Origin of the sequence: Chitinibacter sp. GC72 (assembly GCF_009760905.1) — a bacterium.
Taxonomy (GTDB): Bacteria; Pseudomonadota; Gammaproteobacteria; order Burkholderiales; family Chitinibacteraceae; genus Chitinibacter.
The window spans coordinates 1-55,540 of the sequence record NZ_VIRW01000016.1 but is presented as its reverse complement, the minus strand read 5'-3'; the positions used below and the strand labels follow the sequence as shown (position 1 = coordinate 55,540).

At 54.9% G+C, this 55,540-nt stretch carries 57 protein-coding genes, 3 tRNA genes, 1 rRNA gene and 1 other RNA gene (1 of these 62 cut by a window edge); 29 read left to right on the top strand and 33 right to left on the bottom strand.

The genetic code is table 11. The annotated features are described in order from the left end of the window. The 5 genes from FLS37_RS17020 to FLS37_RS12650 all read right to left on the bottom strand — a co-directional run. Positions 1 to 254, bottom strand: partial view of a carbohydrate-binding protein gene (locus FLS37_RS17020; protein WP_304487616.1) — the beginning only. 1,480 nt of this gene lie to the left of the window's left edge; only the first 254 of its 1,734 coding nucleotides appear in the window; it begins with the start codon at positions 252 to 254; the stop codon falls past the left edge of the window. A gap of 187 nt (positions 255 to 441) precedes the next feature. Further along, positions 442 to 2,142: a carbohydrate-binding protein gene (locus FLS37_RS12665; RefSeq protein ID WP_232522592.1), complete on the bottom strand. Its 1,701-nt coding sequence runs from the start codon at positions 2,140 to 2,142 to the stop codon at positions 442 to 444. A gap of 107 nt (positions 2,143 to 2,249) precedes the next feature. Beyond that, positions 2,250 to 3,323, bottom strand: a complete 1,074-nt coding sequence (locus FLS37_RS12660; protein WP_157670342.1) for a polysaccharide deacetylase family protein — start codon at positions 3,321 to 3,323, stop codon at positions 2,250 to 2,252. 158 nt (positions 3,324 to 3,481) lie between these two features. Further along, positions 3,482 to 3,622: a hypothetical protein gene (locus FLS37_RS12655; protein ID WP_157670341.1), complete on the bottom strand. Its 141-nt coding sequence runs from the start codon at positions 3,620 to 3,622 to the stop codon at positions 3,482 to 3,484. Positions 3,623 to 3,746: 124 nt separating this feature from the next. Continuing rightward, complete coding sequence (locus tag FLS37_RS12650) at positions 3,747 to 4,964, bottom strand: MFS transporter (RefSeq protein ID WP_157670340.1); 1,218 nt, start codon at positions 4,962 to 4,964, stop codon at positions 3,747 to 3,749. 269 nt (positions 4,965 to 5,233) lie between these two features. On the opposite strand from FLS37_RS12650, the gene FLS37_RS12645 reads away from it, so the two are divergent. Further along, positions 5,234 to 6,223, top strand: a complete 990-nt coding sequence (locus FLS37_RS12645) for a hypothetical protein (RefSeq protein ID WP_157670339.1) — start codon at positions 5,234 to 5,236, stop codon at positions 6,221 to 6,223. 253 nt (positions 6,224 to 6,476) lie between these two features. On the opposite strand, the gene FLS37_RS12640 is transcribed toward FLS37_RS12645, so the two are convergent. Continuing rightward, positions 6,477 to 7,940, bottom strand: coding sequence for an NAD-dependent succinate-semialdehyde dehydrogenase (locus FLS37_RS12640; protein ID WP_198314617.1), 1,464 nt, complete (start codon positions 7,938 to 7,940; stop codon positions 6,477 to 6,479). Positions 7,941 to 8,283: 343 nt separating this feature from the next. Here FLS37_RS12640 and FLS37_RS12635 point away from each other — a divergent pair, with 343 nt between their 5' ends. Further along, positions 8,284 to 9,027 (top strand): LOG family protein, encoded by a 744-nt coding sequence (locus FLS37_RS12635; RefSeq protein ID WP_157670338.1) that lies wholly within the window; start codon positions 8,284 to 8,286, stop codon positions 9,025 to 9,027. A 253-nt stretch (positions 9,028 to 9,280) separates the two neighbouring features. Here the strand turns inward: FLS37_RS12635 and FLS37_RS12630 are convergent, their stop codons facing one another. From FLS37_RS12630 to gloB, 4 genes are all read right to left on the bottom strand, one after another. Next, positions 9,281 to 12,079: a DUF2339 domain-containing protein gene (locus FLS37_RS12630; RefSeq protein ID WP_157670337.1), complete on the bottom strand. Its 2,799-nt coding sequence runs from the start codon at positions 12,077 to 12,079 to the stop codon at positions 9,281 to 9,283. A gap of 153 nt (positions 12,080 to 12,232) precedes the next feature. Then, a complete protein-coding gene (locus FLS37_RS12625) occupies positions 12,233 to 13,861 on the bottom strand; it encodes a LysM peptidoglycan-binding domain-containing protein (RefSeq protein ID WP_157670336.1) in 1,629 nt (542 codons plus the stop codon). Between the two features lie 267 nt (positions 13,862 to 14,128). Beyond that, the gene (locus tag FLS37_RS12620; RefSeq protein WP_157670335.1) at positions 14,129 to 14,842 is read right to left on the bottom strand and encodes a hypothetical protein; all 714 of its coding nucleotides are present in this window, start codon (positions 14,840 to 14,842) and stop codon (positions 14,129 to 14,131) included. 134 nt (positions 14,843 to 14,976) lie between these two features. Further along, entirely contained in the window at positions 14,977 to 15,735 is a 759-nt protein-coding gene (gloB, locus tag FLS37_RS12615) for a hydroxyacylglutathione hydrolase (RefSeq protein WP_157670334.1), read from the bottom strand. A gap of 108 nt (positions 15,736 to 15,843) precedes the next feature. On the opposite strand from gloB, the gene FLS37_RS12610 reads away from it, so the two are divergent. The 4 genes from FLS37_RS12610 (at position 15,844) to FLS37_RS12595 (ending at position 18,033) form a co-directional block, all read left to right on the top strand. Further along, positions 15,844 to 16,578 carry a class I SAM-dependent methyltransferase gene (locus FLS37_RS12610; RefSeq protein ID WP_157670333.1) on the top strand — a complete coding sequence of 245 codons (735 nt, stop codon included), beginning with the start codon at positions 15,844 to 15,846 and terminating at the stop codon, positions 16,576 to 16,578. Next, the gene (locus FLS37_RS12605) at positions 16,575 to 17,009 is read left to right on the top strand and encodes a hypothetical protein (protein WP_157670332.1); all 435 of its coding nucleotides are present in this window, start codon (positions 16,575 to 16,577) and stop codon (positions 17,007 to 17,009) included. The genes FLS37_RS12610 and FLS37_RS12605 overlap by 4 nt, the downstream gene beginning before the upstream one ends. Positions 17,010 to 17,199: 190 nt before the next feature. Beyond that, on the top strand, positions 17,200 to 17,634 hold the full coding sequence (gene rnhA, locus FLS37_RS12600) for a ribonuclease HI (RefSeq protein WP_157670331.1): 435 nt from the start codon (positions 17,200 to 17,202) through the stop codon (positions 17,632 to 17,634). Between the two features lie 186 nt (positions 17,635 to 17,820). Next, positions 17,821 to 18,033, top strand: a complete 213-nt coding sequence (locus FLS37_RS12595) for a hypothetical protein (protein ID WP_157670330.1) — start codon at positions 17,821 to 17,823, stop codon at positions 18,031 to 18,033. A 208-nt stretch (positions 18,034 to 18,241) separates the two neighbouring features. On the opposite strand, the gene FLS37_RS12590 is transcribed toward FLS37_RS12595, so the two are convergent. The 4 genes from FLS37_RS12590 to FLS37_RS12575 all read right to left on the bottom strand — a co-directional run bounded on the left by FLS37_RS12590 (position 18,242) and on the right by FLS37_RS12575 (position 19,653). Beyond that, a complete protein-coding gene (locus FLS37_RS12590; protein ID WP_157670329.1) occupies positions 18,242 to 19,096 on the bottom strand; it encodes a GGDEF domain-containing protein in 855 nt (284 codons plus the stop codon). Positions 19,097 to 19,352: 256 nt separating this feature from the next. Next, positions 19,353 to 19,428: transfer RNA gene (locus FLS37_RS12585), tRNA-His, on the bottom strand. 37 nt (positions 19,429 to 19,465) lie between these two features. Beyond that, positions 19,466 to 19,542 (bottom strand) — tRNA-Arg (locus FLS37_RS12580). Between the two features lie 34 nt (positions 19,543 to 19,576). Continuing rightward, positions 19,577 to 19,653: transfer RNA gene (locus tag FLS37_RS12575), tRNA-Pro, on the bottom strand. Positions 19,654 to 19,905: 252 nt separating this feature from the next. On the opposite strand from FLS37_RS12575, the gene folD reads away from it, so the two are divergent. The 10 genes from folD (at position 19,906) to FLS37_RS12525 (ending at position 30,849) form a co-directional block, all read left to right on the top strand. Next, positions 19,906 to 20,760 carry a bifunctional methylenetetrahydrofolate dehydrogenase/methenyltetrahydrofolate cyclohydrolase FolD gene (gene folD / locus FLS37_RS12570; protein ID WP_157670327.1) on the top strand — a complete coding sequence of 285 codons (855 nt, stop codon included), beginning with the start codon at positions 19,906 to 19,908 and terminating at the stop codon, positions 20,758 to 20,760. 177 nt (positions 20,761 to 20,937) lie between these two features. Then, positions 20,938 to 21,969, top strand: a complete 1,032-nt coding sequence (locus FLS37_RS12565) for a quinone-dependent dihydroorotate dehydrogenase (protein ID WP_157670325.1) — start codon at positions 20,938 to 20,940, stop codon at positions 21,967 to 21,969. Between the two features lie 222 nt (positions 21,970 to 22,191). Then, the gene (rsxA, locus tag FLS37_RS12560) at positions 22,192 to 22,773 is read left to right on the top strand and encodes an electron transport complex subunit RsxA (RefSeq protein ID WP_157670323.1); all 582 of its coding nucleotides are present in this window, start codon (positions 22,192 to 22,194) and stop codon (positions 22,771 to 22,773) included. Next, on the top strand, positions 22,770 to 23,339 hold the full coding sequence (gene rsxB, locus FLS37_RS12555; RefSeq protein WP_157670321.1) for an electron transport complex subunit RsxB: 570 nt from the start codon (positions 22,770 to 22,772) through the stop codon (positions 23,337 to 23,339). The genes rsxA and rsxB overlap by 4 nt, the downstream gene beginning before the upstream one ends. Next, the gene (gene rsxC, locus FLS37_RS12550; RefSeq protein WP_157670319.1) at positions 23,339 to 25,744 is read left to right on the top strand and encodes an electron transport complex subunit RsxC; all 2,406 of its coding nucleotides are present in this window, start codon (positions 23,339 to 23,341) and stop codon (positions 25,742 to 25,744) included. The genes rsxB and rsxC overlap by 1 nt, the downstream gene beginning before the upstream one ends. Beyond that, the gene (locus tag FLS37_RS12545) at positions 25,741 to 26,790 is read left to right on the top strand and encodes an RnfABCDGE type electron transport complex subunit D (protein ID WP_157670317.1); all 1,050 of its coding nucleotides are present in this window, start codon (positions 25,741 to 25,743) and stop codon (positions 26,788 to 26,790) included. The genes rsxC and FLS37_RS12545 overlap by 4 nt, the downstream gene beginning before the upstream one ends. A 3-nt stretch (positions 26,791 to 26,793) precedes the next feature. Continuing rightward, entirely contained in the window at positions 26,794 to 27,420 is a 627-nt protein-coding gene (rsxG, locus tag FLS37_RS12540; protein ID WP_157670315.1) for an electron transport complex subunit RsxG, read from the top strand. A gap of 1 nt (position 27,421) precedes the next feature. Further along, entirely contained in the window at positions 27,422 to 28,132 is a 711-nt protein-coding gene (locus FLS37_RS12535) for an electron transport complex subunit E (protein ID WP_157670313.1), read from the top strand. Between the two features lie 88 nt (positions 28,133 to 28,220). Then, positions 28,221 to 29,102, top strand: coding sequence for a transporter substrate-binding domain-containing protein (locus FLS37_RS12530; protein ID WP_157670310.1), 882 nt, complete (start codon positions 28,221 to 28,223; stop codon positions 29,100 to 29,102). Continuing rightward, complete coding sequence (locus FLS37_RS12525) at positions 29,089 to 30,849, top strand: diguanylate cyclase domain-containing protein (RefSeq protein ID WP_157670308.1); 1,761 nt, start codon at positions 29,089 to 29,091, stop codon at positions 30,847 to 30,849. Before FLS37_RS12530 ends, FLS37_RS12525 begins: the two co-directional genes overlap by 14 nt. Positions 30,850 to 30,917: 68 nt before the next feature. On the opposite strand, the gene FLS37_RS12520 is transcribed toward FLS37_RS12525, so the two are convergent. The 6 genes from FLS37_RS12520 to FLS37_RS12495 all read right to left on the bottom strand — a co-directional run bounded on the left by FLS37_RS12520 (position 30,918) and on the right by FLS37_RS12495 (position 34,382). Further along, entirely contained in the window at positions 30,918 to 31,706 is a 789-nt protein-coding gene (locus FLS37_RS12520) for a peptidylprolyl isomerase (RefSeq protein WP_157670305.1), read from the bottom strand. A gap of 29 nt (positions 31,707 to 31,735) precedes the next feature. Then, the gene (locus FLS37_RS12515; RefSeq protein ID WP_198314616.1) at positions 31,736 to 32,002 is read right to left on the bottom strand and encodes a BolA family transcriptional regulator; all 267 of its coding nucleotides are present in this window, start codon (positions 32,000 to 32,002) and stop codon (positions 31,736 to 31,738) included. Between the two features lie 9 nt (positions 32,003 to 32,011). Further along, entirely contained in the window at positions 32,012 to 32,314 is a 303-nt protein-coding gene (locus FLS37_RS12510) for a YciI family protein (protein WP_157670303.1), read from the bottom strand. A 17-nt stretch (positions 32,315 to 32,331) separates the two neighbouring features. Next, positions 32,332 to 32,889, bottom strand: coding sequence for a septation protein A (locus FLS37_RS12505; protein WP_157670301.1), 558 nt, complete (start codon positions 32,887 to 32,889; stop codon positions 32,332 to 32,334). A gap of 316 nt (positions 32,890 to 33,205) precedes the next feature. Further along, positions 33,206 to 33,303, bottom strand: an RNA gene (gene ffs / locus FLS37_RS12500) — signal recognition particle sRNA small type. Positions 33,304 to 33,392: 89 nt separating this feature from the next. Further along, a complete protein-coding gene (locus FLS37_RS12495; protein ID WP_157670299.1) occupies positions 33,393 to 34,382 on the bottom strand; it encodes an asparaginase in 990 nt (329 codons plus the stop codon). 60 nt (positions 34,383 to 34,442) lie between these two features. Between FLS37_RS12495 and smpB the strand changes: the two genes are divergently transcribed. Beyond that, the gene (smpB, locus tag FLS37_RS12490) at positions 34,443 to 34,901 is read left to right on the top strand and encodes an SsrA-binding protein SmpB (protein WP_157670298.1); all 459 of its coding nucleotides are present in this window, start codon (positions 34,443 to 34,445) and stop codon (positions 34,899 to 34,901) included. Positions 34,902 to 35,007: 106 nt separating this feature from the next. On the opposite strand, the gene plsY is transcribed toward smpB, so the two are convergent. Further along, positions 35,008 to 35,631, bottom strand: a complete 624-nt coding sequence (plsY, locus tag FLS37_RS12485) for a glycerol-3-phosphate 1-O-acyltransferase PlsY (protein WP_157670296.1) — start codon at positions 35,629 to 35,631, stop codon at positions 35,008 to 35,010. 97 nt (positions 35,632 to 35,728) lie between these two features. Here plsY and FLS37_RS12480 point away from each other — a divergent pair, with 97 nt between their 5' ends. From FLS37_RS12480 to FLS37_RS12450, 7 genes are all read left to right on the top strand, one after another. Further along, positions 35,729 to 36,088: a dihydroneopterin aldolase gene (locus FLS37_RS12480; protein ID WP_157670294.1), complete on the top strand. Its 360-nt coding sequence runs from the start codon at positions 35,729 to 35,731 to the stop codon at positions 36,086 to 36,088. A 132-nt stretch (positions 36,089 to 36,220) separates the two neighbouring features. Then, entirely contained in the window at positions 36,221 to 36,835 is a 615-nt protein-coding gene (gmk, locus tag FLS37_RS12475; protein WP_157670292.1) for a guanylate kinase, read from the top strand. Positions 36,836 to 36,923: 88 nt separating this feature from the next. Continuing rightward, entirely contained in the window at positions 36,924 to 37,133 is a 210-nt protein-coding gene (gene rpoZ / locus FLS37_RS12470) for a DNA-directed RNA polymerase subunit omega (protein WP_157670290.1), read from the top strand. A gap of 2 nt (positions 37,134 to 37,135) precedes the next feature. Beyond that, positions 37,136 to 39,325, top strand: coding sequence for a bifunctional (p)ppGpp synthetase/guanosine-3',5'-bis(diphosphate) 3'-pyrophosphohydrolase (locus tag FLS37_RS12465; protein WP_157670353.1), 2,190 nt, complete (start codon positions 37,136 to 37,138; stop codon positions 39,323 to 39,325). Between the two features lie 148 nt (positions 39,326 to 39,473). Next, complete coding sequence (gene thiS, locus FLS37_RS12460; protein ID WP_157670288.1) at positions 39,474 to 39,677, top strand: sulfur carrier protein ThiS; 204 nt, start codon at positions 39,474 to 39,476, stop codon at positions 39,675 to 39,677. Positions 39,678 to 39,757: 80 nt separating this feature from the next. Beyond that, positions 39,758 to 40,546: a thiazole synthase gene (locus tag FLS37_RS12455; RefSeq protein ID WP_157670286.1), complete on the top strand. Its 789-nt coding sequence runs from the start codon at positions 39,758 to 39,760 to the stop codon at positions 40,544 to 40,546. Positions 40,547 to 40,810: 264 nt separating this feature from the next. Then, entirely contained in the window at positions 40,811 to 41,257 is a 447-nt protein-coding gene (locus tag FLS37_RS12450) for a GNAT family N-acetyltransferase (protein WP_157670284.1), read from the top strand. A 90-nt stretch (positions 41,258 to 41,347) separates the two neighbouring features. On the opposite strand, the gene FLS37_RS12445 is transcribed toward FLS37_RS12450, so the two are convergent. After that, entirely contained in the window at positions 41,348 to 42,073 is a 726-nt protein-coding gene (locus tag FLS37_RS12445; RefSeq protein WP_157670282.1) for a transporter, read from the bottom strand. Beyond that, positions 42,070 to 42,372: a hypothetical protein gene (locus FLS37_RS12440; protein ID WP_157670280.1), complete on the bottom strand. Its 303-nt coding sequence runs from the start codon at positions 42,370 to 42,372 to the stop codon at positions 42,070 to 42,072. Before FLS37_RS12440 ends, FLS37_RS12445 begins: the two co-directional genes overlap by 4 nt. Here FLS37_RS12440 and trmB point away from each other — a divergent pair. From trmB to FLS37_RS12420, 4 genes are all read left to right on the top strand, one after another. Then, positions 42,371 to 43,138 carry a tRNA (guanosine(46)-N7)-methyltransferase TrmB gene (gene trmB / locus FLS37_RS12435; protein WP_157670279.1) on the top strand — a complete coding sequence of 256 codons (768 nt, stop codon included), beginning with the start codon at positions 42,371 to 42,373 and terminating at the stop codon, positions 43,136 to 43,138. The genes FLS37_RS12440 and trmB overlap by 2 nt on opposite strands. Before the next feature lie 196 nt (positions 43,139 to 43,334). After that, positions 43,335 to 43,916, top strand: a complete 582-nt coding sequence (locus tag FLS37_RS12430; RefSeq protein ID WP_198314615.1) for an LPP20 family lipoprotein — start codon at positions 43,335 to 43,337, stop codon at positions 43,914 to 43,916. Beyond that, on the top strand, positions 43,916 to 45,202 hold the full coding sequence (locus FLS37_RS12425) for a flagella assembly protein FlgT middle domain-containing protein (RefSeq protein ID WP_157670275.1): 1,287 nt from the start codon (positions 43,916 to 43,918) through the stop codon (positions 45,200 to 45,202). The genes FLS37_RS12430 and FLS37_RS12425 overlap by 1 nt, the downstream gene beginning before the upstream one ends. Then, positions 45,199 to 45,804, top strand: coding sequence for a hypothetical protein (locus FLS37_RS12420; protein WP_157670273.1), 606 nt, complete (start codon positions 45,199 to 45,201; stop codon positions 45,802 to 45,804). The genes FLS37_RS12425 and FLS37_RS12420 overlap by 4 nt, the downstream gene beginning before the upstream one ends. A gap of 79 nt (positions 45,805 to 45,883) precedes the next feature. On the opposite strand, the gene FLS37_RS12415 is transcribed toward FLS37_RS12420, so the two are convergent. The 10 genes from FLS37_RS12415 to prmA all read right to left on the bottom strand — a co-directional run bounded on the left by FLS37_RS12415 (position 45,884) and on the right by prmA (position 54,728). Further along, positions 45,884 to 46,630 carry an SPOR domain-containing protein gene (locus tag FLS37_RS12415; protein WP_157670271.1) on the bottom strand — a complete coding sequence of 249 codons (747 nt, stop codon included), beginning with the start codon at positions 46,628 to 46,630 and terminating at the stop codon, positions 45,884 to 45,886. Continuing rightward, positions 46,627 to 47,367, bottom strand: a complete 741-nt coding sequence (locus tag FLS37_RS12410) for a type III pantothenate kinase (RefSeq protein WP_157670269.1) — start codon at positions 47,365 to 47,367, stop codon at positions 46,627 to 46,629. The genes FLS37_RS12415 and FLS37_RS12410 overlap by 4 nt, the downstream gene beginning before the upstream one ends. Next, a complete protein-coding gene (locus tag FLS37_RS12405; RefSeq protein ID WP_157670268.1) occupies positions 47,364 to 48,356 on the bottom strand; it encodes a biotin--[acetyl-CoA-carboxylase] ligase in 993 nt (330 codons plus the stop codon). The genes FLS37_RS12410 and FLS37_RS12405 overlap by 4 nt, the downstream gene beginning before the upstream one ends. Before the next feature lie 58 nt (positions 48,357 to 48,414). Beyond that, positions 48,415 to 48,990 carry an ATP-dependent protease subunit HslV gene (gene hslV / locus FLS37_RS12400; RefSeq protein ID WP_157670267.1) on the bottom strand — a complete coding sequence of 192 codons (576 nt, stop codon included), beginning with the start codon at positions 48,988 to 48,990 and terminating at the stop codon, positions 48,415 to 48,417. 68 nt (positions 48,991 to 49,058) lie between these two features. Continuing rightward, positions 49,059 to 50,276 carry an STAS domain-containing protein gene (locus FLS37_RS12395; protein WP_157670266.1) on the bottom strand — a complete coding sequence of 406 codons (1,218 nt, stop codon included), beginning with the start codon at positions 50,274 to 50,276 and terminating at the stop codon, positions 49,059 to 49,061. A gap of 231 nt (positions 50,277 to 50,507) precedes the next feature. After that, positions 50,508 to 51,302 carry a DUF3025 domain-containing protein gene (locus tag FLS37_RS12390; protein WP_157670264.1) on the bottom strand — a complete coding sequence of 265 codons (795 nt, stop codon included), beginning with the start codon at positions 51,300 to 51,302 and terminating at the stop codon, positions 50,508 to 50,510. 177 nt (positions 51,303 to 51,479) lie between these two features. Next, complete coding sequence (gene tpx / locus FLS37_RS12385; protein ID WP_157670262.1) at positions 51,480 to 51,980, bottom strand: thiol peroxidase; 501 nt, start codon at positions 51,978 to 51,980, stop codon at positions 51,480 to 51,482. 131 nt (positions 51,981 to 52,111) lie between these two features. Continuing rightward, positions 52,112 to 52,639: a thiol peroxidase gene (gene tpx / locus FLS37_RS12380; protein ID WP_157670260.1), complete on the bottom strand. Its 528-nt coding sequence runs from the start codon at positions 52,637 to 52,639 to the stop codon at positions 52,112 to 52,114. 84 nt (positions 52,640 to 52,723) lie between these two features. After that, positions 52,724 to 53,809: a DUF3426 domain-containing protein gene (locus FLS37_RS12375; protein WP_157670352.1), complete on the bottom strand. Its 1,086-nt coding sequence runs from the start codon at positions 53,807 to 53,809 to the stop codon at positions 52,724 to 52,726. A gap of 28 nt (positions 53,810 to 53,837) precedes the next feature. After that, the gene (gene prmA / locus FLS37_RS12370; RefSeq protein WP_157670258.1) at positions 53,838 to 54,728 is read right to left on the bottom strand and encodes a 50S ribosomal protein L11 methyltransferase; all 891 of its coding nucleotides are present in this window, start codon (positions 54,726 to 54,728) and stop codon (positions 53,838 to 53,840) included. Positions 54,729 to 55,295: 567 nt separating this feature from the next. Here prmA and FLS37_RS12365 point away from each other — a divergent pair. Beyond that, positions 55,296 to 55,540, top strand: a 16S ribosomal RNA gene (locus FLS37_RS12365); the annotation flags it as partial.

The following is a 55,540-nucleotide window of genomic DNA, read 5'->3' as shown; positions in this document are numbered from 1 at the left end:
ATCCGTTTCCACACGCCCCATTCGCCTGATTGCGCGGGGTTATCACCCTGAGTCCACCATTTGGCCTCAAACACTGCGCCGTTGTAGCTCACGCGCTGCCCGCCGTTGTAGACGCTGGCGCTTTCCCAGTTTGGATAGCCGGGAACGGCGGTCGGGTAGGGCGTCGGGCTCAGCGCCTGTGCGGTGCCCACCAGCAAACCTGAGCTGGTGAGCAGCGCGAACACTAAGGCACGACCAAATTGCTTTGATTGCATCTTCTCCATCCTTTTTATTGGTTTTGATTCGGCTGTACCGGCCACTGGCCGAATCAAGGGGTATTGGCCGGTAATCTTTGTGATTTATATTTTTGCCGCATATACCTGCTGGCGCTCATGCCGGTTTTGGCCAACATGAGCGCCATGATTTGAACGCGATCTTAGATCAGGCGTTCATTCTGCGTGCTTAAGGTAGGGCGTAGGCAAAGGTGACATCGCCTGCACTAGGGTCAACCGTGATCATCGCCGTATTGTTCGGGCCGTTTGTCACTTTGACTGCCTTGCCATTTTGGATCGCGCCTAGCATGCCGCCCTGTTGCAGAACTTTCATCTGCAGGGTGATCGGGGTTGCGTACTTCTGGCACTGCGGTGCGCTGGTATCAAACGTGAGCAGGCTGCTCCAGTTACCATTGGGCGTGAGCACCGGTTTGCAGAACTCGCGCGCGTAGCGATACTTGATCACATTGCTCGGCGTATCCATCCACAATTCACCCGAGTCGACTTTGGCTTTGGCGTAATCCAAGTGCGCCAGGTAGCGATCGAGCGGAATGGTTTCCCAGTAGCCGGTATCAACGCCATGCGCGGTGCGCGTGGTCCATGCGCCCTGACTGATGGCGGCATCAATGTGCAGATTGAGGATTTCGCTGCCCATCGGATAGAGCGACCACTTGCCATCAACGGTGAACAAATCCCACTTGATGCGGTAAGGATTGTCAAAGTTGGCTGCATTCACCCCGGCTGGCATCGTGGTGTAATCCACATTGCCATTGGCCACCAGATGCGATGCGCGGCCACCGATGTACTGCGGAATGGTTTTTAGGAAATCCGTAGCTGCTGTCGATGCTGCATCACCCGGCCAGACAAAATAGCTGGCTTGGTAGCCATCCAGATTGGCCGCGATATCAGCGGCGGCACCGTTGAGCTGAACGTCCAGCTCGGCGTCTGCAATATACGGGTTCGGATGCGAGCGGCTGTGGCTGATGATTTCATGGCCGTTGGCAATCATTTCTTTGGCGGCAGCCCAGTGTTGCGGCGAGCAGCTGCCGGTAATCATGCCAAAGCCCGCAACCAGACCCCGTTTTTTCAGCTCGGGGTTCATGATCTGGATGTAGGGATCGGTGCCGTAGTACATCGAACAATAGTCATCGTGTACCAATGAATACGCGCCTTTGGCGCCATTTTTCCACGTACTGACCTGAAGTTCATTCACAATGCCGCGAGCTGCCGGGGTCGGGCTTGGGCTCGCTGTTGCCGTGCTGGTTGGTGAAGGGGTCGGGGTCGGTAAACCCACGGGACCCAGATCTTCCCACGGGCCCCAAGGATCGGCCGGATTTGGCACCTGGCCTTGTACCCACCATCTGGCGCGATAGCGGCGACCGTTGTAAATGATTTCAATCCCTGCGGTATAGGCGGTGGCGGCGTTCCAGGTGCCGGTATTGACCACTGGTGTCGCAGTTGCAGTCGCTGTCGGCGTTGGTGGTGGCGTAATCCAGGCGGTGATTTCCCAGCCTGTGATGCAGCCATATGTGTCATAAATTGGTTTGGCCGTCATGCCAGTGGCCGTTGGGGGGGGCGTCATGGATGGGCAAACGAGCGGTGTTGACGTTGGGGCAGGAGTTGGGGTCGCTGCGCTAATCAGTTTCCAGGCACCCCATTCACCTGATTGCGCGGGATTGTCCCCTTGTGTCCACCATTTGGCTTCATAAGCTGCGCCGTTGTAGCTGACACGTTGGCCGCCTGTGTAGACGCTGGAGTTCACCCAGTTTGGATAACCGGGAACGGCGGTTGGTTTTGGCGTTGTGCTCAGCGCCTGAGCGTTGCTCACCAGCAAACCTGAGCTGGTGAGCAACGCAAATACTAAGGCACGACCAAATTGCTTTGATTGCATTTTCTCCATCCTTTTTATTGGTTTGATTCGGCTGTACCGGCCGCAGGCCGAATCAAAGAGGTATTGGCCGGTAATCTTTTTAGGTTATGCTCTAGCGGCATATACCCTTATTGAATTTTTACATCGCCCAGCAAAGGGTTGATCGCCAGCCGGGCGGTGGCGGCGTCCAGCATCTGGACGGGAAGGGCTTTGCCTTGCTGGATAAAGGTGCCTTTTTGCCCAGCGTCGAGCCGGACATCCACCGTGAGTGCCGTGCCATAACGGCCGCAGAGCGGATTGCTGGTGCTGACCTTGATGGTGTTGCCATCCAGTTTCAGCGGGCACTGCGTGCGTGTTACCTGATAGCGGATAATTTCGCTGGGGCCCGCCACCCATAGCTCGCCGGTTTTGACTTTGGCGGCCAGATAGTCGGCGTAGGCGGTGTACTGATCAACTGGGGCGGCTTCCCACGAACTATCGGCCACGCCGTGCAGGGTGCGGTAGCTCCAGCTGCCATCGGTCAGCGCGGCGTCAACGTGCTGGATCAGCATATTGCCGCGTGCCGGTTTGTACAGCGACCATTTGCCATCGCGCCAGTAACCATCCCATTTCACAAAATATGGTTGCAGCTGGTTGGCGTCGTTCAGCCCGGCCGCTTTGCCATCGTAAATATGCTTGGCCGCACGCACGCCCAGAATCTCGCTCTGGGCTTCGACAAAGGCTTTGGCTTGCGGGGTGGCCAGATCGCTGGGGAAGGCGACAAAGTGCATGGTGTAGCCCAGCTTGCTTTGCACCAACTGCTGGGCGCTGACGATTTCCCTGAGGTTATCCCAGCCGCTGATCGGGGCCAGCGAGCCGGGCTCGAGCATGCCCAGGTGGGTGAGCGTGTGGTTGAATAATTCGTGCCCCTGCGCCACGCGCTCCTTCAGTGTTTGCCATTGCGCATCCGTGCAGCTACCGGCAATCAGCCCCAGGCTGGCCTTGAGTCCGCGTGCGTTCAGAATGGGTAGCGCGTACTGGTCTATCCCGGTGGTGCTGGCGCTGCAATAATCATCATGCGCAATGGTGTGTGCGGCTTTCGCTGCGCCTTGCCAGGTATGGACTTGCAAGCTACCCGCGTGTGAGAACATCGGCAGAAAAGCCAGCATGGCAAATAGTGCAAAGGCCAGCAGGGCAAGTACAAAATCGTGGGCTTTCATCATGGGCATCCTCCTGAATGGATGCCACTATGCGCGTACGCTGCTGATTTGGGAATCTATATGGCTGTGGAATTCACCAGTGACGATGATTTTTGATTTTTTTCTTTAAAATCAGTATTTTGACGTGGTATTTTTTGTGGCGTTTTTCATGAATAACGACGTTAGTCGAGCCCCAGATCGTCGACAAAGCGGGCTGTACGGTGGATTTTTTCCGGGTGGATTTGTAGTTGCTGCACCAGTATCCGGCTGACGCGCTGCTCGACATTCGCTGCACCTGGAGCGGCTAGGCCGTGTGATTGCATGCAGCACAGCACAACGTGATCGCACAGCTCGCCAACAGTCACAATCCGAGCCGCACCCTCTCGGTAATCCGAATGGCAAATTCCTGCTCGACCATGACGATGAGCTCTACGGAATCGAGCCCCATCAATCCACCTCGCGAATCACCGTCATTTGCAGTGTCATCAGCACCATCAGCGCGGCCATGGTCAGGCCGAAGATGGGCATGATCCAGCCCATCGACAGGTGCAGCGACAGGAGCCCCGTGACCATCGCATACGAGAGCGGCGTCAGCCCCATCGAGGCCATGCTGTTCAGGCTCATGACGCGGCCGATTTTGTCTTTGTCTGAATACTGCTGGATCAGCGACATCATCGGGACATTATTGCCCGCCACGCCAAGCCCGATCAGTGCCTGAATGGCGATGGCAATCCAGACCCAGTGCGTGTGTGCCAGCATGGCCAGCAACACGCCTTCGAGCGCAATAATCACGGTAATCATCAGCAGCCGTTTTTTGCTCGGCGGATACATGGTCAGCAAGATGCCGCCGATCACCATGCCTGCGGCAAAGGCGCTTTGCAGATAAGACAGCGTGGCCGGTTCGCCGTTGAGGTTTTCGGTCACAATAATCGGGATGCCCAGCGCCAGCGGGCCCATAAAGAGCAGATTGGCTGCCGCATACACCAGCATCAGTGCGCGCAGCACCGGCGTTTTGATCGCATATTGCACGCCTTCTTTCAGCTCGCTGAGCATGGTGCTGCCATGCTGGCGGATTTTGGCGACAAAGGGCTCATTAATAAAGCCGATGCAGGCTGTTGCCAAAGCCAGCATGACGCCGGTCAGGCCGAATATCACTTCGTAGCTCAGGGTGGCGAGCAAAATACCGCCCAGCACCGGGCCAAAGACCAGACCCACCTGATTGGTAGTCAGCATGACCGAGTTGGCTCGCGTCAAATCGCGCTCGGGCACGATAGCCGGAATTAGCGCATCGCGGGCTGGCCAGAAAAAGGCATCCAGTGCGCCGTAGAGAAAGGCAAATACGGTTAGCGCCCAGATATCAAGCTGGCCAATCGCCAGCAGCCCTACCAGCGCAAACAGCATCAGCACCCGTGAGCCCAGCGACACCAGAATAATCCGGCTGCGCCGCATCCGGTCGGCCAATACGCCGCCGACGGCCATCAAGGCAATGCGCGGTACCGATCCGGCAATCATGACGATCCCCAGCTGTTCCTTGGCGCCCAGCGTTTTTACGACAAACCAGGTTTCTGCCAGCATGGCCACGGCGAGCGCAAAATTGCCCACAATCGACGCCAGCCACAGCAGGATAAAATTGCGATTACGAAAGAGGGCAGGTGTGGCGCTCATACGAGGGTTCCGATTAACGATGTCAGCATGATAGGCAGTCTGCATTCTGCTGGATAGCCATAATCAGACATTAGCCGCATTTTTACCAGTTTCAGCCCAAAGCAGCGAGGCCGCAGCAAACAGTGGGTGGCGGCATCGGTATTGAAACTGTTTTGAGATTGTTTTGAGGCTGTCTTGAATCGGCTTTGTCCTGGCTTTGTAGGCGAAGTGCGCTGACTACAGTAAGATAGCCGCACAATAAAACCGCAACCCGAGGATGGAGACCCCAAATGACTAATTCCGCCACCGCAACGCACAAAGCGACTTCAGTGCTCACCGTTCTGGCTGCAGTGCTAACCATCGGCAGCATGACGATGGAAAGCGCACAGGCCAATGAAGTGCAGCTTAATGCCGCGATTGAAAAAGGCGATTACCAGCAAGCCTTTAATATCGCCAGTGCCGAGCATAAAAAAGGCAGCGCCAGCCTCTCAACCCGGATTTTGCTGGCGCAGATGTATATGCAGGGCAAGGGAACCAGCAAAAATATCTCCGCAGCCCGCAGCCTGATCGACCCGCTGGTTGCGCAAAATAAACCCGAAGCCCAGTTATTGCTGTCCAATCTGCTTAAGCAGGAAGCGATGCAGGGGCTGACCAAGGCCAATGGCCGGATTGACGAGGCGCGTTATCAGGCGCTGGCCAAGCGCTCGCTCAAGGAGCGTGAAAACGAGCGTTACGCTGCCGAGCTGATGTACAAATCGGCGCAGCAGGGGTTTCATCTGGCCATTGAATCGGTTTGCAACGATATTGCCAGCTCGGTCACCGCGTTTGGCAGCAAGGAGCGTGCTAACTGGTATCGCAAATGCGCCAACAAGGAAGCCTGGGCGCGCGCCAGCGAGATTGGCAACAGCATTGCCCCGTTGAATCTGCGCCGCGAAGTGATGCGTGATCCGGTGGTGACCGAAGCCTTCCAGCAACTGGCGACCAAGGCCAAATGTACCAACGAAGACATCACGCCGGTTGATTTCAAAATCGGCAAGCCAGTATCGGGAGGCGAATATTTGACGCTCAATCTGCCCAAGCCCACGCGCCAGATGATGGTACGTGGCCAGTGGCAGGAAATCTGGGTGGGCAAAGCCTGCGGTAAAACAATGAGCCTGCCGATTGCCTTCAAGGCCGATGGCATGGGTGGCGCAACGTTTAGCCCCGATCTGCCTGCTGCCGAGCTGAACGCACTGAAAATGGCCGTGCAAAGACAACAGCAGGCGCAGCAACAAAAGTAAAGGTATTAGATAAGTCGGGCTGGTGGTTTCAGGTATTTTCCTGATGCGACAATTGCTTATGGTCAGAGAGGAGGACGCCGATTACAGTGCGATTTTCGCAGTGCAACACCTGCACCGCACTGATTTTCGGCCGGGAGTGAATTTTACTTCCGGCCTACCGTCTCCATCCTCTTGCCGCACCGGACTATTCTGGTGCGGTTTTTTTTGCCTGCCGGATGCCCGGCTTCGGTGCAATACTAGACGCCAATGGCAGCTAGCCTAGGCAGAGATATTTGATTTCCAGATATTCGTCTATCCCGTATTTTGATCCTTCCCGCCCCAGCCCCGATTGTTTGATGCCGCCAAATGGCGCGACTTCATTGCTGATCAGACCGGTGTTGATGCCGACCATGCCCGCTTCGATGGCTTCGGCGACGCGGAAAGTGCGGGCCAGATTCTGCGTATACACATAGGCTGCCAGCCCGAATTCGGTGTGATTGGCCAGCGCAATCGCTTCGGCTTCGCTGTGAAAGCGCACCAGCGCGGCCACCGGGCCAAAGGTTTCTTCGTGGTTGATTAGCGCACTGGCGGGCACTTCAGTGAGCAGAGTTGGCGTGAAGAAGGTGCCGCCCAGCGCATGGCGTGTGCCGCCGTAGCGCAGCTTGGCGCCTTGCTGCAAGGCGTTGGCAATATGCGCTTCGACTTTTTCTATGGCAGGGGTATCAATCAGCGGGCCAATCTGGGTATTACTTTCAAGCCCATACCCTACTTGAAGCTGGCTAATTGCCATGGCAAGCCGTGCGGCGAAATCGTCATACACGGCGTCGGCGACCAGAAAACGGTTGGCGCACACGCAGGTTTGCCCGGCGTTGCGAAATTTGCTGGCGATCGCGCCTGCTACCGCCGCGTCCAGATCGGCATCTTCAAACACAATAAACGGCGCATTGCCGCCCAGCTCCAGCGACAGCTTTTTGATCGACGGCGCGCAAGCGGCCATCAGTGCGCGGCCTGTTTCGCTTGAGCCGGTGAATGAGAGTTTGCGCACCTGCGGGCTTTGTGCCAGCACCGCGCCCAGCTCGCGCCCGCTGCCGGTAATGATATTGATTACGCCTGCCGGAATACCGGCCTGCTGGGCCAGCTCGCCCAGTGCCAGTGCGGTCAGCGGCGTTTGCGAAGCTGGTTTCACAATGATAGTGCAGCCCGCTGCCAGCGCCGGGCCCACTTTGCGGGTGATCATGGCGGCGGGAAAATTCCACGGGGTAATCGCCGCGCAAACGCCAACGGCCTGTTTCAGCGTCAGAATGCGCTGGCCAGCATTCGGATGCGGCATGACATCGCCATAGATGCGCTTGGCTTCCTCGGCAAACCATTCGATAAAGCTGGCCGCGTAGGCGATTTCGCCGCGTGCCTCGCCAAGCGGCTTGCCCTGCTCGCTGCTCATGATCAGCGCCAGATCGTCCTGATGCTGCATGATCAGCTCGAACCAGCGCCGCAATAGCTGGCTGCGCGCCTTGCCACTGCGGGCCTGCCAGCCCGGTAACGCCGCTTCTGCTACCGCAATGGCCTGCTGGCACAGTGCGGCATCCATACGTGGTACTTCGGCGATGCGCTGGCCATTGGCGGGGTTATTCACGCTCATCGTGGCCTGCGTTTGCAGCCATTGCCCATTGATCAGGCCGCTGTGGCGCAGCAGCTCAGGGCATTGCAGGGGCAAGGGCGTGGTGGCGGTATTGGGCATGATGATTGAGTGGCAGAGGGATAAAAAAGGATGAAGCGATTGTAAACCAAAGCCGGGCAAGCTTTGCGGCAAGGCCGTATCTGTGCTGGCATGAGGAATGGTTTTGAACCAAAACTTTTCGGCTGTGACTTACAAGTAGGCGCATTTGCGCCTAGTAGGCGGTTGAAAAAGGTAGCGAGGGGCTCAAAGGCAAGGCAAAAAATGGCGAGAAACCGGAGTTTACAAGTAGTAAATGAGGATTTTGAGCGATTTTTAAACGAAGCTTTTGAGTCCCGTAGTAGTTTTTCAACGGCCTGCTAAGCTGATAGTGTCGTAATTCGACCATACAAGAACAGGGGCTCATATGATCAACGCTTATAACAAACCAATCGGTGTGATTGACGACGAAGAGGCGCTCGATATTGTTGGCGAGGCGGTCCTCAAATTGTGGGATGCCGTTGACGATCTTTCCCGCCTGCGTCCGGCGCATACGCCGGATTATCATGTCACCATTTTCGGCTCGGCCCGGATCGAGGAAAACACCCCGCGCTATGAAGCCGTGAAGCAGCTGGCTGCACAGCTGGCGGCGATGGGTTGCCACATTGTCACCGGTGGCGGCCCGGGCCTGATGCAGGCCGCCAACGAAGGCGCCAGCCAGGGCGCGCCCAATAAACCCGAAGCGTCGGTGGGCATTCGTATTGATCTGGATTTCGAGCAGAATGTGAATGATTTTGTTGGCCGCGTGTTCGAGCACAAGACCTTCTTCTCGCGCCTGCACCACTTTATCCTGCGCTCGAATGCGTTTATTGTGACTTCGGGCGGGATTGGCACGCTGCTCGAGTTATCGATGGTCTGGCAACTGCTGCAAGTGCGCAAGCTGTATGACACGCCGCTGATTCTGGTTGGCGAAATGTGGCACGAGCTGGTCGATTGGGCGCAGCACTATATGGTGAGCAATGAGGCCGGTCTGGCCAGCCCGGTGGATATGCAAATTCCGATTGTCGTCGATACGATTGAAGACGCCATCCACCTGATCCGCGAGCATCATGCGCGCTGGAAAGAAGTCGATCGTCAGCTCAAACCCGAGCGCACCTCGCCACCGCGCTGATTTTTCCCACGTCAACCAATGCTGTTGGTAATGACAAACCCCACTCGCGAAGCGAGGCTCCCCTCAAGGAGGAGACGGGAGGGGTGGGAATAAAACATCAAGGCTGCAGATTCACGGCCTTATTTTTTAGGCTCGGCTTTGCCGAGACTTAAAAAATGGTGAATTTCCACTTTGTCAGCAGCCAGCAAACAAAGCCACCGCAAGGTGGCTTTGTTTGCTGGCTGCGAATGAGTTTTCTGCAATCTGGCCGGATTTAATCCTCTGCCGCTTCAGTGTCTTCATTCGGTGGCAGCGGGGCAAAATAGCCGATCAGTAGCAGCAGCACGCCCACGCCCATAAACGAGCCGATGCGCTCGATGCCGCTGATATTCGACAAATCCAGCAAAAACAGCTTGCCGATCACAATGCCCAGCAAGCCCGCACCAATCAGCCAGAGCACGCGCAGGCGTGATCGCGTTGCCGCCAGCATCAGCGCCAGCGCGATAATGGTCCAGAATATCGACAAGCTCATTTGCACCAGTGTGGAGTGGCGCAATGCGTCCAGCGTATAGGCCACCTCGGCCTGATGGTGCAGCGTGCGCAGCAGCATGGCGTTGAGCCAGACAAATACGGCCAGCCCCAGCACGGCATAAATCAGGCGCGGGGTAGTGCGGATCTCCAGCTCGGCCAGCGCAGGTTTAAGCCAGAACACCAGCGCAGCCAAAGCGGCCAGTTGTGCCAGATCGAGCGCATTGAGCAAGGGCAGGCCGGATGAGCCGCCCGAGAGCGCGCTATAAAAACCCCACAGCAGCAAGACCAGCGCCATCGGTGCCGTACCGTACACCCAGTAAGCGCGCCAGTGTGCCCTGATCGGCCTGGGCAGATATTTCACTGCGGCCACTGCCGCGCTGATCAGCAGGGCAAACGCGGCTAGCTCGAATACCTCGCTATGTATGTGCTGCTGAGTCAGATAAATAATCTCTTTGCTGAATATACCCCATACCAGCCAGGCGGCTACGGTGTGCTGCCAGCTATCGCTGCCGCTGTGAGCATCGTCTTGCTGGTACAGCAGCGCAAACAGCGCCGCCAGCGCAATCAGCCAGGCCCACAGGGCAAAGTAATGCGTTAGCTGGCCAAATTGCTCCAGCGCGATCAGCAGCAGTATCGGCCCGAGCGCAATCGCCACCACTTTGGCATTGCGCCACCAGCCTTGCAGAAAGAATTGCTGGAAAATCGCCGCAGTGAGCACTAGCAGCAATAAATGCGCGTTTTGGATGGCGTCACCGTCCAGAAAGCGCGCTATCTCGTCCAGATTAGCCTTGCCCCACCACAGCAGCCCCCAGCCACCCAGCAACCAGCCCACGGTCAGCAAAATGGGTTTGCTGGCCCAGTCGGGCTGCTTTTCGTGTAATTGCCAGGCGCAGAACAGCCCCGACAGCGCCAGTAACAGATCAGCCAGGTACACGCCATTGAGGAAAGCCAGCGGCGTGTAATACGGGCTGGAGATGATGACGGCCAGACCCGCGCCAAATTGCAGCAGCAGGCCGAAAACCAGCGCCAGTCTACGCTGTTGTGACGATTGACGAAGGCTGACCCAGACCACGCAAGCGCCTTCCAGTGCCCACATCGCAGCGGTAACATTGCCATCAAAAGCCAGCGGTATCGCCAGCGTGGCCAGCAGCACACCAATGGCCAGCTGGGCTTCGGTGAACAAGCGCAGGCTGTCATCGCGCCGAGCGTGCAGCCACGCCGCCAGCGCCAGATAAAAAGTCGCGCCGACCAGCGCGCTGTAACACATGCCATACTCGACGCCAGCCAGAATTTGCGCTTGCAGCGCCAGCGTGGCGATGGGTGTCCCAAAAACCAGCGTGCCATCGACGACGCTCGCCAAAGTATGGCTGCGCCGGATCGCGTACAGCGTGCTGATTCCGGCAAAAAACAGCCAGAAAATCATCACAAAAGGTTGCGTGCTGGCGTAGTGCTCGCTGCGATAGTCGAAGACGCCCCACAGCAGCGCAATCACGTAGGTGAAAACAAAGCCCAGCAGATTGAGCGAGCGCCAGGCCTTGAACCAGGCAATCGCAAAAATCCCGGCATTTAGCAGCGCAAAATAGGCAAACAGCAGCACATGATTGCCGCTGCCGTCGCTGGTCAGTATCGGCGCCAGAAAGCCGCCGCTAATCCCCATAAACGCTAGCGCGCTGGCATCCTGCCGGATCGCCAGGATGGCCGAGGCCAGCCCCAGCAAGGCCAGCAGCACAAAAGCCGGCGTAGTCGGGAGCAACTGATAGAGCTTCATCGCGCCGTAAACGGTGAAATACAGCAGGCCGAGCGCGCCGCCTTGCATAATCAGCGCATAGCTGCGGCGTGATTCGCGCAAGCGCCAGCCGATGGTAAATATCAGCGCAGCGCCCAGCGACAAACCGGCCAACCGCACTTCAATCGGCAGCATCTGGTTATCGGCGGCAAATTTAAGCAGAAAACTCACACCAAAAAACAGAATCAGCATCCCCAGCCTGACGACGGTATTGCCACCCAGAAACCAGTTTTTCAGCGCTGCCAGCCCCTGCTCCAGCGCGCCTGGCTCGGAGACGGGATTGGAGACTGGATTGGTGAGGGGCGGGCGCGGGTGAGCTGCCGCAGGCTGCGGTGTGCTGATTGCAGGGTCGGCATCGGGATAGAGAGCAGCCGTCGCAGCCGCAGGTGCACTTGTCGCGATAATACCCGCACCGTGCGGCAGAGGCGGTGGCGCGGTCTCTGCTGCGGCGACGATCGGGGTTGAAATCGGTGTGGGTTCGCTAGCGGTGGCGCTCGTTGTGTGCTCTGCCGGGCTGGGCATGCCTTTGAGCTGCGCCATTTCGGCTTCCAGCTGCGACACTCGGCGCTTGAGTTGTTGCAACTCGCTGGCAATGCTATTGACCGGCCTATGGCTTGCGGTACTTGTGCTGGCATTGCGTTTGTCCAGCCATTGGCCAAAGACAAAGCCGAGCACAGCCAGGATGAGCCCGCCGACCAAATCCCATTCATCCCAGCCAAATGCCAGACCCACCAGCATGAATATCCAGCGAAACATAGCTTTGCCTCCCGCGCCGACGTGTTATTTAGTTTTGAATGTGGGGGGTATTGCTTTGAACGTATTGCCCAGTATGTGCTGCATGGCAATACCCTGCCAAATAAAAACGCCGCTAATATTTTCTATTAGCGGCGCTGTTGAGCTTTTGCCGGATTAATTCATCACCAGCGTCATGCCCGGGGTAATGGGCTTGCGGTTCATTTTTTTCAAATCCATCAGATCCACATTGAGCTTTCTGGCAATCGAGGCGAGGGTGTCGCCACGCTTAACCACGTAAGATCTCGGCGTTGCACTGGCGTTGCCAACGCGCAGGCTGTCGCCCAGCGCCACTTGTGTGCCTTTCAGGCCATTCATTGCTTTGAGCTCGGCCACGCTCAGGTTGTAGCGTTTGGCGATGTTAAATAGCGTGTCGCCTTTGGCCACTTTATGCTCGCGACCGGCGAGTTTCTCGCCTGATCGGGCTGCGGCCAGTACCGGTTTGGGAGTATCTTTTTCCCCGGTATCAATGGCTTCGGCTTCGCGGTTTTTATGCAGTGCTGCTAAAGTCTGACGTTCGGAAATATCCAGGCCGGCCACTTTAGGTACCAAGATCGTTTGACCGCGCGCGCTGCGATCATTGGCGGCAATATCATTGATGTCACGCAGCTCGGCCGAATCGATGCCAAACGTGCTGGCAAGCTGGTCAAAGTTTTCACCCTGCTTGGTGACGTAAGGCTGCCAGTTCAGCAATGGCTGCTGGTAGCTGGCCAGATTGCGCTCGAATACTTCTTTTTTCTCGATCGGTAGCACCAGCTTGCGATCTTCCTTGTGGGCAATCACCGGGCGGATAAAGCCGGGGTTCAGGCGCAGCAGCTCTTCGACGCTAATCCCGGCCAGCTTGGCCGCCACGCTCACGTCCATATGCTTGCCGGGTTGCAAGGTGGCAAAGTAGGGCTGATTGGGGATGTCGCGCAGCTTCACGCCATAGGCCGCCGGATCGGCGATGATATTGCGGATAGCCAGTAATTTCGGTACGTAATTGCGTGTTTCATCGGGCATGCGCAAGTCGATATAACTCGCAGGCAGACCGGCGGCCAGATTGCGATCACGCGCGCGTTTAACCGCGTTTTCGCCCCAGTTGTACGAGGCCAGTGCCAGCTGCCAGTCGTCAAACATGCCGTGAATATCTTGCAGATAGCTCAGCGCGGCATCGGTGGCGGCCACCACATCTCGGCGGCCGTCATACCACCAGGTGCGTTCCAGCCCATAGCGTTTGCCGGTGTCTGGAATAAATTGCCACATCCCGGCGGCTTTGGCGTGCGATTCGGCTTTCGGGTTGTAGGCTGACTCAATCATCGGCAGCAGCGCAAATTCCATCGGCATGCCGCGTTTTTCAACTTCACCGACCACATGGTATAGATAGCGATTGCTGCGCTCGATAATCCGGTTCAGGTAATCGGGGCGGCTGGCGTAGTAGTTTTCCCATTTGGTGACCAGCGGGCTTTCGATATCAGGAATCGCAAAGCCGTTACGCACCCGTTCCCACAAATTTTGCTGCGACGCCAATTGCTGAGGTGTGTGTTTTTGCCATTGCGGCAGCGAGTCGGCGAGCGCTTGCGGGGCTGGATCGGTAAATAACTGATCAATTGCCAGCTGGGTATTGGCTGTAATGGCAGGTGCAGGTGCAGGTGCGGGTGCGGGGGTGAGACTGCGAAGCTGGTAATCGAGTTTGCCTGACTCCAGAGCGAAAGCGGGCAGGGCAAAACCAAGGGAAAGAAGTGCGGCGCACAGGCGAAGTTTCATTGGCCCGTTTCCTGATCAATTGCTGAATTGGACGATAGTAATGGCGGCTTTCCGGCGCTGTCAATCAGCGTTGCAACATAATTGCAGGATTAAATGGATGGCTGACACAGTGCTTTGATTTTTAAACTGTTTCTATGAATAATCTAACAATGGTGGCTTGCTCGCTGCGCTGGCGCATAGTTTGCTAGATGAGCGCTTAATCATAATCGCAATACTTACCCCGATGCAGAGAACAAGCCAAACATAAACGACTTTCAGCCAACAGAGTTAATCAATCACTTCGTTGTATTGCAGAATGTACGTCATGAGGATATCTATTTGCCTGCACATGAATGCGTCGAAGTCAGTTTCCGTCAAGCCATTGACCAGCAAATCTCTGATGCGGGCAAGGCTACGCGGGTAGTTTTCGGTTTCGAATTCGTATTCGCCAAAGTGCCCTTCACGATCGAACAGCAGATAAGTCCAGGCATGGTCATCATTACTGCGTGCTGCAAAGGCAAAGAAACGCTGATTCAACGCCTCGCGCTCGGCAGTATCAAGTTCTTCATCCGAAAAGTAAGGGCCGTAATTGTACGCTAACGCCTCCAGCAAGGTCTTGACATTGGGAAAGAGATGAGGCTCGTCGGAGTGATAGAAATCCAAGACTCTCCGTTCACCATATCGCCCATGATCATAGCGAGCCATATAGATCTGTGGCACCTCAGTCTGGAGTAATACATGCCGCAGTGGAGCAGGGATAACTAGTCCATGCTGTCGTTCGTAAGTGAGTATCTCATCTTCTGCAAGGGGCGGCATCAGTTCATACAGCTCGCCCTCATCGTAGATTTCACTCAAATTTACTACGATTTTTTCGTCGTCGTCGTCATACTCCAGTAAATCTACACGACATAATTTGGAAAATCGCTCTAGTGCTTGCGCCCAAGTTTCGCCGGGGTGGGTATGAATGAGATCGTCAAGCTTGCACAGCATGTGAACAGTCAATGAAGTTACTCCAAGGGGCAAATTAAATCTGAAAATCTGAGCAGCTTAGATCAAATACAATTGATTCGTAAACTACGATTGAACTCTCGTGGTGCGAATGAAAGTCTTGGGAATAGATTCAAACGGCATATGCTTTAACCGCGAAAATGATCTTTCCACTGGCGCAGTGCAGCAAAAACCTCGGCTGGCTGCTGTGCTCGCGGTGCACGCCTTTGTGCGCTGGCGATCACAGCGGGCTGATCGCAACGCAAATAGGGGTTGCTGGCCAGCTCGATGTCTAGCCGCGACGGCAGGCTCATCCGGCCTGCTGCGCGCAGGGCGGCGACTTCGGCGGCACGCTGTTGCAATCGCAGATTGTCCGGCTCGACCGCCAGCGCAAAGCGCAAATTGCTTTGGGTGTATTCATGCGTGCAGCACAGCAGGGTCTCGGGCGGCAGAGTGGCCAGGGTTTGCAGGCTGGCGTACATTTGCGCCGGGCTGCCCTCGAATAATCGTCCGCAACCGCCGGAAAACAGCGTGTCGCCCGCAAATAGCGCCCCATTGCCGTAGTAGCACAGATGATTCAGCGTGTGCCCCGGGGTGGCGATTACCGCGAAAGGGGTCTCCAGTAGATTAATCTGCTCGCCGCCCGCAAGCGGCTGCGTGACCGCCTGCACATCGGCAGGCCCGTAAATGGGGAGCTGCGGATAAGCCTGCACCAGTGCCGCTAAACCCGTAATATGATCCCAGTGATGATGGGTAATCAGCACGCCGGCCAGCTCGCACGATTGAGCTGCCAGCCACGCCTGTAGCGGCGCAGCATCGCCCGGATCGACCGCGATGGCCTTGCGGTTTTGCGCCAGCACCCAAATATAATTATCTTCGTAAATCGGTATGGCGCTGATAGTGAGCATGGTGTGAATGTCCCGGTCATTGAATGAAGCAGTGGTCTTGCCATCGACGGTTTCCGGCGGTGTCGCGCATCAACAGACCCAAGCGTAAAAATTTTTGCAGGATGCTTTATGACAACTGCTGTTGAACATTTTGCCGCGTGGCTGAACACGCCGCTAGGGCAATATCTGCGTGATAACGAAGCTGGCTGGTTTGATCGTACCACGGTGGATATTTTTGGCTACAAAGCCGTCCAGCTCGAGCTGCCGCAGCTCGATTGCCTGCGCGCCAACCGCATGCCGTGGCGCTGCATCGCCGGGCAATCGGGCGCAGTGCAGCTCAAGTGCATGGCCGAAGCCTTGCCATTTGCCGAGCAAAGCCTGGATTTGCTGGTACTGCCGCATACGCTGGATTTTGCCCATGACCCGCACGCGGTGCTGCGCGAAGCCGAGCGCGTGATGATGCCCGAAGGCCGGGTGCTGATTAGCGGCTTTAATCCGTGGAGTTTGTGGGGCCTGCGCCGCCTCAAAGCCAATGATGTGCCATGGCAGGGGCACTTTCTGGCTTTGCATCGCCTCAAAGATTGGCTGGCGCTGCTGGATTTGCAACTGGTACGCGGCGAATTCCTCTGCTATCGCCCGCCGTTGCAACGCAAAGGCTGGCTGGATAAAAGCCGCTTTCTGGATTCGGCGGGAGATAAATTCTGGCCTGCAGGCGGCGGGATTTACTGTCTGGATGTGGTCAAACGGGTACGCGGCATGAATGTGATCGAGCCGGACTGGAGTATGGTGATTTTGCCCAACCGCAGCACCGCCGCCGTGGTGGAAAAAATGCGCCTGCAAGCTAAAAAAGATCGCTGTAAATGAATCGAATCTCCTTCTCTGTCGGCCGTTCGGCCAGCCTGATGGGGCTGATGCTATGCTTTGTTCTGGCTGCATTGCTGCCTTTTTTGCAAATGCGCGTGTTCGAGCAGGCTGCTGATTTTGCTGGCTGGCAAGTCTGGCTAGCGACGTTTGTCATCGCGCAGGAAAACGACCTATCTGGCTTTAATGTATTTCCGCTGCTATCGCTGGCGAGTCTGCTGTCTCTGGCGCTGGTGATTGGCTTGCTGGTGCAAAAAGTGAAATCGCCGCAGCGCTGGCGGATTTTTGCCGCCTGCATGCTGCTGGCCTATCTGGCTGCACCGCTCTTGTTGCAGCGACTGATGAGCGACCCGGTGGTATTTCTGGCCGGGTATTATTGCGGGGCAGTTTTCCACGCGGGGCTGCTGTTGCAGCTTTGGCGGCGTTCTGCGTGAAGGTGATGTTGGTGTTATGAATGGATATTGTGGGTATATCTATGTAGGCCAATCTAGATGTGCTTTGTATAGATATACCCATGAATATAGGGCGCATGGTCTGGATGCTGTATGATGCGCGCTCCATGCGTGCCTGGCCTGCTGGCACAACCATGCTGCAATTTTCCACATTAAAGAGTGAACCCCGATCATGGTAGAAATCTACACCGATGGCGCCTGCAAAGGTAATCCTGGCCCCGGCGGCTGGGGCGCTTTTATGCGTTATGGCGCGCATGAAAAAGACCTGTTCGGCGGCGAAGCCCACACCACCAACAACCGCATGGAATTGCTCGCCGTGATTTCGGCACTGAAAGCGCTGACCCGCGCCTGCGAAGTTACTATCCACACCGATTCGCAATACGTCAAAAACGGCATTGAAACCTGGATTCATGGCTGGAAAAAAAATGGCTGGAAAACCGCCGCCAAGCAGCCGGTGAAAAACGAAGACCTCTGGCGCGCACTGGATGAGCAGGTTGCACGCCACACTGTGCAATGGCGCTGGGTGAAAGGCCACGCTGGCAATCCGGGCAATGAGCGCGCCGACCAGCTGGCCAACCGTGGCGTCGAGTCGATACAAACTCAGTAATTCGGCGTCATCAATTCTTCATTTTGCGCCACATCCGGCTCGATATACTGCATTTGCAGCGCGGCCAGCGCCGCGCTCAACTAAGCTGAAATTGTCCGCATTCAGACCGATATAAGTTGTAAACATCAGCACCTCGAATCAATTCAAGTCGCCGTCCGTGTACTTTACTGAAGGGGAGATGCTCAAATGATGACCTATACCAACTCACTGGAAGACTGGCTGGAGCTCACCGCACTGGCCGGGCAAATGCCCGAAGGCGCAGACTGGGTGCTGGCCATTGGCGAGCAAGACCGCCGCGCCGGTCTGGAGCTAGGCTACGGCCGCCGCCTGCTCGAAGCCACCATCCGCAATGGGCAGTTTTATTTTGCCGGGCAAAAAACCAATTCGGGGGAAATCTAAGCAAAGGATATCTAGCTAAAGGTCTATTGCAGTTTGATTTGCGATTGCGCCAGTCCGAGTTTCACAGCGAATCAAGGCATTTCATGTCTTTTGCATGTAATGGTTAAGCCGCGGACTTGGCGCTATATTTCAGGACAAATACCGCTTAAACGGGCATCCTACTAAGCAAAATGTTAATTAAAAACTAGGAATTTCCTTACTCTTACGGCTAACGTTCATGGGATTTTCCGCGGCTTTTCTCGCTGTACATGGCCTGATCAGCATGTGCTATTAGCTCATCTGCACTAAGCAGCCCGGCAGCGCCAAGTGTTGCGCAACCCACGCTCAAGGTGATGCCGTATTCCTGCGCCAGTGGTTTGGTGCGCTGGCACAGGTCAATTATCCATTTTTGCGGATTATCATGCGCCAGCAGAGCCACAAATTCATCACCGCCTAAGCGATAAGCCGCCACGCCGGGAGCCCGAATGTACTGCGCGCAGCGCTTGAGCACTTCGTCACCAACTTCATGGCCATATTGATCATTCACCTGTTTGAAGTTATTTACGTCGATATACAGCAGGGTGCCACTTTCACTAGCGGCTAGTTTCTGGTTTAGCTCCTCAAACAGCGCTCGACGGTTGCCCAAGCCTGTGAGTTCGTCACTATAAGCCTGTTGATAAAGCGTTTGTTGTAGCTCTTGGCTGCGTTGATTTTCGTTGTTTAGCTGGGCAATCAGTTCATTGCGATCGTTCATTACCCGCACAAATGCAACGCCAATTAGGCAAAAACCAATTGCATAAAGCAGATCGTCTAGGATATCGGCGCTGCGCCCCCAGAATCCTTGCCCACGGTGTAGGCCATCGATGTAATCGACCACATAACCCAACCAGTAAATCAGTGCGCCGATATTAAATGGACGGAGCAAGGTTTCCTGATAATTAAGCCGCCTCCAGATTACAAGTAATAATATGCTGGTGATTAATAGACCGTACAGATCATGAACATCAGGCAGCGGGATAAACTCGAGCAGAGCCCGAATGCCGAGCAGTAGGATGATCCATTGCCAAGTCGTAATTTTTTCCATGCCGATTCCACCATCCTAGTGACCTCTGGCCGAGGCCAGACGCTTTAGTATAGGCGTTGTGGCGCGTTGGTTTGCTGATGCCATTGAGCTAGGCTTGGGGAGGGGGCTAATTATGCTTTTGCAATTTAAACGGAGGTTTGTGTGTTGAGTTGCGTTTTGGTGTTTGCAGCGAGCAAATGCGCCTACTTTTGAGTTACAAATGCAAACTTAGCGGAAATGAAAAAGGCCTCAGCGTGTGCTGAGGCCTTTACTTTTGTGGGGTGGCTGATGGGGCTCGAACCCACGACAACAGGAATCACAATCCTGGACTCTACCAACTGAGCTACAGCCACCACAAAACTTTAAATTCTTTGATTTTTACGAGTTGCTTGGCGCACCCGACAGGAATCGAACCTGTAACCTACGACTTAGAAGGTCGTTGCTCTATCCGGTTGAGCTACGGGAGCTCTGCAAACACTTCAAGTTTACTGCGTTTAATTCTGGTCGGGGCGGTGGGATTCGAACTCACGACCACCTGGTCCCAAACCAGGTGCGCTACCGGGCTGCGCTACGCCCCGACTAGAGAGGCCGAACTATACGGATGGCGGCGCAGGTCGTCAAGCCCATTTTGAAAAAATAAGGTAAAAAATTAAAAAAACGTCCAAAAAAACGTCGATCAATGCGAAAATCACGTTTTGCCTACTATTGGTCAAAAGTTCTGGCCCAAGGCCACCTCGTTACGCTAGGCGCAGTACAAAGCTGTACGGCGAGGCGCGCTGGCGAAGCGTGAGAACTTTTGCTTTTCCTATTTATTGCCGGAGTATCCCCCAATGACAGCCCAGATTCTTGATGGTAAAGCCATTTCCCAGGAAATTGTTCGTGAAGTGCGTGCCAAAGTTGATGCACGGGTTGCTTCCGGCAAGCGTGCGCCCGCGCTAGCGGTGATTCTGGTTGGCTCTGATCCGGCCTCGCAAGTGTATGTGGGCAATAAGAAGCGCCAGTGCGAAAACGCCGGCATTACTTCACTGGCTTACGATCTGCCCGCCGAGACCAGCGAAGAAGAAGTGCTCAAGCTGGTGGCCGAGCTCAATCAGAATGATGATGTGGATGGCATCTTGGTGCAGCTGCCGCTGCCGAAACACATCGACGCCGACAAAGTGATCGAGCTGATCGATCCGATCAAGGATGTGGATGGTTTTCATCCGTATAACATTGGCCGCCTGACTTTGAAAATGCCGCTGCTGCGCCCATGCACGCCGCGTGGTGTGATGACTTTGCTGGAAAAAACCGGCATTGATCTGGTCGGTAAAGACGCGGTCGTGATTGGCGCATCCAATATCGTTGGCCGTCCGCAAGCGCTTGAATTATTGCTTGCCCGTGCGACGGTCACTGTTTGCCATAGCAAAACCAAAGATCTGGCTGCCAAAGTGGCGGGCGCGGATGTGGTGGTCGCCGGTGTGGGTATCCCGAATTTTGTGAAGGGCGAATGGATCAAGCCGGGCGCGATTGTGATCGACGTCGGTATTAACCGTCTGGACAGCGGCAAGCTGTGCGGTGACGTAGAGTTTGATACTGCCAAAGAACGTGCCAGCTGGATTACGCCGGTGCCGGGCGGCGTGGGCCTGATGACGGTCGCGACATTGATGCAGAACACCTACGACGCTTGTGTGAATCGCAAAGGGTAAAAAGGGCTGCGCGCTCCGTGATCAAGGATCGTGCGCTGCTCAAAATCCTCATGTACTCGAGTACATTCCGGTTTTTGCGCTGCTGACTCACCTTGCTGACGGGCGCTCGCTCCTTTTTATTCGTTCTTAAGAAATATCCGGATCAAAAATACTCGAAAGAATCGACAAGGCATAAAAATGGCATATCAACTCGCAAAACCCCTGTTATTTATGATGGAAGCCGAGCGCGCGCACCATGCGGCGTTTAAAGGGCTGGGCTTGCTCAATAGCATGGGCTTTTTGCGCTCATTGACGCCCACCGTACCGAATAATCCGGTCACCGTCATGGGCATCGAGTTTGCCAACCCGGTAGGCTTGGCAGCGGGGCTGGATAAAAACGGCGATTATATTGATGTGCTGGCCGAGCTGGGTTTTGGCTTTCTGGAAATCGGCACCGTCACGCCGCGCCCACAGCCGGGCAACCCAAAGCCGCGCCTGTTCCGTTTGCCCGAAGCGCGCGGCATTATCAACCGCATGGGGTTTAATAATGGCGGCGTGGATAATCTGCTGGAAAATGTTACCCAGGCCCAGTATCGCGGTGTACTCGGCATAAATATTGGCAAGAACGCAGATACCCCTATTGAAAAGGCTGCTGATGATTATCTGATCGGCCTGCGCAAAGTGTACTCGGCAGCCAGCTATGTCACAGTGAATATCTCCAGCCCGAATACCAAAAATCTGCGCCAGCTGCAGCAGGGGGACGAGCTGGGCGATTTGCTCAGGCAATTAAAAGCCGAGCAGGAGAAGCTGGCCGATCAGCATGGGCGCTATGTGCCTGTGGCGGTGAAAATTGCGCCTGATCTGGATAGACATCAGATCGAAGAGATTGGCCGTTTGCTGATTGAAAACCGCATCGACGGCGTGATCGCCACCAATACCACTTTGTCGCGTACCGGCGTGGAAAATCTGCGTCATGGGCAGGAAGCGGGCGGTTTGTCGGGTGAGCCGGTGCGCGCTAAATCAACCACGGTGATTCGCGAGCTGGCACAAGTGCTCGATGGCGCGCTGCCGATTATTGGTGTGGGCGGCATTATGTGTGGCGACGATGCGGTGGAAAAAATCCGCGCCGGTGCCGATCTGGTGCAGGTGTATAGCGGGCTGATTTATGAAGGCCCGCATCTGGTGGGCGATTGCGCCGATGCCATTGCCAGCCTGCAGGCTAGCCGCTAGTAGGGCGCTGACCGGGGCGAAGAAGGCGAAACCATTTATACCTTTTGCGTCTTTTTAAATAAGCTTTATTCATTTATTGGATAGAAGCTTGAATGTTATATTGTTTTTTTGATTAAGCTCGGATGCAATTGCCCCGGCTCTTGGTACAATGCCAAGCCATTACGTGCGCGATAGCAGGGTACTTGCCCGGCGCATGCAGTCAATCTCCTTGGTGAGTAAAGTATGGATTTCAGTCATTACCTGCTGCTGCTTGTTGGGGCGGTATTGGTCAATAACGTCGTGCTGGTGCGGATTCTGGGGCTATGCCCCTTTATGGGCGTGTCTAAAAAGCTGGAGGCCTCCATCGGCATGGGGCTGGCCACCGCCTTTGTGCTCACGCTGGCTTCGGGCACCTCATGGATGATTGATCAGCTGCTGCTGGCCTGGCATCTGGAATACCTGCGCACGCTGGCGTTTATTGTTGTGATTGCGGCGATTGTGCAGTTCACCGAAATGTTCATTCATAAATCCAGCCCGGTGCTCTATCAGGCGCTGGGGATTTATCTGCCGCTGATCACGACCAATTGCGCGGTGCTGGGCGTGCCGCTGATCAATTCTACCGCGCGGCACAATCTGCTTGAATCGCTGGTGTTCGGTTTTGGCTCGGCGGTGGGTTTCTCGCTGATTCTGATCCTGTTTGCCGCGATGCGCGAAAGGATGGAAGGCGCGGATATTCCTCAGGCGTTTAAAGGCACGCCCGCTGCATTTATTACTGCTGGCCTGATGAGTCTGGCGTTTATGGGTTTTGCAGGGTTGGTGAAATGAGTTTCTTGCTTGCACTGGCCGTGATGGCTGGTTTGGCGCTGTTACTGGGCGCAATTCTGGGCTTTGCCGCGATCAAATACAAAGTGGACGAAGACCCGCTGGTCGACAAGATCGACGCGATTCTGCCGCAAACGCAATGCGGCCAGTGTGGCTTTCCGGGCTGTAAACCGTATGCCACGGCGATTGCCAACGAAGAAGCCGAAATCAATCAGTGTCCACCCGGTGGCGAGGATGGCATCCGCAAGCTGGCTGATCTGCTGGGCAAAGACTTTATCCCGTTTGACGATGGCGGTGGCGCGGCTGAAAAGCCACGTGCCGTGGCGGTGATCCGTGAAGACATCTGCATTGGCTGTACGCTGTGCATTCAGGCATGTCCGGTTGATGCCATTGTGGGCGCAGCCAAGCATCTACATACCGTAATCGAATCCGAATGCACCGGCTGCGAGCTGTGCCTAGCGCCTTGCCCGGTGGATTGTATTGATCTGGTCACGATTGGCGAGAACGTCAATACCTGGAAGTGGCGTTACCCCGTAATCCAGCTCAAACAAGTGAAGGCGGGGGCATAATGGAATCGATCCGCGAAATTTTCCCTTTCCACGGTGGTGTTCATCCGCCGGAAATGAAAGACTTATCCAACCGCACACCGATTGTGAACGGCCCCTTGCCGCAGCGGCTGGTGATTCCGCTGCAGCAAAGCATTGGTAATCCGGCCAAAGCCATCGCTAGCGTCGGTGATCTGGTGCTCAAAGGGCAGGCAATCGCCGTTGATGATGGCAATGTCTCCGTTGCTGTTCATGCCCCGACCTCGGGTAAAGTGGTGGCGATTGATGCGCAGCAGGTAGCGCATCCTTCAGGTCTGGCTGAATGGTGCATCACCATTGAAAGCGATGGTCGCGACGAATGGATTGCGCGCGAGCGTTTTGACTGGAAAGCCGCTTTAGAGCGCGGTGATAACAAAGCCATCCGGGATTACTTGCAGGATATGGGCGTGGTTGGTCTGGGTGGCGCGGTGTTTCCATCGCACCTGAAGCTAGCAGGCCGCGACACCTTGGATACGCTGATTATCAATGGCGCCGAATGCGAGCCCTATATCACTTGCGATGATCGATTAATGCGCGAGCGTGCGATTGAAATCGTTGCCGGTATCTCGATCGTGCGCAAATTGCTCAATGCCAAAGAAGTCCTAATCGGCGTTGAAGACAATAAAATGCAGGCCGTTGCTGCGCTGAATGAGGCGCTGAGCAATTGCGGGTTTGCAGCCGAAGTGGTCGTGGTGCCCACGCTGTATCCATCGGGCGGCGCCAAGCAGTTGATCAAACTGCTGACTAATAAGGAAGTCCCCAGCGGCGTACGTTCCACCGATATGGGCGTGCAGTGCTTTAATATCGCTACTGTTTACACCATTTACGCCGCACTCGAATTGGCCGAGCCCGTGATTTCGCGCGTGGTCACGCTCACTGGCGCAGTGCCCAAGCCGGGCAATGTTGAAGCGCTGATCGGTACGCCGATCAATGATCTGCTGGCCTTTGCCGGGGTGCAAACTCCTCCGGCGTGCATTTATGGCGGCCCGATGATGGGCTTTACGCTGCCATCGACCCAGGTGGGGCTGACCAAGGCGGGCAACTGCATTATCGCCATGGACGAGCAGCAGTTCCCTGAAAAACCGCGTGAAATGCCGTGTATTCGCTGTGGCGAATGTGCCGTAGCCTGCCCGCAGGAATTACAACCAATGGATCTGTATTGGTTTGCCCGCAGCAAGAATTTTGGCAAGGCGCAGGAATGGAATCTGTTTGATTGCATCGAATGCGGCGCGTGTGCGTACGTCTGCCCGTCGAGCATTCAGCTGGTCGATTACTACCGCTTTGCCAAGTCGGAAATCTGGGATGCCGAACGTGCCAAAAAATCGGCCGATCTGGCGCGTGAGCGCCACGAATTCAAGCAATTCCGTGAAGAGCGCGAAAAAGAAGAAAAAGCCGCAAGACTAGCCGCGAAAGCGGCTCCTAAACCTGCTGCGGTAGCAAGCGCTGCGAGCCCGGCCGAACAGGCTGCTGCAGATGATAAAGCCGCCAAAATCAAAGCGGCAATGGCGCGTGCTGCCGCGAAAAAAGCCGAAGAGGGCGCGGCCGCTGCGCCACCGGCGTCACCGAATTCGGACTCGAAAATCCCCAATTTTGTTAGCCCGGAAAAGGCCGCCAAAATCAAAGAGAGCATGGAAAAACGGGCCGCTGAAAAAGCCGAGCTTGAAGCGCTAAGCCCCGAGCAACGCGCTGCGCGTGATGCTGAGCGCGCAGCCAAAATCGAAGCGGCCAAAGCCGCTGCGGCCGCAAAAAAAGCAGCTGCCGAGCATACCGGGGTGGAGAATGTGCCTGAAGCCCAGTCCGTATCTGATTTGGCAGGCAATACCCCTGTGACTGAAAAGCCAGCGATTGATCCGGACAAAGCAGCGAAAATTCGTGCCGCAATGGCAGCTGCTGCAGCTAAAAAGGTGGCCAAAGAAGGCGGAGTACCAGTCCCTACAGAGTCCGCTTTAGAGGCTCCGGCAGTAGAGCCTGTTGCTGAAGTAGAAAAACCAGCCATTGATCCGGAAAAAGCAGCGAAAATTCGTGCCGCAATGGCAGCTGCTGCAGCTAAAAAGGTGGCCAAAGAAGGCGGAGCACCAGCCCCTACAGAGTCCGCTGTAGAGGCTCCGGCAGTAGAGCCTGTTGCTGAAGTAGAAAAACCAGCCATTGATCCAGAAAAAGCAGCGAAAATTCGTGCCGCAATGGCGGCCGCTGCAGCCAAAAAGGCGGCTAAAGAAGCTGGCGTGCCAGCTGCAGCACCTGCAGCTGAGACTGCGGCGGCTGAATCAGTCGCAGCGCCTGAAAAGCCAGCGATTGATCCAGAAAAAGCCGCCAAGATTCGTGAAGCGATGGCTGCCGCGGCAGCAAAAAAGGCGGCTAAGAAAGCTGCCGAAGACGAGGGTAAGGCATGATTCGTACATCGCCGCATTTTATAAAACCAACGCCACTGCAAGTGGTGATGTTGAAAGTCGCCGGCGCCTTGCTGCCCGGTATCGCCGTGTATTGCTATGTCTTTGGTGCGGGCATTTTGCTGCAGCTCTTGCTGGCGACGGTCACCGCGATTGCCACCGAAGCGGCTTGCCTGAAATTGCGCAATTATCCGGTCAAACCGTTTATCACTGATGGCTCGGCGATTGTCACTGCCTGGCTGCTGGCCTTGTCGTTGCCGCCGCTATCGGCGTGGTGGATGATTGTGCTGGCCACTGTGATTGCGATTGGCTTGGCCAAGCATTTATACGGCGGGCTAGGGCAAAATCCGTTTAATCCGGCGATGATCGGTTTTGCTGTGATGATTGTGTCGTTCCCGGCGCAAATGGGGCGCTGGAATGCACCGCTGTCATTGCCGAATGTTGATTTGAATACTTGGCAGCAGTTTGGGTATATCCTCACAGGTCAACTGCCACAAGGGATGGCGTTCGATACCCTGGCATCTGCTACCCCACTCGATGCGGTAAAAACCGCGCTGATGCAATCGCATGCGATGAGCGATATTTTGGGTGGTACGATTTTCCAGGCTGGCGTTTTCCCCAGTGAAATGGGCTGGATTGCCGCGGCCTATTTGCTCGGTGGGCTATTTTTGCTGCAACAGCGGGTGATTCAGTGGCAATTGCCAGTGGCTTTTCTGGCAGCATTGGCGGCGCTCTCAAGCGTGTTTTATTTACTGGACCCGGCACATTACACCAGTCCGGTTTTCCATCTGTTTAGCGGTGCGGCGATGCTGGGGGCTTTTTTTATTGCGACCGACCCGGTGACTGCGCCCACTACGCCACGCGGGCGTTTGATCTATGCGGCGCTGATCGGCTTGCTCACCTGGCTGATTCGTACCTATGGTGGCTACCCCGATGGCGTGGCGTTCGCCGTGATCATCATGAATATTGCCGCACCGTTTATCGATCAGTACACGCAACCGGCGGTCTTTGGACGTAAAACAGCTTCACCTGCCAAAAAAGGGACGTAAACCATGAAAACCATGATGCAAAATGGCGTTCGTGGCGCGTTGACCCTGCTGGTGTTTGCGGTGCTGTTTACCGCGCTGATGGCGGGGACGTATGCGCTGACCAAGGATATTGTCGCCAATAACGAAAAGGTCGCCAAAGTAGCGCTGATTGCGCAAGTGTTGCCCAAGGGCAGCTTTGACAATGACATTCTGGCCGATGCCATCGCGCAGGATGAGGTTACGAAACAGCGGCTGAACGCCGAGCAGGGTGCTCAGATTTATCTAGCCAAAAAGGGCGATCAGACCGATGCCGTGGTCATCGAAACGATTGCGCCTGATGGCTACTCGGGCAAGATCAAGCTACTGGTTGGCGTGGCCAAAGATGGCTCGCTGTTGGGCGTGCGCGTGGTCGCGCACAAGGAGACGCCGGGTCTGGGTGACTATATCGACGCGGCCAAGTCGGCCTGGATTCTGGCTTTTGATGGCCAATCGCTCACGCATCCCCAGCCAGAGCGCTGGGCTGTGAAAAAAGACGGCGGCGATTTTGATTCGATGGCAGGCGCAACCATTAGTGCGCGCGCCGTGGTCAAGGCAGTGAAAAATACGCTGCTCTATGTTGAAAGTCAGCATTCAGTGCTGTTTGGAGCCTAAGATGGCGATCATTAGCCAAGAAGAAACTCGCACGATTATTCACAACAGCATCTGGAAACAGAATGCCGGGCTGGTGCAGATACTGGGTTTGTGCCCGGTGCTGGTGATGTCGAACAATATTGTCAACGGCGTCTCGCTTGGGCTGGCGACCAGCCTGGTGATGCTGATTTCTGGCGCTGCGGTGGCGGCGATTCGTGAATTTATCCCCAATGAACTGCGTGCGCCGATTTTTATTCTGATCATTGCCGCGCTGGTGACGATGGTTGATCTTCTGTTCAATTCCTATGTGCACGATCTGTATATTGTGTTGGGGATTTTTATTCCGCTGATTACCACCAATTGTATTGTGCTGGCCCGTGCCGAGGCGTTTGCTTCCAAAAATGGCCCGTTGCAATCGGCGCTGGATGGCTTTTTCATGGGACTGGGGCTGACGGGTGTACTGCTGGTACTGGGCGCAATGCGCGAGCTGATTGGCAAAGGCACTTTGCTCTCGGGTATTGACCTGGTTTTCGGGCCTGCCGCCAAGTCATGGATCATTCACGTTATTCCTGCCGAATACAATTACCAGTTTCTGCTGGCCATTTTGCCGCCCGGTGCTTTTATCGGACTAGGCTTTCTGATTGCCGGCAAGCTTGCGCTTGATCGCCGCGCCGAGGCCAAAGCAAAACAGCAGGCTGTGCTGGCTGCACAATTGGCGCAGGCGAGCGAATAGTCCTGCTTGGTTTGTATGCTGTCTTTTTTTGTCAAAAATAGCTAAATCGCTGGTTTGAAAAGCAAAAACTGCTGCCTATAGTTGAGAAATGCCCGTTCCATTTCTCCAATTTTGGCAGTGGCTTGCGTATGGCGCAATAAGCTGCCTTTTCTGCCTATCCCAAGCCGCAGCGGCTCAAGACACGCTGCTGCGCCTTCGTTTTGCCCCCGAGAAAGATTACGGTCCCTTTATTTTTCAGAACGAGCGCGGCCAGCTGCAGGGTTTGTCGTACGATATTTTGCAAGCCTTGCTGCCGCTGGCCAATCTGGAATTAATCAACCTTCCACCCCGGCCACTGGCTGAGATTCTGGCGCAAGCCAAGTCGGGTGAGGTCGATCTGGTTTCATCGCTGCGCGCCACGCCCGAGCGCGCCCAATATCTGGGTTTTACCCGGCCTTATGTTGCTGTTCCTGCCGTACTGATCCGCAGGCAGGATCGCCCCAGCAAGACTTTGGCGCAATTAACCGGAGTCCGCATCGCCGTCGGGCGCGGCTATGCTGTGGAATCCTTTGTGCGCGAGCAACATCCCCGCATCAACTGGCTAACGGTCAGCGATGACTCAACGGCAATGCAAATGCTGGCTCACGGACAAATTGATGGCTTAGTGGCTGATATTGCCAGTGTGATTTTTATCGCGAAACAGCACCAGCAACGCGACTGGCGGGTTGAGCAGCATATCGGTTTTGATTACCAGCTCAGTTTTGCTTTTCCATTAAGCCAACCCGAGATCGGATTGCGGCTGAATCAGGCTTTGCAGCAACTGCCATTGGTGAAAAGGGAGGAGATCTTGCAACGCTGGCTCAGCTCGGCCGAGATCGAGCAAGCTAGCCCGATATATCGCCAAGTGCAATGGTTTGCCTTGATTTTTCTCGGTGCCAGTGTGCTGCTTGCTTTGCGCTACTACTTCAGGAGCCGGCATGCTCGCCGCTAACCGGGTGTCACAGCTTATGCGTGCCGGGCTAATCCTTGGCCTAGCTTATTTTGTATTGGCTTACATTTCCATCAAACTGTTTGGTTTGGGGGGCGGGATTGCCGTCATCTGGTTTGCCAACGCTGTGGGCACCGCTGGTTTAAGCCGCCATCCACCCAACCGTTGGCCCTTATTGCTGGTTGCCTTACTGACTGCGATTGTTCTGGCCAACGGAGCTGGCGGGGTATCTTGGGGCAGTACATTACTGTTTGCGCCGGGAAATATGGCCGAGATGCTGCTGGGGGCTTATTTATTGCGAACCCGCCAGCAAGAAGCAGTGTATTTTTACAATTTGCGAGGCATGTTCCTGCTGATCTGGCTGGGGGTTATGGTGCCCGTCGCATTTGGCACGCTGGTTTCGGCGACAGTATTTGGATTGCAGGGAACTTTGCCCTTAATCAGCGTGGCCATGCACTGGGTTGAGGGAGGCATTATCGGTGGTACCAGCATGTTGCCAGCGGCCTACTGGCTCTATCTGCACGGCTGGCATGGACTACGCTGGCAGTTAGCGAAAACCAATCTGCCAGCCTTGCTGCTGTTTGCTCTGGCGATTGCCAGCCTGGTGCCGCTGACTTTGCCATTTCCTTTTATCTACATGTCCTTGCCCCTGTTTTATATTGCCTATCGCTGTGGCGTGGCAGGGGTTGTGCTCGCCAACTTGCTGGTCTCGGTCAATATTTGCGTGCAAATCGGTCTGGGTTTTCTGGTCGCGCCACCAACCATCTACAACTGGGGTTATACCCTGTTCTATTTGCCGATACTGGCCACGCTGATTCCGCCTTTAATGCTGGCAGTGCTGATGGACATGAACCGTTCCGCATCGGCGGCCTTGCTGCAAAGTGAACGGCGGTATCGCTCCCTGTACCAGCACACGCCAGCGATGCTTTATTCCTGCGATGCAAATGGCCATATTGTGACGGTAAATGAAGTCTGGCTGCGGACAATGGGTTATGAATACGAAGAAGTCATCGGCCAGCTGGCCAGCTCGTTTCTTAGTACCGAACGCGACAGGCTGATCCAGCAGGAGATGCTGCCAAAACTGATGCTCGACGGTGAATGCCGCAATATCCGCCAGCAACTACAGAGCAAGCAGGGGCGGAAAATTGATGTCATGATGACCGCCGCGCTGGAAAAAGACGGCAACGATATGCCGATCCGCCTGCTGTTTGTGCAGCTGGATATTAGCGATCAGGTGCGCGCCGAACATTTGGCGTATCACGACACATTAACCCAGTTGCCCAATCGTCTGCTGCTGACTGACCGGATCGAGCATGCCTGCCAGCAAGGCGGGCGCAACGATCATCCGTTTGCCGTGGTTTTTCTTGATCTGGATTATTTCAAAGAAGTGAACGACGAGCTAGGGCATGAGGTGGGTGATTTATTGCTGATCGAGGTAGCACGGCGTCTGGAGCGGTCGGTGCGCAGTAGCGATACCATCAGCCGCTTGGGGGGTGACGAATTTGTCATGCTGCTCAATGGGCTGGGGCCGGGGCAGGAGGCAGAGCAAACGGCCGAGAAAATTCTGCAAGCGATTGCCCAGCCATATTCGCTGGCTGGCCATCAGGTCAATATCTCAGTCAGTATGGGATTAGCTTATTTTCCGCAGGATGGCCGCGATGGTGCAACGCTGATGCGGCAGGCTGATGAGGCGATGTACCGGGCGAAACGGGCGGGCAAAAATTGCTTTGCCAAGAGCGACGTCGAATAAAAAAAACCGCAATCTGATGCAGATTGCGGTTTGATGTTTAATCCGAATAAGCACCCGGATCGGCCTTATTACTGAACGATCTGCGCCTTGGCAAGCAGTTCTTCAACCATCTTCTGGATGCGCTGGCCTTGCAGCTGTTGTTCCAGTTGTGGTTTTACTTCTTCAAAAGACGGGCCTTTGGCTTCGCGTACGTCGTCCAGCTTGATAATGTGGAAGCCAAACTGTGATTTAACCGGGTCTGAAATCTTGCCTTTAGGCAGTTTTTCTAGCGCGCCGCCAAATTCTGGCACGAAGTTTTTCGGATCAGCCCAGCCCAGATCGCCACCGTTGGCACCAGAGCCTTTGTCCATTGATTTGGCTTTGGCTAATTCGTCAAATTTCTTGCCTTTTTTCAGGTCGGCCAGAATGGCTTTGGCTTCCGCTTCGGTCGCTACCAGAATATGACGAGCTTTGAATTCCTTGCCGCCAAAAGTCACTTTGATTTTGTCGTATTCTTTGCGCAGATCCGAATCGGTCAGCGGGTTGGCTTTGACGTATTGATTTACGAAAGCGCCGATGATGATGCGCTGTTTCAGCATTTCCAGTTGCGCTAGCGCTTCCGGATTTTTATCCATGCCTTTTTTCAGTGCTTCTTGATAAACCACTTCGTTCTTGATCAATTCGTCTTTGATTTTTGCGCGCAGCTCAGGTGAATCTTTTTGACCGCGTTGTGCCAGCTCGCTGGCAAAAGCATCTGATTTTGCTTGTGGAATGGCAACGCCATTGACGGTGGCCACAGTACCTGCCGGAGCAGCAAAAACACTAGCTGACAAGCTAGCAGCAGCAATGGCCAGAGCCAGACGGTTTGCTTTAAACATGCGATTTCCTTCGTTCAAAATAGCCAACATCAAAATTCATCCGGCGTTAAAGCACGGATACTCAGTGCATGTATACGATGCGGAATCAGATCAGATAAGGGCTGGTAGACCATACGGTGCCGCTCCAGCGTCTTTTTGCCAATAAACGCGTTCGATACAATCGTTAACTCAAAATGCCCACCGCCACTGGCTGCGCCAGCGTGTCCCGCGTGGGCGGCGCTATCGTCGAAAAGCTCAATGTTTTCAGGCGCTAGGGCGGCCAAACGGGTGCGGATTTCGTCGGCGATGCTCATCATACCAGACTCTTAGGGCAAAACATGACGGAAAGGTTTTACCATGACTTGGGTAAAAATGCCATGTGTGGTGTAAGGATCTTCACTCGCCCAATGCTCAGCGGCGGCCAGATCATCAAATTCGGCCACAATCAGGCTGCCGGTAAATCCTGCCGGGCCTGGGTCAACATTGTCGATGGCCGGAAATGGGCCAGCCAGAATCAGGCGGCCTTCGTTTTTTAGAATTTCCATTCGCGCCAGATGCGCTGGGCGCACCGCCAAGCGATCAGTCAGTGAGTCGGCTTTATCGGTGCCGATGATGGCGTATAAAGGCATGGTATTTCCTTGGGATGTTATTTGGGGTCGGTCGGGGTATCGGCTTCAGATTGGATATGGCGTGACAGGTACAGACTTTGCGCGACCACAAAGACCAGCATGAGCGCAGTAAAACCGAATAACTTGAATTTGACCCAGATCGCTTCGTCAAACTGGTAAGCGACAAACAGATTCACAAAGCCCATGGCGGCAAAAAACACGCTCCAGGCCAGCAAGAGCCTGGTCCAGATGGGGCGCTCCAAGGCAATCTGGCCATTCATCAGTTTTTCGATCAGATTAATCTGTTTGAGCTGCCATGTACCCAGCAGGGCCAGCGCAAAAAACCAGTACAGGACTGTGGGTTTCCACAGGATGAAGGTTTTATTGTGGAAAATCAGCGTGGCGCCCCCCAGTACGGTAATCAGCACCAGACTGATCCACAGCATGGTGTCGACTTTGCGATGGCGTACCCAGCTGTAAATCACTTGGCCGAAGGTCGCCACAATCGCGGTGGCGGTGGCAATGAAAATATCCTGGGTATAACTGTAGGCGCCAAAAAACAGCAGAATGGGAAAGAGGTCAAACAGAAATTTCATGCCAATCTACGCCTGATGGAAAGTCTGGCGATTATGCAGTGCGGGGCGTGGGCTTTCAAGGCGAAAAAAAACGCCGATCAAAAGATCGGCGCTCAATGACCACTGGAGATACACGAAGCATCAGCTTGCGAAACGTATAGTGCGCTTTTGTGCGCACGCGTGTTTTGATATGGCGCAATAATTGTGCATGGTGCGGGTGTGAGCTGTCAGGCTAGGGGGTATTGCTTTGTGGAGCAGATAAATTCCGACGTGCAGGGATATACCTAGCGATGTATGCAGGGCAACATCTCGGCTGAATACTCAAAAAAGGGGAGGAGGTGGCGAGCCCGACCCCCGGCACTAGCATCAAAAGCTGTGGCTGCTTCCTTCCGGACCTGACCAGGTTGACCTTCTAGCTATGCGGGGAGACCCGCCGTCGAAGCCTTTACAGTGACCAGCCACCGCAAAGAATCGTAGGCGTTGTGAGCTGGCAGAGCGCCAAATCACAACAGGGCGCGACTATATCACAGACTGGCGACAAATTGCCACTGCTGGCGCAAAACATCACTGGTTGCACGGCCCAGATGCGTGTAAAGCCAGGTGATCGCCGCTTCCACCGTGCGTCGGCCCGCTGGCCAGGCCCCCATCTGATTCAAAATATCGCCCGCTGCATAGAGTCCTTGCCGCACTTCGCCCGCGATGCACTGGGTGCAATTGATGATCACACAGCCGTGATTGGCCTGCTGGCTCAAGGCGTTAATCAGCGCCGCGTGGTTGGGCAGATTGCCGCTGCCATAGCTTTCCAGCACGATGCCATCCCAGTGCTGACTGCCCAGCATGGCGCAGATTGCCGCTTCACAGCCGGGATAGAGCTTGAGTGCCAGCACTTTGCGGCTGGCGTTGAGCGGCAGAAAAGCAAATTTGGCCTGCTCAGCAGACTTTTCACTAGATACTTCTCCAGACGGTGTTATCGCTGGGGAAGTCACTTGAACGGGCTGATTGGGCGCGCCATACGCCGTGTCGGCGTCGGCATCCAGTTTCTTGATGCAATAGGCTGGCAGTACCAGCCCGCCAAATGCCAGATAAACGCCCGCCCGCGTGCTGCAGGCGGCGTCAAGCGCCAGCCGCATATTCGCCGGCGCATCGCTACCCGGGTGGATCCACGGCCTTTGCGCGCCAGTTAGAATCACCGGTTTGGGCAGATTGGCCAGCTGCCAGTGCAGCGCGGCACCAGTCCAGGCCATGGTATCGGTGCCGTGCAAAATAATAAACGCATCGTACTGTGTCAGGCGGCTGGCGATCTGCTCGGCGATGGTGTGCCATTCCTGCGGGCCGATGGATGAAGAGTCCAGCGCCTGGCTATACTCGTGTAATGTGATTTCTGTACTGGGTATATGCTGCTGGTTAAGATTGGATATTAGCTCTGGCAATATACCACCAATGGGTATCAGGCCATTCGGGCTGTCGGTACAGCCTATGGTGCCGCCGGTATACAGGCAAAAAATACGTTTCATGGTCAGTGAGCCCTCCGGGGTGCTAGAATTCTTTCTTTTTGCAGTGCAGGATGATACGGCATGGTTATCGCCGACAACCGTAAGGCGTTTCACGAATATTTTATTGAAGAGCGCCTTGAAGCGGGGATCGTGCTGGAAGGCTGGGAAGTGAAGTCGATTCGCGCCGGCCGTGTTCAGCTCAAAGAATCCTACGTCATTTATAAAAACGGCGACTTCTGGCTGTTTGGCTGCCATATCTCGCCGCTGATCAATGCCTCATCGCACGTGCTGCCCGATGTCGTTCGCACCCGCAAATTATTGCTCAAGCAGCGCGAAATCGAAAAGCTGGCGATGAAAGTTGATCGTGCCGGTTACACCATTGTGCCGGTGAATATGCATTTCACCCGTGGCTATATCAAGCTGGAAATCGGCGTGGCCAAGGGTAAAAAGCAGCACGATAAACGCCAGACCGAGAAAGAGCGCGAATGGCAGCGTGAAAAAGCGCGCATTGTGCGTGATCACACCAAGCAGGCGAGCTAAGCGGCTTGATCGCTTAGCAGTGCCCAATAAAAAACCGAGCTGCTGGCTCGGTTTTTTATTGCCTATTGTTTGCTTGAAGGCGTCATCACAGACTTCATCGCAGGTGTCACGACTTAGCCTTCTCACCAATCTTGCCCTCTTTACCGCTTAGCAAACCAGCAATATTTTGCTTGTGGCGCACAATCAGCAGCACGCTAATCGCAATGACCGCTGCGATATAAGCCGGCACAGGCAGGAAAAACCAGCACAGAAAAGGTGCGGCAAGCGCGGCGCAGATCGCGGAGAGCGATGAAATTTTCAGCCCTTTCGCCACAAACAGCCAGATCCCCAGCGTGGCCAAACCCAGCCACAGATTGAGCGCGAGCAAAATGCCCGCCGCCGTGGCGACGCCTTTGCCGCCTTTGAAGCTAAAAAATACCGGCCACATATGGCCAATCGTGACGGCGAGCGCAACGGCTGCAATGGTTTGATCAAACGTTGCGCCTTGGCCGAAAACCGGCGCAAGTTGTTGCGCGGCAAAAACGGCGACCCAGCCTTTGAGCGCGTCGCCCAGCAAGGTGAGCGCAGCGGCTTTTTTATTGCCTGAGCGCAGTACATTGGTCGCGCCCGGATTATTCGAGCCATAGCTGCGCGGGTCAGCCAGCCCCATCACGCGGCTAACAATCACTGCAAACGACAGCGAGCCGATCAGATAGGCGGCAATGATGAAAAATACTAAGGTGAGGTTCATCCCAAATTCCACTACAATCGTGAGCTTTTGATTCTATAGCGAATCCGCCACCCGCTCAAAGCGTTCTGCGCTGCGGCGGCGGTCGCACGATCCGAACATGGACATTATTTATTTGCAGCAAGTGCGCGCCGAAACGGTTATCGGCTGGTATGACTGGGAGCGCACCCAGTCGCAAGCCGTTGAGCTGGATCTGGAAATCGGCCTGCCTTCAGCCCGCGCCTGTGTGTCGGACGATCTGGTCGATACCATCGACTACGACAAAGTCGTCACGCATTTGCGCACCGTGATGGCAGAAAAACACTTTCTGCTGATCGAAGCACTCGCCGAACATATTGCCCACATTCTGCTGCATGATTTTGGCGCCCCCTGGATCAGGGTGTCAGTGACCAAACTCAATATTCTGAAAGACGTAGGCCGGGTTGGTGTCACGATCGAGCGCGGACATCGCGGTAATTGATTTAACACACCAAATGCGTCTGTCGACTTGCGATCTCTCTGCTTGGTATCCGAGCCCATGTGTCATCCTGTTTTCTGATCGTCCCGAGTTCCCTTATACTCAAGGTCATATTCAATCTACTTGGAGCCAAACATGGCCAAAGGTAATTTATTTGTCGTGACAGCCCCGTCGGGCGCCGGCAAGACGACGCTGGTGGCGGCCTTGTTGGCTGCGGATGCGAATGTCCAGCTGTCTATTTCCTACACCACCCGCCAGCCACGCGCCGGTGAGGTCAATGGCAAGGATTATCACTTTGTTGAACGCGCCGAATTCGAGCGCATGATCAATGCAGGCGAGTTGCTGGAACACGCCGAGGTGTATGGCAATTACTATGGTACGTCGCAAGTTTGGATCAATGACGTCATCAATAATGGCCGCGATATTTTGCTGGAAATCGACTGGCAAGGCGCGCAGCAGGTGCGGCGTTTGTTCCCCGAAGCGATTGGCCTTTTTGTGTTGCCGCCCTCGCTGGATACACTGGAAACCCGTTTACGCAATCGTGGCAAGGACAGCGAAGACGTGATTGCCAAACGCATGGCGGTGGCGCGTGAGGAGTGCAGCCATGTTGATGAGTTTGACTATGTGATTGTGAACGAGCACATTGATGATGCGGTGCGCGATATTGTGGCAGTGGTACGTGCACAGCGTTTGACGCTGGCTCGCCAGTCCAACCGCCATACTGCATTGATTTCAAGCCTGAAAGGCTAAAACCATCGGCATGATGTTATAATCTGCGGTTTCGTCGGCTGGGCATACCCGCTGGCGCGCCTGCATTGAGTATTTCGGAGAATAAATTATGGCCCGTATCACGGTTGAAGATTGTCTGGATCGTATTCCAAACCGTTTCGATTTGACTTTGGCTGCGGCCTACCGCGCTCGCCAGCTGGAAAACGGCTCGTCACCGCAAGTGGATAATAATGGCCGCGACAAGCCTACCGTGCTGGCTTTGCGTGAAATGGCTGCAGGGTTAGTTGGTGTTGAAATTCTGACGCGTAACCGTGGTTAATGATGACAGCAGACTCGGCGCTCACTATTGAGGATGTCCCTGCACTGCAGGAAGCCCCTGACGTGATTGAGGAAGCCAACCGCTTCCTTACCGAGCACACGGCTTATCTCAAGCCAGAAGACCGCCAGATGTTAAGGGCGGCTTTTTTATTCGCTGAAAACGCGCATCGCGGCCAGATGCGCCGTTCGGGCGAGCCGTATATTTCGCACCCGCTGGCCGTGGCGACCATCCTCACGCAATGGAAGCTCGACGCGCAGGCCCTGGCTGGCGCACTGCTGCACGATGTGATGGAAGACAGCGGCGTGACCAAGCTGGAGCTGACCGAGAAATACGGCAAAGCGGTCGCCGAGATCGTCGATGGCATGAGCAAGATCGACAAGCTCGAATTCCAGAGCAAGGAAGAAGCACAGGCGGAAAACTTCCGAAAAATGCTGTTAGCGATGGCGCGCGATTTGCGCGTAATGCTGATTAAACTGGCTGACCGTTTGCACAATATGCGAACGATGGATTCAATGCGTGCCGACAAGCAAAAACGCATTGCCCGCGAAACGATGGAAATCTACGCGCCGATTGCCAACCGCATTGGGCTGAACGCGGTGTATCAGGAGCTGGATGATCTGGCGTTCAAATACCTGCACCCGCGCCGGCATCATGTTTTGTCCAAAGCGCTGAAAGCCGCGCGCGGCAACCGCCGTGAGGTGGTGCAAAAAATTCTCGACTCGATCAATGCCAAGCTGGTCGCGCACCAGATCGAAGCGCAGGTTTCGGGGCGAGAGAAAAATCTGTTTTCGATCTATCGCAAAATGGTTGAAAAGCACCTGAGCTTCTCCGAGGTGCTCGATATTTATGCTTTCCGCGTTATTGTCAAAGACAATGCGCATTGCTATCTGGCGCTCGGCGCCTTGCACGCTTTGTTTAAGCCGATTCCGGGCAAATTTAAAGATTACATCGCCATTGCCAAAAGCAATGGCTATCAAAGCCTGCATACCACGCTGTTCGGCCCGTATGGCACGCCCATTGAAGTGCAAATCCGCACGGCCGAAATGCATCGGATTGCCGATGCGGGCGTCGCCAGCCACTGGATGTATAAAAGTGGCGATGAAGGTTTCTCCGAAGTACAGCAAAAAACCCATCAATGGCTGCAATCTCTGCTGGAATTGCAGGTTGAATCGGGCGATGCCGTCGAGTTTCTTGAGCATCTGAAAGTCGATCTCTTTCCTGATCAGGTGTATGTTTTCACGCCGAAAGGCAAAATCCTCAGCTTGCCCAATGGTGCAACCTGCGTTGATTTTGCCTACGCCGTCCACACCGATGTGGGGCACGGCTGTATTGCAGCCAAGGTGAATCACGAGCTGGTGCCGTTGCGGACCAAGCTGAAAAATGGCGATCATATTGAAATCGTGATGGCGGCGCATGCCAAGCCCAACCCTAGCTGGCTCTCGTTTGTGACGACCGGCAAGGCGCGCTCGCAAATCCGCCATTTCCTCAAAACCATGCGTTTTGATGAATCGGTGCATCTGGGCGAGCGTCTCTTGAATCAGGCCTTCTCGGCGCTGCATCAGCCACTGCATGTCAATGACGACATCTGGGAAAAATACCTGCGCGAAAGCGGCGAAAAATCACGCGAAGCGGTGCTGGCCGATGTCGGGCTGGGGCAGAAACTAGGTGTTGTCGTAGCCAAGCGACTGCTTCAGCTGGCCGGAACCTGGTCTGAAGACGGGCGGCAGGGCAAAAAGCCGATGTCGGTCACGATTCGTGGCACCGAAGGCATGGCGATCCAGTTTGCCCGTTGCTGCAACCCGATTCCGGGCGATCCGATTCTGGGCTTTGTGAAAAAAGATCACGGCCTGGTCGTGCATACCCACGATTGCCCGCAGGTGTCCAAAGGCCGCATCGATGCCGATAAGCTGATCGATGTGGACTGGGATCCGGATGTGGCCCGGCTGTTTGACGTGCCGATCAAGATTCTGGCCGAAAACGAGCGTGGTACGCTGGCCTCTTTGGCGGCGGTGGTCGCCGAAGCCGAAGCCAATATTGCGGCGGTGACGATGGGCGATGCTGTCGAATCGCACGAGCGTTATCTGAGCGTGCAATTCACGCTGCAAGTGCACAATCGCATCCATCTGGCTAAAGTGCTCAAGCATTTGCGCGCTTTGCCTACGGTCTATCGTTTGCAGCGGGTGCGCGCTTAGCCTCGCTGGTCACCTGGCAGCAGTGCGGGCCCCTAGTGGCCGTGCTGCTGCAAATCCGCGAAAAATCGGCCAATCCCTGCGTGGCATCAAAGCAGCTTTCGGTCTGCATGTTAATATCGCAGCCAAGTTTTCCATATCGGTTTAAACCATGATCCAGATTTCTATTAATGGCGCGGCACGCGAGTTTGCCGAGTCACTGAGCGTCTCCCAATTGATCGTCGAGCTGGAGTTGACTGGCAAACGCATTGCGATTGAACGCAATGGCGAGATCGTGCCTAAAAGCGAGCACGCCAGCACGCAGCTGCTCGATGGCGATGTGCTGGAGATGGTGGTCGCCGTCGGCGGTGGTTAATGGGTATTGCCTGCTAGAGCTTTTTGATATTGGCCTGCAGGCATATACCTCGCTTATTGATTCCAACAGGGGCAAGAATAATGAATGATGCTTTTCAAATTGCAGGCAAAACTTATCAGTCACGGCTGATTGTTGGGACTGGTAAATACAAAGATTTCGCGCAAACGCGCGCTGCGGTCGATGAGTCGGGCGCCGAGATTGTCACCGTGGCCATTCGCCGCGTGAATATTGGTCAGGATGCATCGCAGCCATCCTTGCTCGACGCCTTGCCGCCGTCGCAATACACGTATTTGCCGAATACCGCAGGCTGCTACAACGCTGAAGATGCGGTACGTACTTTGCGCTTGGCGCGTGAATTGCTCGACGGCCATAAATTGGTGAAACTCGAAGTGTTGGGCGATCCGAACACGCTGTACCCGAATGTACGTGAAACGCTCAAAGCCGCTGAAACGCTGGTTAAAGATGGCTTTGATGTGATGGTGTATACCTCGGATGACCCGATTATCGCCAAAGAGCTGGAGCAAATCGGTTGCTGCGCGATCATGCCTTTGGCCTCATTAATCGGTTCGGGCATGGGGATTTTGAATCCGTGGAATCTGCGCCTGATTATCGACTCGGCCAATGTGCCGGTATTGATCGACGCGGGTGTGGGCACGGCATCTGATGCGGCCGTGGCAATGGAGCTGGGCTGCGACGGGATTTTGATGAATACCGCGATTGCTGGTGCGCAAGACCCGATTCGCATGGCGCGCGCCATGAAGCTGGCCGTGCAAGCCGGTCGTGACGCCTTTCTGGCCGGTCGTGTACCACGCAAATTGTATAGTGCTGATCCATCAAGCCCGACATCGGGCCTGATCGCAGCCAAATAAACCCGCATGATCAGGCGGCTGCGCCTGCATACTTTGAGTCAGTACGATGCTCGAAATCCTCATGTACTTTGAGTACATTCCGGTTTCTGTGCTTCGGCCTGACTCAAATTATTTTGGCTCGCTCGCCTGCGCATACGGGTTTACTGTCGTAGAAGGATTAGTTTGAAAACACTGTGTTTTTAAATCGGCATCATTAGGGTATTGCTCTGCAGATTAGATTCCCACTATTCTGCAGGCCAATACCCTTTTGTATGGATATCATCAATGACCACTGTTCGCTACGCCACGCTCGACGATCTGGATTTGATCGCACCGCTGTTCGCCGACTACCGCGTGTTTTATGAACAAGCACATGATTTGCCCGCTGCGCGTGCTTTTATCGCTGAAAGGCTGAGTCTGCGCGAATCGGTGATTTTGCTCGGACAGGACAATGCTGGTGCTGCGCTGGGCTTTGTCCAGCTCTATCCAGTGTTCAGCTCGATTGCCGCCAAGCGCATCTGGCTGTTGTCCGATTTATTCGTCAGTGACGCGGCGCGTGGGCAAGGTGTGGCGCGCTCTTTGATGAACAAGGCCACGCAGCATGCGCGTGACTCAGGCGCGGCGTGGCTGGAGCTGTCAACGGCGCATACCAATAGCAAGGCGCAGGCTTTGTATGAATCGCTGGGTTATCAGCTCGATACCGTGTACCGCTATTACAGTCTGGGTGTGTGAGTGCACTTGCGGGGGCAATCTGATTGATGGTCACCCTACTGCTGATGATCATCAATCCTATCGTTTCAATCCATTGCAGTGTGGCGTGATTTAAAAGTGCAACGTCACCGCCGCAGAGACAATATGGTCATCCGCAGCATGATTGAGTCCGTATTGGTAGCCCAAGTCCACATCAAGCTGCTCAGCTGGACTCCAGGTGATGCCGGCGCCCAGATACGCTGGATGCTGATGGGCTCCAGCCTCTGCATTGCGTTCGCTACTCCATTCAAGATTGGCGGCGAAATGCTCGCTAAAGGCGTATTCGGCTGCCAGTGCCAAATTCCAGATGTCTTTTTTTTCACCCGCACGATTATTTGCATAGGTGTAGCCACTATTGGCAAATAAGGTTAATTCACTCAACTGATAATCGGCGATCAAGTTGGCGGCATATTGGCTGCGACCTGCGCCCAGGCCTTTTTTCTCATCGCCATTGGGTAGGCTGGCGCTGGCAGCCAGTGCCAGATTCAGTTTGTCGTGCTCGACAAATCGCCATTTGAGCCCCAATGACACATCTGCCGGGCCTTTTTGCCGGCTTTCTTCTGCGACTTTGTTCGATTGGTAAGGGGCAGAAATGAAAATGTCGAGATTCTCGCTAAGGCCATAAGCCAAAGTGGCAGCGAGCTCCAGAGCTGTTTCATCCCCGCTCTCAGCAGATGCACGTTCGATTCCCAGCTCTAGTTCCCAATGACCGGCTTCGACTGTTCCCGAGTCTTCGTAGGCATAAGTTTGTGTCGCAAGCATTAACAAAATTCCGGCTGCGATTGGTTTGAACGTCATAACTTCTCTCCTGAAGTATTCAGTTTTTCGTGAAAACCATATAAATGATAATGATTGTCTAATGCAAAAGCAGCATTGTTGCGTTTGCGCTTGTTATGCAATTGGCAAGCAAACTCGGCTGTTGCTGATTGCGGCAAATCACAATTAGCCCCGCGTTGGAATGGGCAAGTAAAAACTGCCAGCCGTGCTTGGTGAAAACGGTCGTGGGGATTAAAATGCGCAGATTGAACAAAACGCCGTTGCGGCTTGATCATCTGGGTCAGGGAGCGCGGCGTTTTTGCATCGCAAGGATATGCCATGAGCACTGAAAACGAACACCCAAGCAGCGTTGCCGAGCCAAACGACGCGGCCGACAATACACCCATCGCCGACGAAGGCGCAGAGAATCTGCGCCGCCGCTCGATTCGCAGCTTTGTACTGCGCCAGGGGCATTTATCGACTGGCCAAGCGCGCGCGCTGGAAGAATTTGGCCCTCAATTCTGCATTGATTACGCGCCAGCCGCGCTTGATCTGGACGCCGCTTTTGGCCGCCAAGCACCGCGTGTCCTAGAGATCGGCTTTGGCATGGGTACGGCGACCGCCGAAATTGCGGCTGCACGCCAAGACACCGATTTTCTGGGCGTTGAAGTGCATACGCCCGGCGTCGGTAGCTTGCTCAAATTAATCGGCGAACAATCGTTGACCAATCTGCGTATTGTCCAGCACGACGCGGTCGAAGTACTGGAACATATGCTTACGCCTGATTCGCTCGACGGCGCGCATATTTTCTTTCCCGATCCGTGGCACAAAAAGCGTCACAACAAACGTCGCCTGATCAAGCCTGAATTCGTTAAGCAGCTGGTGTCGCGGATTAAAACCGGCGGCTATTTGCATCTGGCTACCGATTGGGAAGATTACGCGATTCAAATGCTGGAAGTGCTCAGTGCCGAACCCGCGTTGCAAAACACCGCCAGGAGCGAAACCGGCTACGCCGAGCGCCCGGATTATCGTCCGCTGACCAAATTTGAAAACCGCGGCATCAAGCTCGGTCACGGTGTTTGGGATCTGGTTTTTAAGAAAATTTAAGCAAGTTGTCATCTTGCAGGCTGCAGAAAACTGCCTGCCTGCCGATATAGTCCGAAGAGGGCGGCTCCTTGCTTTGGCACGACGGTCAGCACACGTCACCGGCTCTGATGGTCGGGCCGGAGAGGCGAGCCACTGGCTTTTCGTCTGGCGCTGGCTAGAGTGGAAAAAGCCCAACCGATATCGTCAGGAGAGCATGATGCCTCACCCGTTTAAATTGAAATCTGCCTTGTCTTTTGCGCTGGCAAGCAGCTTGTTGCTGGGTTTGAGCGCGTGCGCCGGCACCGCACAGCATACAGCCGCCCATTCGTCTGAAGGCGTGGCTCAGCCGCCGGTGGTATTGCCCGGCAAAATTACTGCCGTGGGTTATGGGGCCATGCCCACGATGGATGGTTTGTCACCTTCGCAGCGCCGTTTGCTGGCCATGCGGGCGGCCAAGCTCGATGCCTATCGTTCGCTAGCTGAGACTGTTGCTGGGATCAAAATTACCGGCAATAGCTCGGTATCGGCCATGGCGATGAATAATGACGGCTTTCGTGCTTATGTTGAGGCGCATCTTCGCGGTGCACGCGTTGTTACTGTGACGCCACTGCCCGATGGCGCTTTTGAAACCACGCTGGAATTGACGCTAGGCGGGGATTTTTATCGTGCAGCGCAATCGGCTGCTGCGCATAGCACGACAGGCGAAGCACCTGCCAGTGATGCCGCACCGATGAAAGTCGTTCCGCAGCCGGTGTCGATGAAAGTGCAGCCTAGCCAGAATTTCTATCTGTCACTGTGATGATGCTGCGTACTTTTGCGCTGGCCCTGGGGCTGAGCGCCAGTGTACTGGCCGCGCAACACGAAGGCATTGCGCCTTTGGGCAGCGAAGGGCTGGAATCGGCTCGCCGCGCGGCGATTGCCGACGCGCTGGAAAATGCCGCCTTGTTCAATGGTGCGAATCTGACCAGCCATACGCAACAGTCAGGGCAAAAGTGGGGCGAATCCAGCCAGTTGCGCGGCGCTCCGCTGGGTGAATATCGCCAGCTTAAAGAGTGGCAAAGCAATGGCTTTTTGCATGTCATCGTGGATGTCGATCCCGCAGTAGCACCGGCCGAGCTGCCTTCGGTGGCGGCCGAAACGGCTGCTGCCAGCCCTCGTGTTCAGCAGTGTCATGGCGGTGGTTATAAGCGGAAGATTCTGGTTTCGCACATCTGGATTCAACGTCCGGTGCAAATGGCCGATCTGGATCGCTTTTCAGAGGGTTTGCAGCTGGAAATGGTGCGCAAGTTTTACGAGAGCGGTGCATTTCTGCCACAGCGCACGCAAACTGAAGCGGTGTTTGAGTTGCAGCCCCAATTGAGCGATCCGCTGTTGCAACCCGAGCGTGTCCGCGAAATGGCGCGCCGCTACGCCGTGCAGTTTATTGTAGGCGCGGTGGTGCGCGATTTATCGACCAGTGGCGAGCGCTACACGCTCAGCCGCCATCGTGGCGATGTGAAAGCGGGCGAGCGCAAGCTGGAGCTGAATTTGCCGCTAGTTGATTTTACCGGCTTCGGCTTTAAAGCCACGCCGCAGGCACGGCGCTTCGAGTATGAGCTGTTTGTGTTTGACGGGGTGTCGGGCGCATTGATCAACCGGCATCTGCTGGCAGGCAAAGCGAGCGGGACGGTGATGCAAGATAGCGCCACCAGCATGGGGACGGCTGGATTTAAAGAAACCGATTTTGGCCGCCTGATTGATACCAAATTGCAGCAAGGTGTTGATTTGCTCAGTCAGGATGTTGGCTGCATTCCTTTTTCCGCCCGGATTACCCGGGTTGAAAAAGGCAGGGTGTATTTTGATGCAGGTGTTACCTCGCAAGTCGCTGTGGGCGATACCCTGCAGGTGTATCGAATACAGCCCGGTGCATTGCCGCTGGCGGCGGCCAGTTTTGATCCAAGCATGAGTCTGGGTTTACCCGAAGAGATTGTGGGTAGTGTGCAGGTGATGCAGGTGCAACCGCTGTTTTCGGTCGGTGCCATGTCCGGCAATGCGGTTCAGGCGGGCGATTACGTCCGGTTTGTGGGTCGGGAGGGTAAAAAATGAAATACTATCTGGCGGTTTGTCTGATGTTCCCCGCGCTACTGATGGCCAATGAAGCGCCGACTGCAGGCGCAAAAGCCAGCGCCAAACCCGCGGCCACGCACGGTACGATCAAGAATGCCCCGCCTACCCAGGTGGAAAACCTCAAGCCGGGTGGCAAGCTCAAGGCCGATCCGCCGGCGCATGAAGCGGCCGCTGCGCCCAGCGAGCCGCCTGTGGTGCAGTATGTGCCACCCAAATACGGCAGCAGCCGCCCTGTTTCACAGACCCAACAGGCTCCGCTGGTGCGTCAGTACGTCCCTTCCAAAGCCCCTCGCCGTGCAGCGGCAACGCATAAAACCAGCCGGAATACCTCGCATGCTGCGGCGAACGAAGCGGTGACGCCAGGTTTGGTGCGGGTGATGCCCGCTGGCAGCCTGCCTGCCGGTAAGGTCTTGCCGAATTTCCTATCGGCAACGAGCGCCGCTGGCAGTGCAACGACGGCAGCCAAGCCCAGAATAAGCTGGGGTGAAACGGTGGCGGCCAAGCCTGTGGCGAGCCCTACGCCGGAAATCTATATTGTCCGCGATCCGGAATTGCGCTGGCAGCAATACAGCTACCCCTGATTGTCATTCGCGATTATGTTTACTCAGCGCTGCAATTAAACTGAAAAAGCCCGATCTTTCGGGCTTTTTGTTTATCCAGTTATTTGCAATTGAGTTCGCGAACCACCGAGCCTTTGAATTGCAGGCTGATTTTGTTCAATTGTGCCAGCTGCGCTTCACTGAGATTGCGCGCGTTAAAGCTCGCTTGCTTAAGGGTATCATCGCGATCGCGCACCACGGCGGAGCGGACGCCTTTGGCTTGCAATTCGGCCAGATGGCGCTCGCCGGCCTCGCGGGTACTGAAGATGCCCAGCGAGATGGCGTTTTGCCAGCGCCCGCCATTATTCACAATAAAGTAATCTGTCACACCCAGCTCGGCCAGCTGTGCGGCCTTGGTTTTGGCCACTTCCATGCTTTCCAGCGGCGGCATATACACCCAGACCTTGGTCGATTCGCCGCTGCTGGTTTCGGTGGCGTTGATGCCCAGCGCACGCAGCTTGTCGCGGGCTGTGGCAATCTGCTCGCCGGTGATGCCAGTCCAGCGGGCACAGGCCAGCTGCAGCGGCGTGGGGGCGGCTGTGGCTTTGGCGGCTCGGGTGGGCTCAGGGCTGGTGACTGGACTGGCTACTGGGCTCACTTCAGGCTCGCTTGATGCTTCGCTAAGTGGGGTTTCTTCTGGTGCCGCCGTTAGCTCCTGGCTATTGCCGAGCATGCCGGTTACCACTTTGACTGCTGAGGCGTTTTTCTCTCGGCTTTGCAGTGTGACCGTCATCGGCTGAGCGTCAAGCTGATACCAGCCAAAGACCAGTAGATTGGCGATGACGAGCAGGGCAAAAATGGCTTTCATTGGGTAAATGCTCCGTCGGCAGCAAGGTAAAGGGCGTAGAGGCCGTCAAGAACCAGATTATCTACTGTCTTCGCAGCTAGGTTAAGCTGCGAAACGATGTGTTCGGCGTCGCCGCCGAAGATGATTGTTTTATCGATGGGTATATTATTGGAGGCCATATCTAGTATGCTCTCCATTAGCATACCCTTGATGGCACGCAGGCAGCCGGTTTCAATGGCATCCAATGTATTGCACGGAAATGCAACAAGCTGGCCGTGAGCCAGCGGTAGTTGCGCTGTGCCATGAAATAACGCCTGTTTCATCAGGCCTAAGCCGGGGCCAATGCTGCCACCTAGATACTGACCATCACGCGTCAACGTATCGACGACGAGCGCGGTGCCAGCCGAGACAATTTGCAAATTTTGCGCCGGAAAGCGGGCTTTGGCGCCCAGCACCGCCGCCCAGCGATCAGTGCCTTGCTGGCTTAAATCCTGATAGTGGTTGTGTACGTCCAGCGCCGAGCGGCTTACTTGCAGGCGTTGGGGCTGCAAAGCCCAGTGCTGCAGGCAGAATTGCACCAGTGCCTGATAGCGTTCGGGCGCGCCCACGGCGCAAATCAGAATCGCAGCAGGGCGGGGCAGGTCGGCGCACTGGCTGATCCATTCCTCCACCGTGCTGGCGCTGCCCGCTGCTGCGTGTTCGCCCAGGCGCCACTTGATGCGGGTATTGCCCAGATCAATCAGTAAAGGCGGGTTCATGCCAGCCGCCTGAGGCTAACATCGCCAGTGTGAATCAATTTTTCTCCGTCGCTGCACAACAGCCTTAATGAGCCGTCGGCAGCCAGGCCAAGTAGCTGGCCGGTCTGGGTTTGTCCGTCGGGCGCGATCACGTTGACCATCTGCAGTTGCCAGACGTGCAAGGACTCCCACTGCGCCAGCATGGGCGCGAACCCGCTTTGCGCAAACTGGCCGAGTCCTTGCTCCAGCGCACCTAGCAATCGCCCTAGCAAGGCATTGCGGTTGTCACGCAGCCCGGCGGCTTGCAGGCTGCCTGCCTGTTGATCAAGCTCATCTTGCCAGTGACGCGGAAAAGATAGATTCAGGCCAATGCCGATCACCACCTGCGCCGGCCCCAGCGCATCTCCTTGCATTTCAATCAGGATGCCGCCCACTTTGGCATAGTCCGGATTGTCGCTCTGCGCCGCGCTGGCATCGCGTTGCAGCAATAAATCGTTCGGCCATTTCAGGCCGATTTGTGCGACGCCCGCCTCACGCAAGCTTTGCGCAACGATGGCTCCCACCGCCAGTGACAAGCCCGCCAACTGAGCCGGGCCGCCGTTAAATTGCCAGGCCAGCGAGAACATCAGACTGCCACCTAGGCTGCCCAGCCAGCGCCGCCCCAGACGGCCACGCCCGCCGGTTTGCCATTCGCACGCCAGAACATGCCCGTGCTGCGGGTTTTTTAGCAGCTGTCGATTGCTCGATTCAAGGGTATCAGCCAGAGTGATATGCAGAATGCTGTCTGGCGGTAGATACTGCCGGAGTGTATCGAGGCTAAGCCAATCGATATCTTGTTCTAGCCGATAGCCAGCGCCACTGCGCCGCTCCAGCGTGATGCCAAATTGTTCGGCTTGCGCCAGTGCGGTCGAGACGCTGGAACGAGAAATGTCCAGACGTTCGGCAATCAACGTGCCGGAGGTGAAATGCTGCGCATCAAGCTCGCGCAGTAAGCGGATGGGATCGGTCATGGCGACATTTTACGAGAAATGCCGCCTGATGGGGCTGATTCAGCGCGTTTGAACAGGCTTACAGCGCATCGCTCTGGTCGCTCAGCGCAATGGCTTGCGCGCCCATGCTTTCCACCACATGATTTTGATTGGTGTAGATACATAGATCGCCAGCGATTTCGAGTGCTTTTTTGACGCACACTTCCGGCGGATAATCGGTGTTTTCCAGCAAGGCGCGCGCTGCAGCCTGGGCATAAGCGCCACCGGAGCCAATAGCGGCGATCCCACCTTCCGGTTCCAGCACGTCGCCATTGCCGGTGATCACCAGCGTGGCAGTTGGATCGGCGACAATCAGCATCGCTTCAAGGCGGCGCAGCATGCGGTCGGTACGCCAATCCTTGGCCATTTCGACAGCGGCGCGGGTCAGATGCCCCTGATGCTTTTCCAGTTTGGCTTCGAAACGCTCGAACAGCGTGAAAGCGTCGGCGGTGCCGCCCGCAAAGCCAACAATCACCTGATCGCGATACAGCTTGCGCACCTTTCGCGCCGTACCCTTGATCACGATATTGCCCAGCGTCACCTGGCCATCCCCACCCACTGCGACATGATTGCCCCGGCGTACCGAGACGATCGTGGTGCCGTCAAATTGCTCCATACATTACTCCAGCGTTTGATCAGATATGCGAGCTAGATGGCGACACTCTGGGTGAAATGCAAGCCGGATTATTTGCGTAATTCAACGCTGACCATTTCGGTGATGCTCATGACGCGTAGCAAGGTGTGAACCAGCGGGTTGACGTTAACAAAGCGCACCTGCTTGCCTTGTTGCAGCCAGTCCATCGCCAGATTGAGCATTTGCCCGGCCGAGTCAAAATCAATGCGCTCGATGGCATTCAGATCAATCACCGGGTTGGCATGCACCCGAACCAGCTCGTTTAGCCGCGCCAGCATTTCGGGTTTGTCGTTGGAAATGCTGCCGATCAGGCGGTTTTTTTCCTGTTCGGCCTCGTGAATCTCGGCCTTGGCCTGCGCTTCATCACTGGCAATTTGTGCGGCCGATTTGGGGGCCTGGCGTGGATCCCACGATGGTGGAGAAACTTCAAAAGTAATCGCGTAATCAATCGCGATGTTTTCGAATTCTTCCTGCAAGCCCAGTACTTGATGCAGCTCGATCAGCAGCAGCCAGAACGGCGCTTCAGCAGGTTGGCGGCGGCCTACTTCAATGTGCGATCTCAAAATCTCGATGAATTTGGCGCTGCCAATCAATTGCAGGCTATTGGGTTTTTTGTGGCTTTGCTGCAATGCGGCCAGAATCTCGGCAGCGGAAATGGTGTCGATGGCGGTGATTTTAGTCAGATCAACGCGCAATAAATCATTATTTTTATGCAGTTGATAAAAAGTCTGGATCGATTTATCAATATTCTCGATCGACAATTTGCCGCTCAGGGCAAAGTAGCCGCTAGCGGTGGGTTTTTTATCCGAAACGGTATTTTGTTCGCGCCAGGTTGGCGGGGTTTTTTCAAACTCTAGGACAAAATCCAGACCCAGTGCCTCATAGGCCTCACGTTGATTATGCTGCTGCAATAATTCAAACAGCATCATCCATGATTCCAGCCGGCGCTTACCGGCGAAGTTGGGCTTGTCGAGCAACAAAATCTTGGCGGCGGCAGCAAGCTGGCCATTGGCATGCATCATTGCCGCTTGTTCTTCGGCCGGGCTAATGCTGTCACTACTGCTGGAGACTTCAATCGAGAGCTGCGACAAATCATAGTGATGGTCATTCGGTACGCTTGAAGGCGCAGCCGTTGCTGGGCCGCTCTCTGATGGCGGCACACTACTGCCCGGTCGCGTCTCGGGCGTCGACCCCGGCTGGGTCAGCGGCGCGGTTTGGGTGAGGACTTCTTGTCCGTCTGGACCTTTTTTGCGGAAGAACGAAAACACTGCATCAATCCTGAGACGTGAAAAAAACACCAGAGGTGCGTGATTTCTATTTTACTGTGTTAGACAAAGCCCGTCCCGTTAGTTTTGCGCTTCCCTGACCTAAGGACAACTTGCTATGAATTCTGGTGAGGTACATTACAATATTACGGATTGCCTGTATTCGTCACTACTGTTAAAACAAGCTAGCCTGTTTGCCATTCAAAATCAGCATCAGCGTGACCATAGTAAAACTCACGTCATATGATCGTTTGGCGAATGGTTACGCTTTTTTCGGAAATATTGGTGGTTCTCGTAGAACGAGGCGTTCTGTTGCGGATACCAGCCGGGGATGCCTAGGTAGGGTAGCGCGGGTAATTGCCGTGGTTGTTGCAAGCAATTGTCATTGATCAGGCTGGAGAGTGTCTGATCCAGTTCTTGGCATTGACTTGCAGTGTCGCGCTGGAAAAAATCGGCTTGGACTTTGACTGGCCAGCATTTGCCGGTAAGACCGATAAAAGGCGCGAGCAGATGTTCAAAATTGGCGTGCCCGAACGAGAACGCAGAAATCCGCTTCCCCCATGCTGCGGCTTGATCGACAAACAGCTCGGTCCACTCATGCGCAATCAGATAATCCAGTAATTGCTCGTCGCAGTAGGGCAGAATGAAGCCGCATTCATCAAACAGCGTGGCGGCGTCGCGGCGAGGTCCGCGGGCTTTGGAGGACGGATCGGCGGCGATGATACGCTGGTGCATGGCGTTCAGCGCTGATTTGCTCAGTGGAAAAGCATGCCAGATCATGGCGTTAAACGTGTCATGCCAGTTCAGCCGTGTCGCAACCAAACCATGCTGGTAAATGGCTAGCTCATAATATTCACTAATTTGTTCGCTGGGGACAAAGCGAATGGGCGCGCCACTGGCGCTGTGTGCCACCACGGGAGTCGCCGCCCAGTCCTGATAACTGGGGGGCGCTGAAAAGCGTGACAGGTGCGCACGGATGGGCTGGAAGGCCGGGTGATTTTCAAATAGCTCGTTTGGCCAATCGCTCATGGTGACTTTCTGTCTCGGTGCTGCGGTTTACAAAGTAGGGCGTACAAAAAAGGGCAAACCCGTCATATTGCATTTTACGGTATCTGCCCTTATTCAGTCACCGCCGCCAGCTTACTCGTTCAATCAGCCCCGAAAGGCCGACTGATTTTGACGATGAATCTAGTACAGCTTTTTTGCTTAAGCCAGAACGGCCAAAGCAGCGGCGTAATTCGGCTCTTCCTTGATTTCAGCAACCAATTCGCTGTGCAGCACCTGATCATTGGCATCGAGTACTACTACCGCACGCGCTGCAACGCCTGCCAGTGGGCCTTCGGCAATTTCCACGCCGTAGGCGGCCAAGAATTCGCGGCCGCGCATGGTTGAAAGATTCACTACATTTTCAAGGCCTTCGGCGCCGCAGAAGCGGTTTTGTGCGAACGGCAAATCGGCAGAAATGCACAATACAACGGTATTTTCCAGTTTGGCAGCGGCTTCATTGAAGCGACGTACCGATGCGGCGCACGTTGGCGTGTCCACACTTGGGAAAATATTCAGAATCTTGCGCTTGCCAGCCAGGCTGGCCAGAGTAACGTTGGACAGGTCTTTGGCAACGAGCGAGAACGCAGGTGCTGTGTTGCCTGTTGCAGGGAAGTTGCCGTTTACGTTGACAGGGTTGCCGCCAAGAGTAACTGTGGACATGGGTAAATCTCCAATCATTAAGTGGTCGTTGAATATGGGCAATATTAATTTGATTGTTGCCAGAGTAAAGATGGGGGCAGTGGTCATAAAAAAAAAGCCGAAAAATCGGCTTTTTTTTTGGCGTACGCCGCTTATTCGCCTTCTGCTTCGGCCGGTGGCGGATTGAGAATTTCCATGGCCGCATCGTAATTGGGCTCGTTCATCAATTCTGCAACCAGTTCGGCATACAGCACGGTATCGTTGGTATCCAGCACAAACAAGGCCGTGGTCATCAATCCCGATAGCGGCACGTCAGTGATCATGACGCCGTAATCCTTATGAAAATCGCGCCCGCGCAATGTCGACATCAGCTGGATTTTGCGAAAGCCTTCCGCTTCACCAATTCGGGCCAGAGCGTAGGGCGTATCAACCGATACAGTCATGATGCTGGTGTTGTTGAGCTCATACGCCAGCTTTTCCAGCCGGCGCGCAATCGTCAGGCCAATGGCGGCATCAAGACTGGGCACCACGGCAATGATTTTGCGCAAGCCCCAGAACTTGGACAGCGCCACATCTTGCAAATTGGTATCAACCAGCATAAAGCTGTGCGCGGTATCGCCCACGTGTGGAAAGCGACCACCAATACTGACTGGCGTGCCATTGAGCATAACGGTAGACATCTCGGTTCCCCTGAAAAATGATCTTCTCAGTATGGTCTTTGACTTGGCAATTACAAGTGGGAAGCGCCGCAGGGTTGCGCCGGGTCAATCATAGAACCAGTAGAGCGAGTAGCCGGTGGAATTTAGAGTACCCAGATCAAGTTGCAAAAAGGCGTGCAATTCATCGTTGGGCAAAATGGCCTGCTGGCCCGCTTCGGTTTGAGCCAGGTATTCCTTCGCTAGAAAGATTTTTTTTGCCACCACGCGTTCATTTTCATCGGTGAGGGTTAGCTCAAGTTTGGGGAGCGCCTGCTCGAATGGAGCCAGATTGCGCAAAGTGGCTTTAACCTGAATCAGCGTCGGGTGATCGGGAATGTAAGTCAGTTCCGACCATTCCGATCTAAGCAAATCAGCCTGCCGCGGCAGAGGCATCTCGCATTTCAGGTGCACGCACAAAGCCTGCCATTTGGGGCGCAAGGCCGGAAATTCCTGACTTAATTCCAGACGGAAATTAAAAGCGAGCTGAGCCAGTAGTGCTAGCAGCAGCATCAGGCTGCCTAATGACCATAGCCAAGCCCAGCGGCTGCGCTTGGGGGGCAAAAACAGATCATCCGAATCATCCAGAATCGGGCGGTATTCAGCTTCAGTGTCGATTTCGCTAGGTTGGCGCAGCGTAGTATTGGTATTTGCGTCGGACTGCAGATTTTCTTCGCGCACTGCAATGGTATGGCGCGATGGCTTGCGAACCTTGCGTGTTTTTGGCCGTTGCGTTTTTTTGATCAAGCGCGCCAGTGCGCGCTGCAGATCCCGCTCGTTTTTGCGCTCAGCGGGTTTCTCGGTTGTTTGTGTTGCTGACTCGACTGCTTGCGCGGGCTCTGCGTGTTGCGGCTGTACTTGTTGAGGCTGTACTTGTTGAGGCTGCGGCGGGATGCTGCCTGGTGCTGCTTCAGTTGCATGAATGAGAGCTTCTGTGGGTATTGCCTTAGAGGGCTTTTCAGGATTGGCCTGTGGAGCAATACCCTCTTGTTCTTTTTCAGGCGCTTCGGTTTTTTCAACCCGCAGCAAAAAATCACGCGCGTTAAACACAAAGGAGCACCGACCGCAGCGCACCTTGCCCTGGTGTGCTGCAAGCTGATCATCGGTAACGCGAAATGAGGTGCTGCAATTAGGGCAGCGCGTGATTTGAGTCATGGCGGCGATTTTAACCGATATTTACGCTTTATTTACGTACACCAGCTAAACACACCCAGCCTTCGTGTTCTTTTGGTGCAACAAAGTCAAACCACTCGCCATAGATGGCCACAATTTCGTGCGCCTGTTCCGACAAAATGCCCGACAGCACAATTTGGCCGCCGACACGGCAGCGGCCAGCCAGCAGTGGCGCAAGCGCTTTAAGTGGATTGGTCAGGATATTAGCGACCACCACATCATAATAAGTCTGCGCTGGTGCTGCATCGGGCAAGAAGAAACGGCCGCTTACGCCGTTTTGTTCGGCATTTTGCTCCGACGCGATCATCGCTTGTGCATCAATATCAATCCCGTCGGTTGGACCTGCGCCCAGCTTCATCGCCGCAATCGCCAGAATCCCGCTACCGCAACCGTAATCCAGTACCGTTTCTCCGCCTTTGATATTGGCGTCCAGCCATTGCAAGCACAGACGTGTCGTTGGGTGGCTGCCGGTGCCGAATGCCAGACCTGGATCAAGCTGAATATTCACCGCGGCCGGATCAGGACATTCGTGCCACGTTGGTGTAATCCACAGGCGTGGTGAAATGGGGATTGGATCGAACTGTGATTGGGTCAAGCGCACCCAGTCTTGTTCTTCAACAATAACAACCTCAAACTTGGGCTCGGCTTGTTCTAATTGATTCGCTGCAGCGGCGACAATCAGCGCCACTTCAGCATCAGCTTCAAATAGCGCCAGAACAATACTGGTATCCCATAGTTGATCGACAGGCTCGCCTGGTTCGCCAAAGATAGGCTTTTCATCGCTAGTGCCTGCGGCAGCGTCTTCAATTGAAACAGACAGCGCACCCAAATCAAACAGTGCATCAGAATAAGCTTCGGCGTGTGCCGAGTCGGTGGTAAGGCGGAGTTCTTGCCAAGGCATGCGGCTTCCTACATATAAGCAATTGAATGGGGTGAATTGTCGCACCTAATATTACTGCTGAATAGTAATAAGCCGTTTTGGCAATACATCTCACAGCTCACGCCAGCACTCTGATGATTTTCTGGGGTGGTTTTGCCTGGTTTGAGCGTTCGGTGTCGCTATTTCTGCCCATTGCGCGCAATTTTTGCTGTACTTGTTCAGTACTGTGCTGGTGCTGCGAATCTGGTTTTTTCTGGTGCTGCAAATATGTTTCAAACTTCGTTGCTATGCAGATCAATGACTTAGCGCCTTTGTTCGCTTTTCTTCGTCGATAAGTGTTGACGTGTTTCAGAGCGGTGGGTATAGTTCGGCCTCTCTGCTGATGACGCAGCGAAACAAAACAAGTTTCTCTCTGTCTCGCACCGATCTTTAACAAATTACAGCCGATGAGTGTGAGTGCTTGATTCGTAAGTCGAAACAAGTGCTTGCACTCAAGAAAGAAAATTAACAAGACGAACTTTATTGTTCATCTCGTTATTTCTTTGAGTATTGAAGTACAAGCCAAGTAGTAAAAATAGCATAGCGATTAAACGAAAGAGTTTGATCCTGGCTCAGATTGAACGCTGGCGGCATGCTTTACACATGCAAGTCGAACGGCAGCACGGACTTCGGTCTGGTGGCGAGTGGCGAACGGGTGAGTAATACATCGGAACGTACCCAGTAATGGGGGATAACTATCCGAAAGGATAGCTAATACCGCATACGCCCTACGGGGGAAAGAGGGGGATCGCAAGACCTCTTGTTATTGGAGCGGCCGATGGCTGATTAGCTAG

Coding starts and splice junctions, on each gene's coding strand:
- FLS37_RS12665 (WP_232522592.1), bottom strand. CDS start 2,142: ATGCAATCAAAGCAATTTGGTCGTGCCTTAGTATTTGCGTTGCTCACC.
- FLS37_RS12660 (WP_157670342.1), bottom strand. CDS start 3,323: ATGATGAAAGCCCACGATTTTGTACTTGCCCTGCTGGCCTTTGCACTA.
- FLS37_RS12655 (WP_157670341.1), bottom strand. CDS start 3,622: ATGCAATCACACGGCCTAGCCGCTCCAGGTGCAGCGAATGTCGAGCAG.
- FLS37_RS12650 (WP_157670340.1), bottom strand. CDS start 4,964: ATGAGCGCCACACCTGCCCTCTTTCGTAATCGCAATTTTATCCTGCTG.
- FLS37_RS12645 (WP_157670339.1), top strand. CDS start 5,234: ATGACTAATTCCGCCACCGCAACGCACAAAGCGACTTCAGTGCTCACC.
- FLS37_RS12640 (WP_198314617.1), bottom strand. CDS start 7,940: ATGCCCAATACCGCCACCACGCCCTTGCCCCTGCAATGCCCTGAGCTG.
- FLS37_RS12635 (WP_157670338.1), top strand. CDS start 8,284: ATGATCAACGCTTATAACAAACCAATCGGTGTGATTGACGACGAAGAG.
- FLS37_RS12630 (WP_157670337.1), bottom strand. CDS start 12,079: ATGTTTCGCTGGATATTCATGCTGGTGGGTCTGGCATTTGGCTGGGAT.
- FLS37_RS12625 (WP_157670336.1), bottom strand. CDS start 13,861: ATGAAACTTCGCCTGTGCGCCGCACTTCTTTCCCTTGGTTTTGCCCTG.
- gloB (WP_157670334.1), bottom strand. CDS start 15,735: ATGCTCACTATCAGCGCCATACCGATTTACGAAGATAATTATATTTGG.
- FLS37_RS12610 (WP_157670333.1), top strand. CDS start 15,844: ATGACAACTGCTGTTGAACATTTTGCCGCGTGGCTGAACACGCCGCTA.
- FLS37_RS12605 (WP_157670332.1), top strand. CDS start 16,575: ATGAATCGAATCTCCTTCTCTGTCGGCCGTTCGGCCAGCCTGATGGGG.
- rnhA (WP_157670331.1), top strand. CDS start 17,200: ATGGTAGAAATCTACACCGATGGCGCCTGCAAAGGTAATCCTGGCCCC.
- FLS37_RS12595 (WP_157670330.1), top strand. CDS start 17,821: ATGATGACCTATACCAACTCACTGGAAGACTGGCTGGAGCTCACCGCA.
- FLS37_RS12590 (WP_157670329.1), bottom strand. CDS start 19,096: ATGGAAAAAATTACGACTTGGCAATGGATCATCCTACTGCTCGGCATT.
- folD (WP_157670327.1), top strand. CDS start 19,906: ATGACAGCCCAGATTCTTGATGGTAAAGCCATTTCCCAGGAAATTGTT.
- FLS37_RS12565 (WP_157670325.1), top strand. CDS start 20,938: ATGGCATATCAACTCGCAAAACCCCTGTTATTTATGATGGAAGCCGAG.
- rsxA (WP_157670323.1), top strand. CDS start 22,192: ATGGATTTCAGTCATTACCTGCTGCTGCTTGTTGGGGCGGTATTGGTC.
- rsxB (WP_157670321.1), top strand. CDS start 22,770: ATGAGTTTCTTGCTTGCACTGGCCGTGATGGCTGGTTTGGCGCTGTTA.
- rsxC (WP_157670319.1), top strand. CDS start 23,339: ATGGAATCGATCCGCGAAATTTTCCCTTTCCACGGTGGTGTTCATCCG.
- FLS37_RS12545 (WP_157670317.1), top strand. CDS start 25,741: ATGATTCGTACATCGCCGCATTTTATAAAACCAACGCCACTGCAAGTG.
- rsxG (WP_157670315.1), top strand. CDS start 26,794: ATGAAAACCATGATGCAAAATGGCGTTCGTGGCGCGTTGACCCTGCTG.
- FLS37_RS12535 (WP_157670313.1), top strand. CDS start 27,422: ATGGCGATCATTAGCCAAGAAGAAACTCGCACGATTATTCACAACAGC.
- FLS37_RS12530 (WP_157670310.1), top strand. CDS start 28,221: ATGCCCGTTCCATTTCTCCAATTTTGGCAGTGGCTTGCGTATGGCGCA.
- FLS37_RS12525 (WP_157670308.1), top strand. CDS start 29,089: ATGCTCGCCGCTAACCGGGTGTCACAGCTTATGCGTGCCGGGCTAATC.
- FLS37_RS12520 (WP_157670305.1), bottom strand. CDS start 31,706: ATGTTTAAAGCAAACCGTCTGGCTCTGGCCATTGCTGCTGCTAGCTTG.
- FLS37_RS12515 (WP_198314616.1), bottom strand. CDS start 32,002: ATGATGAGCATCGCCGACGAAATCCGCACCCGTTTGGCCGCCCTAGCG.
- FLS37_RS12510 (WP_157670303.1), bottom strand. CDS start 32,314: ATGCCTTTATACGCCATCATCGGCACCGATAAAGCCGACTCACTGACT.
- FLS37_RS12505 (WP_157670301.1), bottom strand. CDS start 32,889: ATGAAATTTCTGTTTGACCTCTTTCCCATTCTGCTGTTTTTTGGCGCC.
- FLS37_RS12495 (WP_157670299.1), bottom strand. CDS start 34,382: ATGAAACGTATTTTTTGCCTGTATACCGGCGGCACCATAGGCTGTACC.
- smpB (WP_157670298.1), top strand. CDS start 34,443: ATGGTTATCGCCGACAACCGTAAGGCGTTTCACGAATATTTTATTGAA.
- plsY (WP_157670296.1), bottom strand. CDS start 35,631: ATGAACCTCACCTTAGTATTTTTCATCATTGCCGCCTATCTGATCGGC.
- FLS37_RS12480 (WP_157670294.1), top strand. CDS start 35,729: ATGGACATTATTTATTTGCAGCAAGTGCGCGCCGAAACGGTTATCGGC.
- gmk (WP_157670292.1), top strand. CDS start 36,221: ATGGCCAAAGGTAATTTATTTGTCGTGACAGCCCCGTCGGGCGCCGGC.
- rpoZ (WP_157670290.1), top strand. CDS start 36,924: ATGGCCCGTATCACGGTTGAAGATTGTCTGGATCGTATTCCAAACCGT.
- FLS37_RS12465 (WP_157670353.1), top strand. CDS start 37,136: ATGACAGCAGACTCGGCGCTCACTATTGAGGATGTCCCTGCACTGCAG.
- thiS (WP_157670288.1), top strand. CDS start 39,474: ATGATCCAGATTTCTATTAATGGCGCGGCACGCGAGTTTGCCGAGTCA.
- FLS37_RS12455 (WP_157670286.1), top strand. CDS start 39,758: ATGAATGATGCTTTTCAAATTGCAGGCAAAACTTATCAGTCACGGCTG.
- FLS37_RS12450 (WP_157670284.1), top strand. CDS start 40,811: ATGACCACTGTTCGCTACGCCACGCTCGACGATCTGGATTTGATCGCA.
- FLS37_RS12445 (WP_157670282.1), bottom strand. CDS start 42,073: ATGACGTTCAAACCAATCGCAGCCGGAATTTTGTTAATGCTTGCGACA.
- trmB (WP_157670279.1), top strand. CDS start 42,371: ATGAGCACTGAAAACGAACACCCAAGCAGCGTTGCCGAGCCAAACGAC.
- FLS37_RS12440 (WP_157670280.1), bottom strand. CDS start 42,372: ATGGCATATCCTTGCGATGCAAAAACGCCGCGCTCCCTGACCCAGATG.
- FLS37_RS12430 (WP_198314615.1), top strand. CDS start 43,335: ATGCCTCACCCGTTTAAATTGAAATCTGCCTTGTCTTTTGCGCTGGCA.
- FLS37_RS12425 (WP_157670275.1), top strand. CDS start 43,916: ATGATGCTGCGTACTTTTGCGCTGGCCCTGGGGCTGAGCGCCAGTGTA.
- FLS37_RS12420 (WP_157670273.1), top strand. CDS start 45,199: ATGAAATACTATCTGGCGGTTTGTCTGATGTTCCCCGCGCTACTGATG.
- FLS37_RS12415 (WP_157670271.1), bottom strand. CDS start 46,630: ATGAAAGCCATTTTTGCCCTGCTCGTCATCGCCAATCTACTGGTCTTT.
- FLS37_RS12410 (WP_157670269.1), bottom strand. CDS start 47,367: ATGAACCCGCCTTTACTGATTGATCTGGGCAATACCCGCATCAAGTGG.
- FLS37_RS12405 (WP_157670268.1), bottom strand. CDS start 48,356: ATGACCGATCCCATCCGCTTACTGCGCGAGCTTGATGCGCAGCATTTC.
- hslV (WP_157670267.1), bottom strand. CDS start 48,990: ATGGAGCAATTTGACGGCACCACGATCGTCTCGGTACGCCGGGGCAAT.
- FLS37_RS12390 (WP_157670264.1), bottom strand. CDS start 51,302: ATGAGCGATTGGCCAAACGAGCTATTTGAAAATCACCCGGCCTTCCAG.
- tpx (WP_157670262.1), bottom strand. CDS start 51,980: ATGTCCACAGTTACTCTTGGCGGCAACCCTGTCAACGTAAACGGCAAC.
- tpx (WP_157670260.1), bottom strand. CDS start 52,639: ATGTCTACCGTTATGCTCAATGGCACGCCAGTCAGTATTGGTGGTCGC.
- FLS37_RS12375 (WP_157670352.1), bottom strand. CDS start 53,809: ATGACTCAAATCACGCGCTGCCCTAATTGCAGCACCTCATTTCGCGTT.
- prmA (WP_157670258.1), bottom strand. CDS start 54,728: ATGCCTTGGCAAGAACTCCGCCTTACCACCGACTCGGCACACGCCGAA.